We start from the raw sequence: 56,225 nt of genomic DNA on the forward strand, positions 1-56,225 counted from the left end.
GGACACGCTGGAATGGCAGCCACCGCGGTGCGCTATCTGCGTACTGCCGGCGCACCGTCCGCCCACGCGGCGCACGGCACCGCACGGGATGCGCGGCTCGGCACCGAGCAGACCGCGGAGCCGGGCGCGCTCCCCAAGCCCGAGTTGCGCGCCGTACGCGAGGACGAGCGCGCCCCCGTCGACCCGGCCCACTTCCGCCGGGTGCTGGGCGGATTCGCCTCCGGCGTGACCGTGGTGACCGCACCTGCGGCGGAGGGGGAGCCGGGCCCCGCGGGATTCGCCTGCCAGTCCTTCGCGTCCCTCTCGCTGGAGCCACCGCTGATCTCGTTCATGGTGGGGCGCACATCCACCAGTTGGCCCCGCATCGCACGCGCGGGCGTTTTCTGCGTGAACGTCCTCACGGCTGACCAGGGCGAACTCTGCCGTGCCTTCGCGGTGAGCGGTGCCGACAAGTTCGCGGGCGTCTCCTACTCCCCCGCGCCGGTCACCGGTTCGCCGCTGCTGGAGGGTGTGGCGGCGTGGATCGACTGCGAGATCCACGCCGTGCACACGGGTGGCGACCACCTCATCGTCGTCGGCCGGGTACGCGCACTGGACGCTGTCGAGGGCGACCCCGAGCCGCTGGTCTTCCACCGGGGCCGACTGGGCACGTTCACCCCGGCGGACCCCGCCGGCTGAAGCCGCTGCCGGACCGGTGCGGCAGTCACGCGGAATGCACCTCCAACCCCGTACGGCCGGGGGCGAGTTCCGGGCGCAGCACCAGATCGGCGTCGTAGTCGCCGCCCGCCTCGTAGCGGAACGGCAGTGGGGCGAGCTCGTCCAGGTTGCGCAGCCGCTCGCGCAGCTCCTCCTTGCGCTCCTTGACGTCCGCCTCGGTGGCGCGGTCGGCGCCGTAGACGACGAACGGGGGCAGCGCCGCCATGCCGGTGTACCAGAACGTGCCGTGGTGCACTGGGAAGAGCACGTCGTTGACGTACCCGTGGATGCCGCGCGGCCCGAAGCTGGAGGGCCGCGCCCCGACCGAGGTGAGGACCATGGCCCGCTTGCCCGCCAGACCGCCGTCCCCATAGCGCCGGGTACGGCCCTGCGCGTCCTGCACACCGAACGCGAAGCCCTGCACCAGCACCCGGTCGAACCAGCCCTTGAGGATGGCGGGCGGACCGAACCACCACAGCGGGAAATGGAAGACCAGGGTGTCGGCCCACTCGATCTTCTCCTGCTCGGCCCGGATGTCCGGGCTGAGCCCGCCTGTGACGTACCCGTGCTCCTGCGCGTCCCCGACCAGCAGCCGCTCTCCCGGCCGCTCCCGGGCGGGGAAGTCCGCGCCGTCGACGACCGGCTTCCAGCCCATCGCGTACAGATCGGACTCCTGCACCTCGTGACCGGCTTCCCGCAGAGCGGCGACACCGGTGTCGCGCAGTGCGGCGTTCAAGGAGCGGGTTTCCGGGTGGGCGAAAATCCACAGTGCCTTCATCGTTTTCATGCCACTGAGCATGCGTCCGGCTGGCAGCCGAAACGAGTGGCCCGATGGACGGCTAGTGCAAGATTCTGGCCACCCGCACCGTCGGGTCCGGGCGCCCTACAGTGCGGCCGGTTGCCGGCTACCGCGCTGGACCACCAGCGCCATCAGCGCCGCCATCGCACACAGCACACCTGTCCCGGTCCACGCCAGGTCGTACGTCCCCGTCGCGTCACGTACGAGCCCTGCCAGGAAGGCGATCAGCGAGGCACCGGCCTGGTGCGAGGCGAGCACCCAGCCGAAGACCACCGCACCGTCCGCACCGAAGTGCTCCCGGCACAGCGCCATGGTCGGCGGCACGGTGGCGACCCAATCGAGCCCGTAGAAGACGATGAAGAAGAGCATCGGCGGCTGCACACTTGCGGCGAACAGCATCGGCAGCACCAGCAGCGACAGACCGCGCAGCCCGTAGTAGACCGCCAGCAGCCGGCGCGCGTCGAAGCGGTCGGTCAGCCAGCCGGAGCAGACCGTGCCGACCAGGTCCAGCAGTCCTATGGTGGCCAGCAGGGAAGCGGCAACCGGTACGGCCATCCCGTGGTCGTGCGCAGCAGGTACGAAGTGCGTGCTCATGAGGCCGTTCGAGGACGCGCCGCAGATCGCGAACGACCCGGCCAGCAGCCAGAAGACCCTCGTACGGGCGGCGTCCCGCAGCACCGACAGGGTGCGCCGCAGTGCACCCGTCGTATCCGCCTCAGGCGTCACATAGTCGGACCCTGCACCGTACGGGCGCAGCCCCACGTCCTCGGGACGGTCGCGCAGCAGCCACACCACGAGCGGCACGACAGCGAGCGCCGCACCGCACACCACCAGTGAGGCGGTACGCCAGCCGGGCCCTTCCACCAGCAGTGCCACCAGAGGCAGGAAGACCAGCTGCCCGGTGGCGCTTCCGGCGGTCAGGATGCCGGTCACCAGGCCACGCCGTGCGACGAACCAGCGGTTGGCCACTGTTGCGGCGAATGCGAGCGCCATGGAGCCCGAACCGATGCCCACCAGCAAGCCCCAGCAGAGCACCAGTTGCCACTCGGCCCGCATGAAGACCGTCAGGCCACTGCCCGTCGAGATCAACAGCAGTGCTGCTGTGACGACCTGGCGTATGCCGTAGCGCTCCATCAGTGCCGAGGCGAACGGTGCGGTCAGCCCGTACAGCAGCACGTTCAACCCGACGGCGAACGAGATGGTGCCGTGCGACCAGCCGAACTCCTCGTGCAGCGGGTCGATGAAGACGCTGGGTGTCGCCCGGAACCCGGCAGCGCCCACCAGCGCGACGAAGCACACCAGGGCGACCCACCAGGCACGGTGCACCAGCGGTCCGGAACGCGGTCCGCCAGATCGCGGTCCGGGAGGGCTTTCAGCAGGATCGGCGCCGCCCTTCCCGGACGGCCTCGGGGAGAGGGTCTCAGTCACGCGGACCAGCCTGCGGTGCGGGGACGAACGGATCGAGTGGCCAGAGGGACACCATGTGCGAGGATCGGGCCATGGCTGTTTTCACCCGCCCGGGGCTGCACAGGGTCGCTGTCCTGGTGCGGCACGGCTTGCTGCCGATCGAGCTGGGCATTCCGCACGCGCTGATGGGCAGGGCGCGGTCGGCCACGGGCGAGCGGCTGTACGAGGTGGTCACCTGCGCCGTCACGCCTGGTGCGATTCGCACGGAGGGCGACTTCACGATCAATGTGGACCACGGCACCGAGGCGCTGGCCGAGGCGGACACCGTGATCGTCCCGGCCGCACACTCCCGCGACGAGCCCTTCGAGCGGGGGGCGATGAGCCCCGGGCTCGCCGAGGCGTTCGCCCGTATCCGTCCCGGTACCCGGGTGGCGTCCATCTGCACAGGCGCCTTCGTACTGGCCTCCGCCGGGCTGCTGGACGGCAAGCGGGCCACCACCCACTGGAGCGCCGTGGAGCGCTTCGAGCGCCTCTTCCCGGCCGTCGAGCTCGATTCGGACGTGCTCTATGTCGACGAGGGCTCCGTCCTCACCTCGGCGGGCATCGCGTCCGGTGTCGACCTGTGTCTGCACATGATCCGCCGGGACCACGGCGCTGCTGTCGCCAACGAGGTGGCCCGGCGCACTGTCGTACCGCCGCACCGCGACGGAGGACAGGCACAGTTCATCCGCCGCCCCGTCCCCGAACCCCGCCTCTCCTCCACCGGAACAGCGCGCAACTGGGCACTCCGCCACCTGGACCGCCCCCTCACCCTCCGCGAACTCGCCGAACGCGAATCCATGAGCGTGCGCACCTTCACCCGCCGCTTCCGCGAAGAGGTCGGGGTGAGTCCCCAGCAGTGGCTCACCCAGCAGCGCATCGAACGCGTCCGCCAGCTGCTGGAGGAGAGCGATCTGCCCATCGAGCAGATCGCCGCCCGGGCGGGCTTCGGTTCCGCGTCGACACTGCGGATGCACTTCCAGGCAGCATTGGGCGTCTCACCGAGCGCCTACCGCCGTACGTTCCGCGTGGGGGCCGCACCGGACGACGCCCCAGGTGCAGCAGTGGGCACAAGTGCGGGAGAACGAGGATGAAGGAGGCGGAGATGGCCACCAGAGGGCGGGTTTTCGCGCACCCAGGGCGGCATCGGGTCGCGGTGCTGGTCAGGCACGGAGTGCTGCCGATGGAGCTCGGCCTGGTGCACCAGGTGTTCGGCCGCGCGGCGACTGAGGAGGGAGAGCCGCTGTACGAGGTGGTCACCTGCGCCGTCGCGCCGGGCCCTGTCCGTACGGACGCCGACTTCCCCATCCACGTCACGCACGGCGCCGAGGCGCTGGCGGAGGCCGACACGGTGGTGGTTCCGGCCACTCACGAACTGGACGCGACGGAGACCGAGGGCACTCTGCCCGAACCGCTCCGGCAGGCGTTCGCCCGTGTCCGTCCCGACGCCCGTGTCGCGTCCATCTGCACGGGCGCCTTCGTACTGGCCGCTGCCGGACTGCTGGACGGCAAACGGGCAACGACCCACTGGATGTCCACCGACAACTTCAGGACCCTGTATCCGGCTGTGCGGCTCGATCCCGATGTGCTCTATGTGGACGAGGGATCGGTATTGACCTCCGCGGGCGAGGCGGCCGGAATCGATCTGTGCCTGCACATCGTGCGGGAGGACCACGGCGCTGCTGTCGCCAACGAGGTGGCCCGGCGCACTGTCGTACCGCCGCACCGCGACGGAGGACAGGCACAGTTCATCCGCCGCCCCGTCCCCGAACCCCGCCTCTCCTCCACCGGAACAGCGCGCAACTGGGCGCTCCGCCATCTCGACCGCCCCCTCACCCTCCGCGAACTCGCCGAACGCGAATCCATGAGCGTCCGCACCTTCACCCGCCGCTTCCGCGAAGAAGTCGGCGTCACTCCGCTGCGCTGGCTCACCCAGCAGCGCATCGAACGCGCCCGGCACCTGCTGGAGGAAACGGACCTCCCGGTCGAACGCATCGCCGCCCAGGCGGGCTTCGGCACGGCCGCCTCCCTCCGCCAGCACTTCCAGGCGGCACTGGGCGTCTCCCCGCGCGCGTACCGCCGTACGTTCCGCGCGGAGGCGGCGGGGGCGGCGGCGTAGGACGCGGTCGCCGCGGAGGCGCGGGCGCGGCGGCGTAGGGACGCGGCCGGCGAGCAGGCCGGCTCACGCCCTCAGCGCGACGTCCGACAACCGCCAGCCCTTCCGCCGTACGCAGGCGACGCTGTCGGCATGACACACCACGCTGCTTCCCCTTCCTCGCCGCCGGACCAGGCGGCTTCTTCCCGGGTGGACCCGAAGACGGTGCTCACCGGCATGTACGCGGCCGAGGCGGAGTATCTGGCCGCAGGCGGTCCGGGAACGGCTTCGTTCGCCCCGCTCGCCCCCTTCTTCGCTCCTGATGTCGTCCTCCACCAGGCCGACGGGCTGCCCTACGGCGGCAGCTGGCATGGGCATGCGGGCATGGAGCGGTTCTTCCTCGAGATGAGCCGCGTCTGGGAGTCGTTCGACATCACGCAACAGGAATTCCTCGCCACTGGTGCGACGCTGGTCGTGCACAGCCGGATCCACGCACGCGCGCGTGCCACCGGCCGGGAGATCACGTTCCCCATCCTGCAGACGATCACCGTCAGGGATGGGCGGATCTCCGAGGTGCATCCGTTCTACTGGGACACTGCGGCGGTTGCCGCGGTGTGCGCCTAGGGCGGGTCCGGCGGGTCTTGGCTGGCCCCTCTCCGTTGTTCCGGTACGGGGGTGCCCCTGCCCGGCGCTCGCGGGCTGCGGGTGCATCGTGGCTTGTCGCGCAGTTCCCCGCGCCCCTGACGGGGCGCGTCCCTCCTGCGCCAGGAGCGCAGCGCCCGCCCCTAGAACGTGAGGACCGCGCGGGCCACCCGGCCGTGGTGGGCGTCGTCGGCTGCTGCCGCGAACTCCTCGACCGGGTAGGTACGGGTGACCAGTTCGTCCAGCAGCAGCCGGCCCTGCCGGTACAGGTTCGCGTAGAGCGCGATGTCGCGCGGTGGGCGGGAGGAGCCGTAGCGGCAGCCGAGGATCGACTTGTCCAGGAACAGCGCGGCGGGCAGGAAAACGGCCTCGGCATCGGCGGGTGGCATGCCCAGCAGCACGGCCTGACCGCGCCGGTCGAGGAGGTCGACGGCCTGCCGCACGAGCGCGGTGCTGCCGACGCACTCGAAGGTGTGAGCGGCACCGTCCGGCAGGATCTCCTTGACGGCGGCAACCGTTCCCCCTTCGCCGCCCCCTCGCGTCTGCTGCGAGGCGTCCACGAAGTGGGTGGCGCCGAACTGCCGTGCTGCCGCCGCCTTCTCGGGGTTGGCGTCCACCGCGACGATCGGGGCCGCGCCCGCGATCCGGGCGCCCTGCAGCACGTTGAGTCCGACACCGCCGACGCCGATCACCACCACGGACTCGCCCTGTCCGACCTTCGCCCTGTTGAGCACGGCTCCGACACCGGTGAGGACGGCGCAGCCGATGAGCGCCGCCGAGGTGAGGGGGATGTCGCGGGGGATGGGGGTGGCCTGGACGGCCTTGACGAGGGTGCGTTCGGCGAAGGCCGAGTTGGCGGCGAAATTGTAAAGCGGCTCACCCCCGCGGCTGAAGGGCTGTTCGGGCCTGCCGATGGCCCGGCGGCACATGGTGGGCCGGCCCCGCGCACACTGGGGGCACGCACCGCAGTTGGCGATGGTGGACAGCGCCACATGGTCTCCGGGCGCCACATGCACCACGCTCTCCCCGACGGCCTCCACCACACCGGCGCCCTCGTGACCGAGTACGACGGGCCGCGGGAAGGGGATCGTCCCGTCGATGACGGACAGATCGCTGTGGCACAGTCCCGCCGCGCGGATGCCGACGAGCACCTCGCCGGGGCCGGGCGCCCGCAGCTCCAGGTCGTCGACGACCTCGGCCCGCGCCCCCTCCAGGATCACGCCTCGCATGGCTCCCGCTCCCCTCACCTCACACGTCACGACGGCCAGACGATCGACTGGAGCTCGCTGTAGGCGTGCAGCCCGAAAGACCCGCCGTCACGGCCCACTCCGGACTCCTTGAAGCCGCCGAACGGTGTCTCCGGGTGCCGCTGGACGGTGTTGATGCCGACGTTGCCGCTCCGCAGCCTCCCTGCCAGCCGCCAGGCACGGCCCGCGTCACCGCTGAACACGTAGTCGTAGAGGCCGTAGGGGGTGCTGTTCGCGATGTGTACGGCCTCGTCGTCGTCCGCGAACGGAAGGACCACGACCACGGGTCCGAACAGCTCCTCGCGGGCGACGGTCATCTTCGGCGTGACGCCGGTGATCAATGTCGGCGCGACGTAGAAACCCGTCGGGGGTTCGGTGGGCCGTTCGCCCCCGACCAGGACGGTGGCGCCCTGTTCACGGGCTCCGGCGATGTGCGCCTCGACGCGGTCGCGCTGCGCCGCGGAGATCACCGGGCCGACCACGGTTCGCTCATTCGTGGGATAGCCGAGCGTCAGTGCGGAGGCGTACCGTGAAAGGGCAGTCACGAACTCGTCGTGGAGCGAGTCGTGTACGAGCACACGCGTCGGTGCCGTGCAGATCTGGCCGCTGTGAAACGCCCAGGTCGAGGCGACCGAGCCCAGTGCTGCCTCGCGGGTCCTGCCAACCGCGTCGTCCAGCACCAATGCCGCACCCTTGCCGCCCAGTTCCATGAGGGTGCGCTTCATTCCACGTCCCGCGTTCCCAGCGATTTCCTTTCCCACGGAGGTGGAGCCAGTGAAGCTGATCATGTCGATGTCCGGATGTGCGACCAGGGCCTCCCCGGGCCCCGGCCCCGAGCCGGTCACCACGTTGTAGAGCCCGTCCGGGAGCCCCGCCTCCTTCAGCAGCGGGCCCAGCTCCAGGCAGCTCAGCGGATCCTGCGGCGCCGGCTTGCAGACGACGGCGTTCCCCATGGCCAGCGCGGGCGCGACCTTGCCCGCGAGGTTGACCACGGGGAAGTTGTAGGAGGTGATGCACCCGACCACGCCGACGGGGCGACGTACGGCGGCGGCACCGATCAGCCCGCCCGGGGCCAGTGCGCTGGGTCCCACGGGCTGCGGGGGCAGCGGCACGGTGTCCGGCTCCAGTGCGCCGCGCGCGTACCGGCGGAAGCGGTCGGCGGCAGTGGGCAGCTGCATACCGCGCGCGACCTTGAGGGTGGCGCCGGTCTCGGCCTGGAGGAGCGGTACGAGTGCGGGGGCGCGCTCGGTGAGGAGTTCCGCGATCCGCTCCAGCACCCGGGAGCGCTCGCGGGGGTCGGTGGCGGCCCACGCTTCCTGAGCGGCACGCGCCGCGCGGACAGCGGTGTCCACATCCGCCGCGTCCCCTTCGGGAGCCTCGCCGACCAGCTGCTCCGTGGCCGGGTCGGTGATCGGGTAGTGGCCGCGTGCCGGCTGGTGCCAGCCGCCGCCGATCCAGTGCGGGTAGGCCCTGGGCTTCCGTGCGGGGTCTGCTGCGGCTGTGGAGGTCGCCGGTCCGGTGCTGGGTTCCGTCGTCACATGCGTGCCTCTCTCGGCAGGCCCAGCACCCGCTGGGCGAGGATGTCGCGCTGAATCTCGTCGGAGCCGCCGTAGATGGTGTCGGCGCGGGTGAAGAGGAACAGGCGTTGCAGCGCGTCGAGTTCGTAGGGCCGGTGCGGCGCCCAGTCGTGCGGGCCGAGGGCGGCGGCGGCTCCGCGCACCTGCATCGCCAGTTCACCGAGCCGCTGGTGCCAGCGCCCCCACAGCAGCTTGGCGACGCTGGGCGCGCCCGGCACGACGCCGTTGCTGTTCGCGTTGGCGTTGCCGTTGGCGCCGAGGGTGCGCAGGGCGTTCCAGCGCATCGTCCGCAGTTCGGCCCATGCTCCGACGAGCCGGTCGCGGAGCACGGGGTCCCGGTCGGCGGCGCCGGTGCGCAGGGCGAGGCGGAGTACGCGGTCGAGTTCGGCTGCGAAGCCGATCTGCTGGGCGAGCGTGGAGACGCCGCGCTCCAGGGCCAGGAGGGCGGTGGCGACCCGCCAGCCGTCTCCCTCGGCACCGACCCGGTGGTCGGCTTCGGCGAGCGCGCCGTCGAAGAAGACCTCGTTGAACTCCTCCGTCCCCGACATCTGCCGGATCGGCCGGACCTCGATGCGGCCCGGCTGGTCCATCGGTACCAACAGGAAGGAGAGCCCTTGGTGTCCGCTTGTGCCCTCTTCGGTGCGTGCCAGGACGAAACACCAGTCGGCCTCATGGGCGAGTGACGTCCAGATCTTCTGGCCGGTGACGCGGTAGCAGACGGCACCGCCGCCCGCGCCGGAGCCCCGTGCGCCGGGGTCCCGTGCGGCGGTCGTGCGGACAGCTGTGGTGCGAACGGCTGCCAGGTCGGAGCCGGCGTCCGGTTCGCTGTAGCCCTGGCACCACAGTTCCTCGCCGCGGGCGATGGCGGGCAGGAAGCGTTTGCGCTGCTCGTCCGTGCCGTGGGCGAGGAGGGTGGGGGCCAGCAGGTTCTCGCCGATGTGGCCGACGCGGGCGGGTGCGCCCGCGCGGGCGTACTCCTCGGCCCAGACGACCTGTTGGGTGAGGGTGGCGGCGCGGTTGCCGTAACCGCCGTGGGTGCGGTCCCAGCCGATGCCGATCCAGCCCGCGCCGCCCAGCTCACGCTCCCAGCGGCGGCGGACGGCGGTGGCCTCGTGCTCGCTGCCGGGTCCGCCCTGCCCGGCGGCGGACGCGTAGTCGCCGACCAGGTGGTCGTGCAGCCACTCGCGGGCCCGCGCTCTGAACTCCTCGTCCTCGCGGGTGAAGGCGAAGTCCACGCGTCCCCCTCTCGCAGGCGGGTAAGGGCGTGGTCGGCGCCACGCCTCCGGGTCGGCTCAGGCGTTGGGGCGGTCCTTGCGGGCAGCGGCTGCGGCCATCTCCTTGAGCCGCTCCAGCATGGGCATCGGGTCCTGTCCGACGGTGCCGGGCAGATGGTCGGCGAGTTGCCGGGGCGTCCAGGAACCGTCGGCGTAGGCGGCCCGGAGTTCGCGGGGCTGTGCCCATACGGCGATCTTGGGTCCGGCGACGGTGTAGACCTGCCCGGTGATCTGCTGCTCCTTCGCGTGGTCGCTGAGCAGGTAGACGACGAGGGGGGCCACGTCCTCCGGCTCGCCGATCTCCGTCAGCTCCATGGGCACGTTGGCGGACATCCGGGTGCGGGCCACGGGCGCGACGGCGTTCGCGGTGACGCCGTATTTGTGCAGGCCGAGTGCCGCGCTGCGGACGAGGGAGATGATGCCGCCCTTGGCCGCCGCGTAGTTGGCCTGGGAGACGGAGCCTTGATGGTTGCCGCTGGTGAAGCCGATGAGGGCGCCGCTGCGCTGGGTGCGCATCACGGCGCTCGCGGCGCGGAAGACGGTGAAGGTGCCCTTGAGGTGGGTGGCGACGACGGGGTCCCACTCCTCCTCGGTCATGTTGAAGAGCATGCGTTCGCGCAGGATTCCGGCCACGCAGACGGCCCCGTCGAGGCGGCCGTACCGGGCGAGGGCGGTGTCCACGACGCGCTGTCCGCCGGCCATGGTGGAGATGTCGTCGGCGACCGCCACGGCCTGGCCGCCCGCCGACGCGATCTCCTTCACGACGGCTTCGGCTATCTCACTGCGCGGTTCACCGCCGTCGACGGAGACGCCGTAGTCGTTGACCACGACCTTGGCCCCCTCGCTCGCGCAGGCCAGCGCCACCGCGCGGCCGATGCCGCGGCCGGCTCCGGTGACGGCGACGACCTTCCCGGCCAAAAAGTTCCGTTCGTTGCCCACGTCCGGCCCCTCCCGGGTTATCTGACGGACCGTTAGATTCTTGAGCAGCCACCGCCCGAATACAAGACCCGTACTGCCCCCGCCGCACCGCCCCGCTCCCCACGGACCGACCACGGAGGACAGATGACCGTGCCGGCGCAGTGCCCCGAGTTCGCCGAGATCGCCGAGCGCGTCAACAACTGGGGCCGCTGGGGTGCCGACGACGAGATCGGCACACTCAACCTCGTGACGGACGAGGTGGTACGGGAGGCGGCGGCCACCGTCCGCCGGGGACGCCGCGTCCCGCTCGCGCTGCCCCTCCAGCAGGACGGGGTGCAGACCGGGCTGATCCCCGGACGGGTGAACCCGCTGCACACCATGGTCGCGCTCAATCTGGAGATGTTCGGCCCCGGAACCGTCGCCACCAACGACGACGCCGTCACCATGGGCCTCCAGGCCGCCACCCACTGGGACGGCCTCGCCCACGTTTCGCACGGCGGCCGGCTCTACAACGGGCGCCCCGCCCGCACCGTCACCGCGCACGGCGGCGCGGCGTTCAGTGGCATCGAGAAGAGCCGCCCTCTGGTCTCCCGGGGCGTACTGCTCGATGTGGCACGCGCCCGCGGCGAGGAGCAGCTGGCGGACGGCCACGCGGTGTCACCCGAAGATCTCGACGTCGCCGAGGAGTTCGCGGGCACACGCGTACGAGCCGGCGACATCGTGCTCGTCCGTACCGGACAGCTGCGCCGCTACCTCACCGGCGACAAGAACGGCTACGCCTATCCGTCCCCCGGGCTGTCGCTGCGTACGCCCGAGTGGTTCCACGCCCGCGACGTGGCCGCCGTCGCCAACGACACCCTCACATTCGAGATCGTCCCCCCGGAGATCGAGGGCCTCTGGCTTCCCGTCCACGCGCTCCACCTCGTGGAGATGGGCATGCTCCAAGGCCAGAACTGGAATCTGGAGGAACTCTCGGAAACCTGCGCCGAAGAAGGCCGTCACACCTTCCTGCTGGCCGCCCAGCCCGAGCCCTTCATGGGCGGAACGGGCGCTCCGGTGGCGCCGGTCGCGGTGCTGTGACCGGGCAAGTCCGTCGTCGTGCCACCGCGTTGGGCAAGCCGGGTGGCGGTGCGCCTTTGCGCGCCCCGAGCACGGCACGGCGTACCGCCACCCGACTCCGGCGCTCGGGGCCCTGCCCTCGGACGGAGGTTGGCGCCGGACCGCGACCCGTACTCGTCGAGGAACCTCAGGTACCTCGTCGTCCCCTCACGACGAATCGCTCCACCCAAGGGTGATCAAACCGACACGACACGTCAACACCTGGTCTGGACTTTGGGGAGTTTGCCCGTATTGTCCCGGCGCGTGTTCAGCCGAACGCGCCAGCACCGGCCCCTGCCACGTTGACTCGCGCACGCGCGTTCGCGGTAGCGCGTACGTCGTCCTTCGCGCGGGCCCCCTCACTACGGACACCGGCACCCGGACCCGCGCTCGCCTCCCGGTCGGCAGTCGGCGCGGGCTCAGCGGCGGACTCCAGCGGCGCGGTGTCCAGTTCGCACCACACCCGCTTGCCGCCCGGCTCGTGCTCCCAGCCCCAGCGGTCGGCGAGGCCCGAGACGAGTTCGAGACCGCGGCCACCGGTGTCCTCGCCCTCCGCCTGGCGGCGACGCGGCGCACGGCTGCTCGCGTCGGCCACCTCGACCCGCACCGAGCCCACGGCACTGTGCGCCGGACCACCGCCGCACCGCCGAGGCAGCAGCATGCACAGCACGGCCGGACAGCCGGTGTGCACCACCGCGTTGGTGACGAGTTCCGAGATCAGCAGAATCAGCGTCTCGGCAAGGGACTCGTCGGCGTCCACTCCTGCTCCCGCCAGCCGGGCCCTGGCCCACCTCCGGGCGCGCCCCACCTCCGTCGGATCGGATCCGATCTCCAACTGCTCCAGAAGCACCTGCACCGCTCACACCATCCGAACTGGCGGACACATCGCCTCGCGTCTCCAAGTAGTCACGGATTGTGACTCCAGCGAGAACAGCATGGTTGACTCATAGTGATGCCAACAAGCGCTTCAGGCATATTCCGGCGCAAAGGAGTAGACGCACGGCATACTGTGCGACGCCGAGCGCGGGGACTCGAACGAGCCGGTCTGAATCTCGTGGACACCCTTTTGTTCCTTGGTCATCGGGGTCGTCACCGCCTGGCGGCGTGACCCGCGCCTTCCGTCGACGGCCTGCCGCCACCGGCGGCCGCCGTGCTCGCGCCCAGGGAGCGTACCGGAGTGGAATCCGATCTTCCGCTCGCGGTGGTCACTCGGCGAATACAAGACCCCCATAACCCTGCGTAATCACTCTCATCGAATTTCCCGGATGAATACGGCTTTCACCGACACATAGGACGGAGCAGCGCTGAGGCCAATTGCTCCTCAGAAGTCACAGCTGTTCGCCACTGTTCGGTACGCAACCACGCACGTTTCAGGTGCAGATGGACATCGGCCTCCCAGGTGAACCCCATTCCTCCGTGTATCTGCAGACAGTCGCGGGCGTTGCCCACGGCGGCGGCGTCGGCGAGGAGTTTCGCCGCGCAGACCTCCTCGTCGTCCGCGGTGACGGCCGCCGCGTAAACCACACTTCTGGCCGTTTCCGAACGGACCAGCATTCCCGCGCACAGCTGCTGCACCGCCTGGAAGGCACCGATCGGACGGCCGAACTGCTCGCGCTCCCGCGCGTACCCGACGGCCAGCTCCAGCGTCCGGCAGGCGCTGCCCAACTGCTGCGCCGCGGTGAGCAGCACCGCCTCCCGCCGTAATGCCGCTGAGTCAACCGCCGACCGCGCCCCGGTGACGGTGGCGCCCATGCCCTCCGCGGCTTCGGCAACGTCTGCGGCGTCCATGCCCTCCGCAGCTTCGACAACGTCCGCGGCATCCGTGCCCTCAGCCGCTTCCGCGGCGTCCGTGTCCTCCCCCGCCCAGCCATCTATCCGATGCAACGGTGTAAGCGGATCCACCGACCGGATCGGTGCCGCTGTCAGCTCGCCTGGCGCCAGCACCCCCACCTCCTTGCCCTCCCCCAGCAGCAGCACGGCGCCCGCGGCCTCCAGATGTTCGACCAGCGGGGCCGAGTCGCCGTCTCGTCCCGGACACCGCACCCCCTGCTCCGCCGCCGTCACCACGACCGAGCCGTCCGCGGCACCAGCCACCAGTCCCGCGCTGCCCGCCAGATGGCTGGCGACCAGCGGGCCGGGCAGCAGCGCCCGCCCGGCCTCCTCGAACACCAGCACCGCCTCCGGCAGGCCCAGCCCGACGCCGCCCGCACTCTCCGGCGCCCGCAGCGCGAACAGCCCCGACTCCCCCAATTCGCGCCACAGGGCAGCATCGAGCGACGCTCCCTGCTCGGCCCCGTCCACCGCTCCCCTCAGCGCCGCACGGTCGAACCGCGTCTCCAGCAGTTCACGCATGCCGCGCCGCAGCGCCTCCTGGTCCTCCGTCAGCCGGAAGTCCATCCGCGCCGTCACCGTCCCTTCGGGAGGCCGAGGATGCGCTCGGCGACGATGTTGTGCTGGATCTGCGAGGTACCGGCGGCGATCGTGTACGAGAGGGAGGAGAGCCGCTCCAGTGCCCACTCCTCGGCCAGATCGAGCGACCCGGGGCCGAGCACCGCCGCCGCGGCCTCGTACAGTTCCTGCCGCGCGTGCGAGTAGCGCAGTTTGAACACCGAGCCGCCCACTCCTGGAACGCCGGTGCCGCCCTGACGCAGTCCGTGTGCGGCTTCGCTGACGTTCCACTGGATGAGTCGCCACAGTGCGGTGAATTCGGCGTTCAGCCGGCCCAGTCGACGGCGTACTGCTGCGTCGTCCCAACAGCCGTTCTGTCGCGCACGCCGCGCGAGCAGCCGCAGGGTGCGACGGCAGGCCACCACCTCGCCCACGAACGCGGTGCCCCGCTCGAAGGAGAGCGTCACCATGGTGACGCTCCAGCCGTCGTTCTCAGCCCCCACCCGGTTGCAGACGGGCACCCGCACCTCGTCCAGGAACACCTCGGCGAACTCCCGCGATCCGGCGAGGGTGCGCAGCGGCCGTACGGTGACACCCGGCGCGTCCATGGGCAGGGCGAGCCAGCTGATGCCCCGGTGCCGGGGGGCTTCCGGGTCGGTGCGGACGAGGAGTTCGCACCAGTCGGCGACCTCGGCGTGCGAGGTCCAGATCTTGGCGCCGGTCACCACATAGGCATCACCGTCCCGTACCGCCCGGGTGCGCAGCGAGGCCAGATCGGAGCCGGCGTCCGGCTCGGAGAACCCCTGGCACCACACCTCCTCGCCGCGCAGGATCGGCGGCAGCCAGCGGGCGCGCTGCTGAGGGCTGCCCTCGGCCGCGATCGTCGGCCCGGCGTGCAGCAGGCCGACGAATCCGGCACCGACGTACGGCGCCCCGGCCGCTTCCGTCTCCTCCAGGAAGATCAGGTGCTGGGTGGGCGTCGCGCCTTGGCCGCCGGCGTCCTCGGGCCAGTGCAGACCCGCGTAGCCGGCGTCGTACAGCCTGCGCTGCCAGTCCATGTCGTAAGCGCGCCGCGCCGGCCAGTCCAGCGGGTCGGGGCGGGGCGGCAGGGTGGGCAGTACCCGGTCCAGCCAGGCACGCAGCCGCGCCCGGAACGCCTCTTCCTCCTCCGTGTACGCCAGCTCCATGGCCGCTCCCTCACACCGGGCCGAGATCCCTCACGCCGCGCCGAAGTCCCTCACACCAGGTCGAGTTCGAGCATCCGGATGGCGTTGCCGCGCATCAGCTTGTAGACGGTCTCGTCGTCGAGGCCCGCCACGTGTTCCAGGGCGACCTGTTTGGTGTGCGGGAAGGTGGAGTCGACGTGCGGATAGTCGGTCTCGAAGGTGGCGTTGTCGCGGCCGACCGTGTCCAGTGCGGTGACGCCGTGTTTGTCGCGGAAGAAGCAGCAGAAGACCTGCCGGTAGTAGTAGGTGGAGGGCGGCTCGGGGATCAGATCACGGACGCCGCCCCAGGCGCGGTGCTCGGCCCACACGTCGTCGGCACGCTCCAGTGCGTACGGGATCCAGCCCATCTGGCCCTCGCTGTAGGCGAGCTTCAGCCGCGGGTACTTGACGAGCACGCCGCTGAAGAGGAAGTCCATCATCGAGGCCATGGCGTTGTTGAAGGAGAGCGCCGCCTGCACGGCCGGAGGCGCGTCGGGGGAGGCTGCGGGCATCTGCGAGGAAGAGCCGATGTGCATGTTGACGACGGTGCCGGTGTCCTCGCAGACGGCGAAGAAGGGGTCCCAGTAGCCGCTGTGGATGCTGGGCAGGCCCAGGTAGGTGGGGATCTCACTGAAGGTCACAGCCCGCACCCCCCGCGCCGCGTTGCGGCGTATCTCTGCGACGGCCAGCTCGATGTCCCACAGCGGGATGAGGCAGAGCGGGACGAGCCGGCCGCCGCTGTCGCCGCACCACTCCTCGACCATCCAGTCGTTGTAGGCGCGCACGCAGGCCAGGGCGACCTCCTTGTCGTGCGCCTCGGCGAAGGTCTGGCCGCAGAAGCGGGGGAAGGTCGGGAAGCACAGCGACGCCTCCACATGGTTGAGGTCCATGTCCTTGAGGCGTTCGGCCGGGTCCCAGCAGCCGGGCCGCATCTGCTCGCGGGTGATGCCCTCCAGCGTCATCTCGTCCCGGTCGAAACCCACAGCGGCGATGTTGCGCTTGTACGGGAACTTCAGGTCCTCGTAGATCCACCAGTCGGTGGGCGGCCCGTCCGGGTCCATGCTGATCCGGTACTTGCCGCCGACGTACTCCAGCTCGCCGATACCGGCGGTGAGCGGCTTCGGACCGCGGTCCCGGTACTTGGCCGGCAGCCAGGTCTCGAAGAGGTGCGCGGGCTCGATCACATGGTCGTCGACGCTGATGATGCGCGGTAGTTCGGTCACGGGCGTGGCCCCCTCGCCATACCGGCTGCGGTTTCTGATGCCCCGTCAGAAAACTGGAATCAGCAAGAGGCTAGCCCCGCGGACTCTGGACCGACAAGGCGTCTGGCCCTACGCTTCCGGCACAACCTGACGGAGCGTCAGCTTCAGACCGAGGGGGCGGCATGTCCGCTGTCGCACACGAACTCAGCGCCTCGCGCACCTTGTGGGAACTGGTCGTACGGCGGGCCGAGCTCAGCCCCGAAACAACCGCACTCATCCAGGCGACCGACAACCACGTTGACGACAACCGCGTTGACGATGACGACAACGGCGTTGACGACAACCGGGTTGACGACAACAAGGTTGACGATCCCTCCCTCACCTTCGGCGAACTGCGCACCCGCGCCGAGCGCACCGCTGCCGGGCTGTACGAACAGGGAGTGCGCCCCACGCACACCGTCGCCTGGCAGCTGCCCACCCGCATCGAGACCGTCGTGCTCTCCCTCGCCCTGGCCCGGCTCGGCGTACGGCAGACGCCGCTCATCCCGGGCCACCGGGAGCGCGAAGTGGCCCTCGCGCTACGGGCGACCGGCGCCGCCTGGTACATCCACCCCGGTCAGTGGCGCGGCACCGATTACGCCGCACTGGCCGACGGCATCCGCGAGCAGCACGGACCCGCCCCGCGCACGCTGACCGCCTACAACACCCTCCCGGACGCCGGCCCCGGTTCCGTGGCCGCTCTCCCGGAACCTCCCACCGACGGCACAGCAGTGCGCTGGATCTACTGGACCTCCGGCACCACCTCCGAGCCGCGCGGCGTACTCCACACCGACCGCAGCCTCATCGCGGGTGGCTCCTGTCTGGCGCACGCGCTGCGGCTGCGCCCCGGCGACGTCGGCTCGATCGCCTTCCCGTACGCGCACATCGGCGGTCCCGACTATCTGGTGATGCTGCTGCTGTACGGGTTCCCGGCAGTACTGTTCGAGAAGTTCGCGATGCCCGGCGCACTGGCGGGCTACCGGCGCCACGGGGTGACGACAGCGGGCGGCTCGACGGCGTTCTACTCGATGTTCCTGGCCGAACAGCGCAAGCAGCCCGGCGAGAAGCTGCTCCCAGCGCTGCGGCTGCTCGCGGGCGGCGGCGCACCCAAACCCCCCGAGCTCTACCACGAGGTGGTCGCCGAACTGGGCTGCCAACTCACCCACGGATACGGCATGACCGAAGCGCCGATGATCACGATGGGCGCTCCCGACGACACCCCGGAACAGCTCGCCACCACCGAGGGGCGCCCACCCGCCGGGATGGAGATCCGGATCACCGCGCCGGACGGCGAAGTGCTGCCGCCGGGGCACGAGGGAGAGGTCCGGCTGCGCGGCGAGGCGGTGTGCCAGGGCTATCTGGACCCCGACCGGACCGCGGAGGCGTTCGACGCGGACGGCTTCCTGATCACCGGCGATCTGGGCCGGGTCCTGGAGAGCGGGCACCTGGTGCTCACCGGCCGTACCAAGGACATCATCATCCGCAAGGGCGAGAACATCTCGGCCAAGGAGATCGAGCAACTCCTCTACGAACACCCCGCGGTCGCCGACGCGGCCGTTATCGGGCTGCCCGACCCGGAGCGGGGTGAGCGCGTCTGCGCCGTCGTCGAGCAGCCGGACGGGGCGCCGCCGGTCACGCTCGCCGAACTGACCGCGTATCTACGGGGCGAGGGCCTGGCGACCTACAAACTGCCCGAGCAGCTGGAGGTACTGGCGGAGCTGCCGCGCAACGGCACGCTGCGCAAGGTGCTCAAGTACAAGCTGCGGGAGATGTTCGGCTGACCACTGGCACGCGGGCCGACGGCACACGGCCAGCGTCCGGGCCGCACGCGGGCCAACGTCCGGGCCCCACAACGGCCCCGCGGCCAACGTCAGGGCCCCACAAGGCCCCGCGGCCAACGTTCAGACCCCGCAACGACCCTGCGGCCAACGCCCGGACCCCGACGGCCCGCTACCGCCCTCTCACGCCGTGAGCGGGCCTGTGGCGGTGTGCGCTTCGGTGGCCGTGGCCAGGTCCGGGTAACAGTCGAACAGCCGCCGCACCCCCAGCGCCGCGAGCACCCGGTTCACATGGGAACCGTCCTCTGCGCCACGTGCGGGCAGGATCAGCCGCAGCCGTCCCGCACAGGACCGCATCAGCCGCCGCGAGGCGATCAGGACGCCCACTCCGCTGGAATCGCAGAAGAGGACGTCGGACAGGTCGAGCACCAGGCTTCTGCGCCCCTCCGCCACGGCATCGTGCACATGTTGCCGTACCGCGGGTGAGGTGACCAGGTCAAGCTCACCGGAGACCCGGAGCACGGCCCACCCGCCCCGCTCCTCCTCCAGCACCTTCAACGACACTCCCCGCAACCCCTTCGTCGATCGCCTACAACAGTCGGCTGCCCTGGCCTACCCCTCCAAAACTGGTCCCAGGGAAACGACCCTATGCGGTCATGCGGTATTACCCATGGGAACCTGCGAGAACTTGTGGTCACGCACACATAACGCTCGGCAGCATCCGCCACTTCCGCCTCTCGGTTCCCGTCAATTTCCGCTCTACCCAAGCTCTCCGTGACGAAAAGCGCACCCTCGGCAATCTTCCTGGGGCGTGCGTTGCCGCAAAAGAGGCGTGCGCTGTCAGTTGCTCGGACTACATTCGAGGGGTCGACGAGCATCACAAGAGGCGGAAGAGAACGCGAAGGCGGCACCGCCGGACGCGGACCGGGGCGGACGGAGCGCACCCGGAGAACGGAGCGGACCCACACGGAGAACGGAACGGAACGGAAGCGGACGGGAATCGGGACGGCGGAACCGAGGGCTGGGGGCCATCATGGCGAACGACACACCACCGCGCTGGGACCGGAAGATGCAGCAGCGGCTGGCGCGCGGCGAGGCCGCGGCGCTCGGCGAGCTCTACGACCGCTTCGCCTCCCTCGTGCACGGCCTCGCCCACCGGGTGCTGGACGACGAGGAGGCCGCCGACAGCGCCACCCGGGACGTCTTCGCCCACATCTGGGAGAACCCGCACACATTCGACCCGCGTGAAGGCCCCATGCGGTCCTGGATAGCGGAACTGACCCAGCGGATCGCGACCGGCAGGCTGCGGCAGCAGCAGCGCAGCGCCGGGCCCTGCTCCCCTGAGGAGGCCGAGCGGTTCGAGGAGCAGGTGCGTACTGCCGCCACGGCGGCGCGTGCCGACTACATCGTCACCTCCATGCCGTCCTCGCTGCGCGCCGCGCTCGAACTGGCGTACTTCGAGCGCCACGACTACCGGCAAACTGCGCGCACGCTCGGCGTCACCGAGGACGAGGCCCGCCGCCGGCTGCGGCTCGGGCTGCAACTCCTGTCCTCCGCCATGACGAAGCCGGCGATGGCGCCGCCCGGCGCGGGACAACGGCCATGAGCGCGCCGCCGACTCCACCGACGCCACCGGGCCCGGGGCAGCCTGCCGGGCCCGGACCGAACGAGCCGTCCCCCGCCACCGGGACCGCCGAAGCAGCGCCGGAAGGTGAGCTACGGGACCACCGGGTCCTCACCTCGCTCCTCGGTGCCTGGGCGCTGGCAGCCTGCTCGCCGGAGGAGACCGCCGCCGTCGAAGCGCATCTGACCGACTGCGCGCCCTGCGCCGAGGAAGCGCTGCGGCTGCGCGACGCGGTCGGACTGCTGCACTCCGAGGACAGCCTCGATCTCGACCCGATGCTGCGCTCCCGGGTCCTCGAAGGCTGCCTGGACCGCCGCCCCGCCCGGATACCGATGCCGACCTGGGCGGCTCCCTACGACGCGGAGACGGCCAGACTGGACGCGCTGTTGCGCGACATGGCCGAGGAGGAGTGGCGGGCGCCGGTACAGCTGCGCTGGTTCGACGGCGAACGGCAGACCACCCGCGAGACGACCGTGGCCGGCGTCCTCGGTCACCTGCTCGCGGTCGACGGACTGGTCGCGGCCGGCATCGGCCTGCCCGATCCGCTGCCCGCCGACGCCCTCTCCTCCCCACGCGGCGCGGATCCGCAGACCCGTACGGAGGCCTACTGGGCGCTGGGCGACGCCGGTCACCCCACCCCGGCAGCCCGCGAACCGTGGCGGGAGCAGAGCCACGCCATGATCCGCGACGTGTCGTTCCTCGCCGCGGACGACGGCAGCGCGTCGGGAGAGCACACCGCACGCGGGCGGCTCGTCTCCTACGGCAACTTCTCGCTCCCGCTGCGCGACGCGTTCCTGGACCGCGCCTTCGAGTGCTGGATGCACGCCGAGGACATCGCGGAAGCCGTCGACTATCCGTACGCGCCGCCGGGCCCCGCCCATCTCAACCTAATCGTCGATCTGGCGGCCCGGCAGTTGCCCAGCGCGATCGCCGCCCGCCGCCGTAGGGGGCTCGCGCCGCCGCCCCACGGGCTGGCCACGGCCGGTGCGCCCGGCCGAACCCTGCACCTGGAGGTCGAGGGCAACGGTGGCGGCGACTGGTACATCCCGCTGGACTCTCCCGGTGCCCGCGCCTCACCCGAGAGCAAGGTCGCCCATATCGCCCTGGACGGGCTGGAGTTCTGCCAGCTCGCGGCCGGTCATGTGCCGCCGCTCGAAGCCGCCGCCGGACAGGACGGCGATCCGCAGGCCATCCAGGACGTCCTCTACGCCACGGCCTCGCTCTCGCGGCTGTAGCCGAACGCAAGGGCGGCCCACCCATTCGACGACGGGGCTCGGCCCGCCCGTTCGGTCAGGCGAACACCACGGTGCGGTGGCCGTTGAGCAGCACGCGGTGCTCGCTGTGCCACTTCACCGCGCGGGCCAGCGCCTGGCACTCCACGTCCCGGCCGACGGCGACCAACTGCTCGGGGGTGACCTCGTGGCCGACCCGTTCGACCTCCTGCTCGATGATCGGGCCCTCGTCGAGGTCGGCCGTCACATAGTGCGCCGTGGCGCCGATCAGCTTGACGCCGCGCGCGTGCGCCTGGTGGTACGGCTTGGCGCCCTTGAAGCTCGGCAGGAAGGAGTGGTGGATGTTGATGATCCGCCCGGACAGCTGCTTGCACAGATTGTCGGAGAGGACCTGCATATAGCGGGCGAGGACGACAAGTTCGACCTGCTCCGCCTCGACCAGCTCCAGCAGCCGCTCCTCCGCCGCCGCCTTGGTGTCCTTCGTCACAGGGATGTGATGGAAGGGGATGTCGTAGGAGGCGACCAGCTCGGCGAAGTCGGTGTGGTTGGAGACCACGGCGACGATCTCGATGGGGAGCGCGCCGATCCGGGAGCGGAAGAGCAGGTCGTTCAGGCAGTGCCCGAACTTGCTCACCATGAGGACGACCCGCATCTTCTCCTCGGCCCGGTGGATCTGCCAGTCCATCCGGAAGGAGTCGCCGACGGCGGAGAAGCTCGCCCGCAGCTTCTCCACGGTGGTGTTGCCGGTGAAGTGGACGCGCATGAAGAAGAGCCCGGTGTCGCGGTCCCCGAACTGCTGGCTGTCCTCGATGTTGCAGCCCGTCATGAACAGATAACTGGAGACGGCATGCACGATGCCCTGGTTGTCCGGGCACGAGAGGGTGAGGACGAACTGACCCGCCTGCTCTTTTTCAGCCTTTTCAGCGGTTTCGGCAGGGCTGTCGGTGACGGGGTGCGACTGGCTCATGGCCTCAAGACTGGCACATCGCGGCGGATGCCTCGCACGCAGTGCTCCCGGTCACACCGTCCTGAGCATGATCGCCAGGACCTCCAGCGAGCGCGGCGGCTCGTCCGGGTCCTCCCCGTCGTTGCCGGCGAGCAGTACGTGCGCCTCCCGCGCCGCCTGTACGGCCTCGGGCCACGCCGGGTGTTCCAGGTACGAGGCGACCGGGGCGTCGGCGCCGACCTGGTGCATGATGCGCAGCACCCGCAGCACGGCCGCGTCCACGAGCTGGGCTTCCTGCGCGTCCCGGAAGATCGTTCCGACGTACTTCTCCGCCGACCAGTTGTCCAGCCAGGTGTCCTCGACCAGACGGTAGACGGCATCCGTGACATCGCCGTATCCGGGGCGTCCGGCCAGCCAGCACTCGTGCTGGAAGGTCTGGTCGGAGAGCATGTGCAGCGCCGAGCGCACATTGCTGCGCCAGCGCCACCAAGGCACGTCGTTGACAGGCATGCCGCCTATGGTGGTGGAACGACGGCCACGTCGGGAAGACTTCACGGAACCTGCTTGCTGCATGGTTACCGACCATACGTTCCCCACACCGGGTGCCCGGCGTGGGGCCTCGCTCCGACGCGGAGCCCGCTCACAGCCTGACGCGGGGCCCGCTCACAGCGCGCTGAACTGCCGCTCCGTGAGGCCGTACTTCTTCGCCGTCGGGTTCCACAGCGCCGCCGCCTTCTTCTTCGCGGTGGTCGCCTTGCCGCTGGCACTGTTGCCCGCGGCGAGCCGCTGAGTGTGCTTGGCCTTGCCCTTGTGGCAGCCCTTCTTCCGCGCCACCTGGTCCGCCCAGGCCGCGTAGTGGCTGTCCGCGGCGGCCGAGGACCGCCAGGCACTCTTGAGCGCGGAGTTCAGTGCCGCGCTCTGCGGGATCCGGTCCGTCTTCAGCTCGCCGAGCCGCCGCACCAGCCCGGAGCGCTGCTTGGCCGCGGCCCGCAGGTCGGTCGCCGCCTTGCCCAGCGCTTTGCAGGCCCTGATGTTCTGCACGGAACGGACGACCGTGGAGCGGCTGTTGTTGCTGTCGGCCAACAGCGCGTCCAGCTTCTTGGCCTGCCCCTCTGCCGGGTCGGGCGCCGCGGAGGACTTCTCCCCCGCGGGAGCGCTGGACGCCTTCGGCTTGCCGCCGTCGGAATCCTCGCCGCCGCCGTTCGCGAGCAGGAGGCCGACGACGAGGCCGATCAACGCGACGCCCACCATGCCGCCCCCGATCAGCAGCCACGGAGGCGTCTTGCGCCGCCCCCGGCCGGCATCGCGCCGCGCTGCCCGGCCGCCCGGTCGCGGCTCGTACTGCTGGGAGCCCTGCTGCGGATAGCCATAGCCTCCGGCGCCGCTCTGGGGCCCCGGCGGCTGCTGCGGGTAGCCGTAGCCACCGGGCTGGGCGCCGGGCTGGGGGTAGCCGTAGCCGCCACGCTGGGCGCCGGGCTGCGGATAGCCGTAGCCGCGCGGCGGGGCCTGCTGCTGCGCGGCCTGGTCGAATATCGGCAGGCTCTGTGTGGAGCCCGGTTCGTCGCTGCCCGCCGCGCGCTGCCCGGGGCCCGTGGGACGCGGGGAATCGGACCTGAAGAGGTTGTCGAACTCCGGCAGCGGGCGCCGCGCACCCGGCTCCCCGGCGCCCGGCCCTCCGGTACCGGCGACGCCGGGTGCGGCGGCACCGGTCGCGCCGCCCGCGCCGGTCATGGGCGGAAGCATCTGGGTCGCCTCGGAGTCGCTGTCCACACCGCCCGCGACGGGAGGCAGATACTGCGTGGCCTCGCTGTCCGCACCACCGCCCGTCGGCCCGGCGGGCTGCTGCGGCGGCAACATCTGAGTGCCGTCCTCCGCGCCGACGGAGCCACCGGAGGACGGCTGACTCGTCGGGAAAGGCGGCAGCATCTGGGTGGCGTCGCTGTCACCGACCCCGCCCGGCGCCGCCCCCTGCGGCGGGGCGGCGGGCGGCACGGGCGGGGCAGCGGGTGGGGCGGGCGGCGCAGCAGGTGGGGCCGGCATCGCGTGCCGCCCGGAACCACCCGAGGCACCTGACGACGGCTGCGGCTGCTGTGGCGGCAGCGCGTGGGAGCCGCCCGCCGAGGACGTCCCGTACGGCTCCGGCAGACCCCCGCCCGGCTGCCCGTACCCAGGACTGCCGGACGGCATCGCGCCCGGACCGTCCGGCAGCGGCATCGCCCCCGGACGCTGCTGAGCGCCGGGGCTGTCGGGAAGCGGCATCGCGCCCGGAGGGGTGGCCGGGGGCAGCGGTCCCGCGTCGGGCGGTGACGGCGGATGCGGGGAGGTCCCCCCGGGCGGAGTCCGGGGGAGGGCCGGGGCGCCCTCCGGCGGCAGGGGCAGCGATCCGCCGGGGGCCTCCTCCGGCGGGGCACCCCAGTAGCCGGGGGAACCCTCCGGGGCGCCACTCTCCGGGGTGCCGCGGGCCGCCTCGGAGCCGGGGCCCCAGGGCTCGCCCCATGGCTGCCCGGCGGGCGGCCGTACGCGCTCGCGTTCGGCCTGGCGCTGCTGCTGAGGAGTCCAAGGGTCGCCGTTGGCAGGCAGCACGACACCCTCGTACGGGGTCGTGGAGGCGGGCAGGGGGTCACCGGCGGAGCCGGAAGTCCCGTCCTGTCCGCGTCCGTTGTGCGTTGTCACCGAGACTCCTCGTTCGCATGGCTAGCGGAAGCGTCGGCTCACGCTACCGGGTCACACCAACGGGGGACCACGCACCCAGATGTGCGGACACCCTTCCTTCACCTGATGTCGCCATGAAGCGCCCAGAAGGGGGCGTACGCCGCACATCGCACAGCCACTCACACAGCCCTCGCAGCCATCACACGCGGCAGCGCATCGACAGCACACAGGTGACAGCTCAGGCACCTCACGCCACCGCGGCCGGCTCCAGACTCTCGTGGAACTCACGCACCACGGGCTCGTCCCGGTAGGGCTCCAGCCGCTGCCGGAAGTCGTCCAGATACTCCGCACCCCGGTCCGAGCGCAGCCCGGCGAGCAGCTGCGCCGCCTGCCCGGCGGTATGGCAGGCACGTTCCACCTCGCGCTGCTGCACCTGTGCGTCCGCCAGCAGGAACAGTCCGATCGCACGCCGTCGCGCCCGTCCCTCCGGATGCCCTGTGACGGCTTCCTCCGCGCGTGCTGCCGCGCTCTCGGCCTGGCCCAGGTCGCGGTGGCAGTGGGCGAACTCATCCGCGAGGTAGGCACGGTCGAAGTGGGCGATCCAGGGCGGGTCGTCACCCGAGTCGGCTGCCGCGTCGGCGCCGTCCATCGCCGTCGTGGCCCGGCTGACGGCGCCCTGACAGGCGCGCGCGTCCCCCATCAGCGCGTGCCCGCGCGCCTCCGCGGCGTGGAACATCGCCTCCACACGCGGTGTCACCCGCCCGCGCGCCCCCTCCTGCGCGGCACGCGCCAACTGTGCGATCTCGCGCGGGTTTCCCAGCGAAGCGGCCAGATGGCTCATCCCGGCGGCGAGCACATAGCCGCCGTACGCACGGTCCCCGGCCGCCTGGGCCAGCCGCAGGGACTGGATGTAGTAGCGCTGGGCCAGCCCGTGCTGGCCGGTGTCCACGGCCATGTAGCCCGCCAGTTCCGTCAGCCGGGCGACGGTGGCGAACAGCGACCGGCCGACCGCCTCCTGGTAGGAGCCGGCGAGCAGTCCGGAGACGACGCTGTTGAGGTAGTGCACCACCACGGGCCGGATGTGGCCGCTGCCGTAGCGGTGGTCGAGCTCGGAGAGCGCCTCGGTCATCGCCTGTACGGCCGCCACGTCCGCGGTGCCCACCCGGGCTCCGGAGGAGCGGGCGACCTGGTGGTCGGGCTGGGTGATCAGCCAGTCCCGGCTCGGCTCGACCAGCGCTGAGGCGGCCACGGTCGAGCCGGTCAGGAAGTCCCTGCGGCCGACGTCGCTGCGCCACAGTTCGCAGACCTGCTCGACGGCGCCGACGACGGTGGGGGCGAACTGGAGGCCCACCCCGGAGGCCAGGTTCTTGCCGTTGGCCATGCCGATCTCGTCGATCGTCACCGTACGGCCCAGCTTGCGGCCGAGGGCCTCGGCGATGATGCCGGGGGCACGCCCGCGCGGCTGCTGCCCGCGCAGCCAGCGCGCGACGGAGGTCTTGTCGTAGCGCAGATCCAGTCCGTGCTCGGCGCCGCACATGTTGACACGGCGGGCGAGACCCGCGTTGGAGCACCCGGCTTCCTGGATGAGCGCTTGCAGCCTTTCGTTGGGCTGCCTCGCGACGAGCGGCCTGGCGGCCATGCGATCCCCCTCAGTGGTTTCCGTGGTGCGGACCCGGCTTGATCACTGCTCCTTGATCGGTGCATATGCCCGTGATCCCCGGCAAACCCCTCCCTTCACCGCGCAATGCACCGGAGAGGGACTACCCACCCAAGACCGCTCTTCTGTGCACGCGCCCCTACACATGCCCCCATGCGCCGTTCCGAGCGCGGGCTGACCCCTGGGCTGCGGGAACAGCGAGGGCACGGCCGTCGCATGCGCCGTCGCGCCTCGACCCGCCCCGTTCCGCCCCCGTAACCCCTCCGAGGGACGAAAGTTGTGATGGTCGTGGAAGAGACCATCACCTTTACCTCTGGAGCGACCACGAACACGCGCCTTCCCCGACAGCGGACGACACCGGCCGCGCCATCCGCACCGCCCCTCGAACACGCGGTGCGCTACACCCAGGAGCGGGCCTGGGACGTCTTTCCCGGCACCTGGCTGGAGACGGTGGACGGCGTCCCGCGCTGCGCCTGCGGCGAGCCCGCCTGCCCCGCGCCCGGCGCACACCCCGCCCGCGCACGCTGGGCGGACGAGACGACGGGGAGCGCGACGACTGTGCGCCAGTTGTGGGCGACCGAGCCGCGCGCCGCCGTCCTGCTGCCGACCGGCCGGGCCTTCGACGCGCTGGAGGTCTCGGAGGCCGTGGGCTGTCTGGCGCTCGCCCGGCTGGAGCGGATGGACCAGCCGCTGGGCCCGGTCACCTGCACCCCGGACGGCCGGATGCTCTTCTTCGTCCTCCCCGGCGTCGCCACCAAGGTTCCCGCCACCCTGCGCCGCCTGGGCTGGTCCCCCACCACACTGGACCTGCGGACCAAGGGCGCGGGCGACTGGGTGGCCGCCCCGCCCACCCGGCTGGGCACCCGCGGAGCCGTCCAATGGGCGCGTGAGCCCAACGCCGCCAACCGCTGGCTCCCGGACGCCGACGAACTGCTCCCCACCCTCGCCTACGCCTGCGGCCGCGAAGCCGCCATCGGCCCACGCGCCGCGACGAGCGCCCCGCGCACCCCGGCGGCGCCCGCCGCGCCGGTGCCAGGGCCGGGCCCCGGGGCGGGCCCCGGCCGGATGCCGCCGGTGAGCAGGGCCCCCGGCCCGGGAAGGCCGGCACAGGGTGTGCCTGGAAGCCCGCGCGGAGCAGCCGGGACGGTACGGCGGGCGCCACGAACGGGGCGGTGAGCGGGCAGTTGATGGGCGGCGAACCAGGGCGTGTCCGGCGGATGTTGACGCGCCTTCTCCGTTGTTCCGGTGAGGGGGTGCCCCTGTCCGGCGCCCGCGGGCTGCGGGTTTGTTGTGGCTGGTCGCGCAGTTCCCCGCGCCCCTTACGGGGCGCGCCCCCAGGTCAGGTGCCGGCGGGGAGCGCGGCTTGGAGGAAAGGTTCCACGACGCGGCGCCAGTCCTCGGGCTGGTCGTAGTGGATCAGGTGTCCGGCCTCGGTCACTTCCGCGTAGATACCGCGTGGCAGCACCCGCACCATCTCCTGGGCCTCGGCGCGGCCCAACTCGCCGTCGAGGCCGCGGACCACGAGAGTGGGGCAGCGGACCTGGGCCAACTCGTCCCAGTGCGCGTCGTACACCCACCCCTCGCGGACCCGCATCATCACCTCCGGCGAGAACACGGGCCGCCAGCCGTCCTCCCCCTCGGTCATCACCTCGGCGAAGAACTCACCGCGCGAGGGCCGGGAACGCTCCAGCGAGGGGTCGTCCTCACCGAACCATCTACGGACGTCCGCGAGGGTCGCGAAAGGGACGGGCCAGGACTTGAACCACTCCTCCCACTCACGCTGCGACTGCTCGCCGAGCGCCGAGGCCCGCATATCGCTGATCACCAGGGCCTGGACGAGATCGGGGCGCTTGGCGGCGAGTTGCCAGGCGGTCAGCGCGCCCATGGCGTGGCCGACCAGCGCCACCGGGGCCAACTCCAGCTGTTCGAGCGCGGCCTCCGCGTCGGCGACGTACGCCTCCCGGTCATAGCGGCCCTCGCCCGGTTTGCCGCTGCGGCCGTGGCCGCGCTGGTCGAGGGCGACAGCGCGGTAGCGGTCGGTGAGCCAACGGGCCGTGCCCGCCCAGTGCGAGGCGCGGCCCATCAGTCCGTGCAGTAAAAGCACGCCCGGCGGTTTGCGGCGCGGCGTCTCCGGGTCCTGGCCGGCGCCAGGGGCCCGGCGCTTCCCACCCACCCCGCCCGTCACGCCCGGCGCGGCGGCACCGGCCAGGGCCTCGGGGCCGGCCTTGGGCGGGTCGGCGAACTCCCAGGCCGCCAGCCGGATTCCGTCCGCCCCCGTCACATCGATCCGTCGCACCATGCGTCGTGACACCCCCACTCCTGTGACCGCCGCGTCAGACTATCGAACCTTTATTCGAACAGCCGGGCCTCACGGCGAATACCCCACCTTCGAGTGACACGGCTGCGGGGTTGCCTGTCGTCCCTCGGGGGAGACAGGAACCGGGAGGGCGGCAGACCCTGAGAGCTCGGGGCTCCGGGTTGCCGCGGGGGGACATGGGGAGGCGGGGCTCCGGCGGCCGAAGGCACCGGAGCCCCGGCTGCTCAACCGCCCCGCCCGGGGCGGCGCGGGGCCCGCGGAACACAGCATCGATGGCTCCCCTTCCGCCAGCGACAGCGTCGCACGGCACACACACGGCCGCTCATGTTCGGGCAACTCTGGTACGACCGGAAGAATTTGGGAAGATGCCCACCCGCTGGGGCGGTCGGCGATGGGCGCGGTGCGTTCTTGTAGCGCCGGGAGCGTTCCCCCTCATGCGCCGCGTGCGCCCTTTGCGGGCCGGCCGCCCTTCGCGGCCCAGCCGCGTGTTGCGGGCCCCGCGTGTTGCGGCCCCCGCGTGCGGAAGCTCCGCCTCTCTTGCGGTGCGGCCAGCCACTTGGCTCTTGCAGTGCGGCAGCCACTTGCGGTGACGGCAGCCGGCCGTTGGGGTGCGCGAGTTGCCCGGGCGCGGGCGCGTCGTGACTTCTCGCGCAGTTCCCCGCGCCCCTTCGGGGCGCCCGCTCCCCCACGTACGCGGGCGTCAGCGCTTGGCGACGAAGACGTGGGCGGCGACCTCCGTGCCCAGTTCCGCGGCCTCGCCGCTGCTGCCCACCTGGACGCCGCCTGCGGAGCCCGCGTTGACGCTGACGACTGCGCCCGGCTGTACGCCCGCGCGGCGCAGCGTGTACATCAGCTGGGCGTCCATCTGGATCGGCTCGCCGATCCTGCGGACCACGACCGTCTTGCCGTCGCCGCCGGTCTCCAGGTCGTTGAGGCTGACGAGGCCCTCGTCCAGGAACGGGTCGGCCTCCGCCTTCTCGCCCAGCTCCTCCAGGCCCGGGATCGGGTTGCCGTAGGGCGACTCGGTGGGGTGCCGCAGCAGATCCAGCACGCGGCGCTCGACCGCCTCGCTCATCACATGCTCCCAGCGGCACGCCTCCGCGTGCACCTGCTCCCACTCCAGGCCGATGACGTCGACCAGCAGACACTCGGCCAGCCTGTGCTTGCGCATCACGCGCGTGGCCAGCTGCCTGCCCTCTTCCGTCAGCTCCAGGTGGCGGTCCCCGGCGACCGTCACCAGCCCGTCCCGCTCCATCCGGGCCACGGTCTGGCTGACCGTCGGTCCGCTCTGGTCCAGGCGCTCGGCGATGCGGGCACGCATCGGGACCACACCTTCTTCCTCGAGCTCCAGGATGGTGCGGAGATACATCTCCGTGGTGTCGATGAGTCCTGACATTGCGTAGCCCCTAGTCAGCTCGTGCGGTGGCCCTGGATGCAATTCTGACGCATCCCGCTGACAACCGCGCCGCCCAGGCCGCGAGCCGCTGTCGGCGGCGGTCACCTGACGGTTGACAGCGGAATGGTCCAGACCTCAACGTGAGCGCCGGACTACGGAACGGAACCGGGGCGGAACCCCGGATCCCCAGTGACGGACGCGAAGGGCGCGCGATGGGCGAGCAGGCCGTGGAAAGAGCCGAGGAGAAGGCCGAAGGGGCCGAGAAGGCGGAGAGGACGCCGGCCGAGGACTTCTTCGACGCGGCCGTCCGGCTGCTGGAGGAGGTCAGGGACGGTGAGGCGGCCGCGATCGAGGCGGCGGGCAAGCTGCTCGCCGAGACGATCAGCGAGGGCGGCCGGATCTTCGCCTTCGGCGCGGGCCACTCCTCCCTCCCGGCGCAGGACACCGTCTACCGGGCGGGCGGGCTCGCGGTGATGAACCTCCTCAACGTCCCCGGCGCCGTCGGAGTCAATGTCCGTCCCGCAACGCTCGGCAGCGCGCTGGAGCGGGTCTCCGGGCTGGCGGCGGCCGCGCTCGACTCCAGCCCGGTCCGCGCGGGCGACGTGCTGATCATCATCTCCCTCTCCGGCCGCAACGAGCTTCCCGTGGAGCTCGCGCTCAACGCCCGGGCTCGCGGCGTCAAGGTCGTCGGCATCACCTCGGTCGCGTACGCCGCACAGACCAGCTCGCGGCACACCACCGGCACCTTCCTCAAGGACCACTGCGACATCGTCGTCGACAGCCGTATCGCCGTCGGTGACGCCGAACTGACCGCCGAGGGTGTGGGAGCGCCGTTCGCGCCCGCGTCCACGGTGGTGACCAGCGCGGTGATGCAGGCGATCGTCGCCACCGCCACGGGCGAGTTGGCCCGCCGGGGGGTCGAGCCCCCCATGCTGCGCTCGGGGAACGTGGACGGGGGGCACGACTGGAACGCGCGCGTCATGGACGAGTACGCGGACCGGATCTTCTACCGCTGACCGCACCGCCCGGTGCCGTCGCCACCGGCTACGGCTGCTCCTTCTCCAGCGCGCCCGCCAGGTCGGCCGCCGCCGCGACATGGGCGGCGATCTGCTCCGCGTAGTCCGCGTCCTCGCGGTCGAAGGGGCGGCGGCCCGCGTCCCGCAGGAAGGTGACGACGCCGAGCGAACGGCCCCGGGAGCGCAGCACCGTGCACAGCCCGTGCACGGTGCCCTGCGGCCACTTGCGGGTCCGCGCCCACTCCACGGCCTCCGGGCCGCGCTGCTCGCCGCCGCTGGCCCGTACGGAGGTGCAGCGCTGGTAGGCCTGGAGCGCCGGATGCCCCTCCGGGTAGGCGACGGGGATGCCGCTGGCGGTGCCCGGCTCGATGAACGGCGGCCGGCCGCGGTCGGCGGCGGGGGCCAGCGCGGCCCGCACCAGCCGCGGGTCGCGGGGCGGCAGCGCGTCCAGCGAGGTGTCACGGGTGCGCGAGGGCTCGGGCCCCGGCTCGGCGACCAGGTCCAGCAGCGCGTGGTCGGCGAACCCGGCCAGCGCGAACTCCAGGTGGAGGCAGGCGGCCTCCATCGGGTCGGCGCACTCGGCCGCGGCACGCGCCGCGCGGTGCAGCTGGCCGTCGCGGAAGCGCAGCCGGGCCGCTTCCCGCTCGGCCTGCTTCTCCGCCGTGACGTCCTGGAAGAGCCAGGCGACGCCCAGCGGCACGGGTTCCTCGGCCAGCGGCGAGGACAGCCGCAGGAAGCCGCTGCGCCAGCAGCGGCGGCGTGCCGAGTCGGTGGGGTCAGCCGCCGCCTCGGTCCTGTCCGCGGCTGCGTCCGCGCGGTCGGCGCCCGCCCTGGCCCCCGCCCGGTCGGCGCCGCTCCGGCCCGCTTCGGTGCTGTCCCGGCCCGCGGTCATACGGTCGCCCTGCCGGCGCAGGGTGACCCAGAGCTCGGCGGGCGCGGGTGGCGCTCCCTCGCCGAGTACGTGCTGGAGCGCGCCTTCCAGCTCCTCCATGCCCTGCTCCAGCAGTTCGCCCAGGGGACGGCCGAGCATGGCGGCGCGGGCGGGGACGCGGAAGGCCCGCGCCGCGTACGCGTTGGTGACGGTGGGCCGCAGATCGGCGTCCACCAGGACGACGCCCCAGGAGGCGTCCTCCAGCAGCGCCTCACTCAGCGCGATGCAGCGCTCCAGGTCGATCTGTGCGTGCACCTCGCTGAACGCGCAGTAGACACCCTGCGGACGGCCGTCGGCGCCGCTGACGCCGGAGGACTGGATACGCACCAGCACCCGCCCGCCGTCCTTGGTCAGCAGCGCGAACTCGTGGACCTGGCGGCCGGGCGCACGCATGGCGTCGAACAGCCGGCCCTCGACCTCTTCGGCGTCGGCAGGGCGCACCGCCCAGCCCGCCAGTCCCTTGCGGCCGACGGCCTCCTCCTGCGTCCAGCCCAGCATCCGCTCGGCCTCGCGGTTCCAGTGGGTGACCACGCCGTCGGCGTCGAAGGCGCACAACGCGGCGTCCATGCCGTCGAGCAGCGCGGCCAGCAGGAGTTCGTCGTCAGGACCGCCGTCACCGTCCGAGGACGACGCGGAGTGAGTCTCGGATCGAGCCGCCACCTCGGCACCCCCTTGTTGCTGCGCCCGTCTGTTGCCGTGCCCGTCGCTCAGCGCCACGACGTGTGTACGGATCATTCAACTCGAACGTGACACACCCCACAGCGAGTTCCCCGAAATCGTTGTCGCCCCGAAATTCGTTTGCCGCCCACCAGAGCGGTGCCTACGGTGTGGGGCACACAGGAAGGGAGGTGATCCGGCTGATGATCAATCACCGGACGTGTGAGGTGGCTGCGGCCTGAGGCCGACGCCACTAGCGTGACGCCGGTTCGCCGGCCAATCCACAGCAGTCACCCGGCCCGTGGGCTCGTCGGACTCGTCCGACCGACGCCGTCCGCCTTTGCGGAGGGAGTCGCCCACGGGCCGTTCTGTTGGGTTGCTCTTTGTTTCCGGGCTGCGGGTGCTTTGTGGTTGCTGGGGGCACCTCCCGGCCGGAGGCTGGGGGAGCAGTTCCCCGCGCCCCTAACGGGGCGCGTCTCCCCCTACGGGCAGAGGCGCTCGATTTCCCAGCGGCCGCTGTCCGTGCGGCGGTAGCGAAGCCGGTCGTGGAGGCGGTTCTCGCGGCCCTGCCAGAACTCGACCGTCTCCGGGCGGACCCGGTAGCCGCCCCACTGGGCAGGGGCCGGGACGTCCTCGCCCTCCGGATAGCGCTCCGCCAGCTGTGCGTACAGCCGGTCCAGCTCTTCCCTGGAGGCAACCCGCGAGGACTGCTCGCTCGCCCAGGCGCCGAGCTGCGAGCCGTGCGGGCGGGTGCGGAAGTAGGCGGCCGTCTCGTCGCGCCCGGTGCGTTCCGCTGTGCCGGAGATGATCACTTGGCGGGCGATGCCGTGCCAGGGGAAGAGCAGCGAGACGTACGGGTTCGCCTCGATCTCCCGGCCCTTGCGGGAGCCGTAGTTGGTGAAGAAGACGAAGCCGCGCTCGTCGTAGCGCTTGAGCAGTACGGTGCGGGAGCTGGGACGGCCTCGCTCGTCGGCGGTGGAGCAGACCATGGCGTTGGGCTCGTGCAGCCCGCTGGCGGTCGCCTGGGCGAACCAGAGCGCGAACTGGGCGAACGGGTCGGGCGCCAGTTCGCTCTCGCTGAGTCCTTCGTCCCGGTAGTGGGCCCGCATCGCGGCGGGGTCGAGGGTGGTCGAGGCCGTGGTGTCGGTCGCGTCGGCGGCATCGCCGGCGTTGGCGGTTCCGGCAGGGGCGGCAGCAGCGTCGTCAACGTCATCAGCGTGAGGCACGCCGCTATCTTGCAGCATCCGCCCGGGCCGCGGTCGGACAGTCTGCCCGGTGGACACCCCCGGCACACCTGAGGGCCCGGAATCGGCCGCTGTGCCTCATCTCACCTTCCCGCGCAGGTGCTGGAACCGCCAGAATCCTGCCCCGGGAGCTGTGGCAGCCGCACACCAACAGCTATCGTTGCCGCTCCGCCCGACAGCGTGCTCCAGGCCACAGGCAGCGGAGCGTGACCACCGACCGGGGCGGGCATGACCGAGGTGACGGCCCGGTCCGTGAGCCGCGAGAAGCCGGCAGCGGAACCGTTCGCCGCGCTCACACCGCATGCGCAGCATGCACCGCAGACCACGCTGCCCCGCGCAGCCCACGCCAGCAGGTCGTTCCGCCGTCAGCACAGCTCTGACGACGCTTTACGAGGGAGCCGCCAGATGTCCGACTTCGTACCCGGACTCGAGGGAGTCGTCGCGTTCGAGACGGAGATCGCCGAACCCGACAAGGAAGGCGGCTCGCTCCGCTACCGCGGCGTGGACATCGAGGACCTGGTCGGCCAGGTGTCGTTCGGCAGCGTGTGGGGCCTGCTGGTGGACGGCGGCTTCAACCCCGGACTGCCGCCCGCCGAACCGTTCCCCATCCCGGTGCACTCCGGGGACATCCGGGTAGACGTCCAATCGGCGCTCGCGATGCTCGCGCCCGTCTGGGGCCTCAAACCCCTGCTCGACATCGACGAGCAGACCGCCCGTGACGATCTGGCCCGGGCCGCCGTCATGGCCCTGTCGTACGTCGCGCAGTCCGCCCGCGGCCAGGGGCTGCCGATGGTGCCGCAGAAGGAGATCGACAAGGCCGACACCGTGGTCGAGCGCTTCATGCGCCGCTGGCGGGGCGAGCCCGACCCCAAGCACGTGGCCGCCGTCGACGCGTACTGGACCTCCGCCGCCGAGCACGGCATGAACGCCTCCACCTTCACAGCCCGGGTCATCGCCTCCACCGGCGCGGACGTCGCGGCGGCGCTCTCCGGCGCGGTGGGTGCCATGTCGGGCCCGCTGCACGGCGGCGCCCCCTCCCGGGTCCTCGGCATGATCGAGGAGATCGAGCGCACCGGCGACGCCGACGCGTACGTGAAGCGCCAGCTCGACCGCGGAGAGCGGCTGATGGGCTTCGGCCACCGCGTCTACCGCGCCGAGGACCCGCGCGCCCGCGTTCTTCGTCGTACGGCCAAGGAGCTGGGCGCCCCCCGTTACGAGGTCGCCCTGGCGCTGGAGAAGGCCGCCCTCGCGGAGCTGCGTGCCCGGCGGCCCGACCGGGTGCTGGAGACCAACGTCGAGTTCTGGGCCGCCATCGTCCTGGACTTCGCCGAGGTCCCGGCCCACATGTTCACCTCGATGTTCACGTGTGCCCGTACCGCGGGCTGGTCGGCCCACATCCTGGAGCAGAAGCGAACGGGCCGCCTGGTCCGCCCCTCGGCCCGCTATGTGGGCCCCGGCCCGCGCAACCCCCGCGAGGTGGACGGCTACACGGGCTGACGGGCAAGCGCCAACGGGAGACGCGCCCCGTCTGGGGCGCGGGGAACTGCGCGCTCAGCCAAGACACACCCGCAGTCTGCAGTCACCAGGCAGGGGCAGCCTCCTGGCCAGAACAGACGGGAGGGCGGGGCAAGATTGCCCCGCCCTCTTCGCGGGCTCAGCGCCAGGAGCGCCCGGCGAACGCGATGAAGTCCGCCCACCGACCGGTCGGTACGGAGAGGATGGGGCCGCGCTGGTCCTTCGAGTCGCGGACATGAACGGTGGCGACGGTGTGCGCGACCTCCACACAGTTGCCGCCGTCCGAGCCGCTGTAGCTGCTCTTGTGCCAGGGCAGCTCGTGGAGCCGGGCTGCCTCCTGCTCGTTCGTCATCGTTCCCCTGCCAACTGCCGGATGAAGGCCGCTGAATCCTCAATGTTCAGCGCCTGTGATCGCAGCTTGCCATACCGCAGAGCGAAGGTGCTCACATGTTTGGCGTCACTGACGACATGACCGATTCCCTGCGATTCGAAGTAGCCGTACTGCTGGTGCTCGGAGGTCTCCACGAGCACAAAGCCGCCGTTCAGGCCGGTGTGGAATCCGCCGCCGGTCGGCACGACCTGAATCGCCACGTTGCGGAGCTTGCCGGTGGCCAGCAGGTGTCGGCACTGCTCCCTCATCGTCTCCGGTCCGCCCAGCTCCTGGCGTAGCGCCGCTTCTCCGATCAAGAAGGAGAAGTCCACCGGCGGGTTCTTGGTGAGAATCTTCTGCCTGCTCAGTCGAGCATCGACGCTGTCCTCGATGGCTTCCTCGTCGAGCACCGGAACGTGCCCCTCGAACACAGCCCGCGCATACCCCTCCGTCTGCAACAAGCCCGGAATCAGCAGCGGGTCGTAATCGAACCGACTGACAGCCTCCATCTCCAACAGCACGAAGTCCCGGAAGAACGCGGGCAGCTTCGCGAAGTCGACCTCCTCCTGGAGGGTGGACAGGACGTCGCCCGCGTCCAGGACGCGCTCCGCGGCTTCCGTGAAGGGGGCCTTCGCGGGGCGGCGGCCCTGCTCGACGGAGGCGACCTGTTCCGCCGAGTAGCCGAGGAGCGGGGCAAGGGCTTCCTGCGAATACCCCGCCGCGAGGCGGAACTTGCGCAGCAACTTGCCGTAGCCGACCCAGATGCCGGGGCGGTCGTCCTCGCGTTTGCGCTGGTGGGCGGTGTCCGCCGTGCGGGGGGAGGGGACGGCACGGCCGTCCTTCTTGCGATCGGTCGGTTGGTTTCCGTTCGCGCTGGTCATACGCTTCACGTCCTTGTGCGCCCTCAACGGGTCTCTGCCTCAACGCCGTTCGCCGTGGCGTGGTCACGGCGTGCGGCCCGTACATCCCCGCGCAGGAGGCGTACTCCGCCGTACCCGTGGCCGGGGAACGCGCTCCTGACCTGGCCACGGTATGCGCGTAGCGCGACGGTCACGCTATGAATCCGCAAACGCAGGAAATTCGCCAACCCGAGCCACCCCAGGCGCCGGTGGCCACGTTCACGGTGCAGCTCAGTTCCACCCGGCGCGGGGCACGGCTCGCGCGGCTGCTCGCGACGCAATGGCTGGACGAGCGCGCTGTGCCGTACCGCAGCACCCCCTCGCACACGGCAGCGCTGATCGTGGCGGAGCTCGCGGCGAACGCCGTACGACACTGCGGCAACATCGGCCGCGACTTCCAGCTGTGCCTGACGCTGAGCGGGCCGGCGCCCTGCAGGCGACTGCGGGTGGAGGTCACCGACGCCCGGGCGGACAAGCCCCTGCCGCCGGGACCGCCCCGGCCGTCGGCCACCGATGAGGAGTCAGGCCGCGGACTACTGCTGGTGGACGCCCTGGCCGACCGCTGGGGAAACCGTGTGAACGACCGCATCACCAAGACGCTGTGGGCGGAGCTGGATCTGCCTGTGTGAAGGGCCGGAGGCTCGACTTGGCGGCGGCCGCCTCCCCGCCCGCGTATGTCAACGGAGTTCCAGCGGGGGCAGGGTGGGGGCTTCGGGCGTCGTCGGCTGGACCTCCGCCTGGGGGTCTTCGGCTAGGGAGTCGACCAGGGCGTTGCTCGCGGTCGTTTCCACGGGGTGGAGGAGGCCGATGGTGATGTAGAGCGCGAGGGAGGTGAGGAGGGGGAGGCCTACCGTCATGGGTTCGGTGGCGTCGTCGACGCCCCAGTAGAGGATGGACCAGACGGTGATGCCGCCCGCCCAGGAGGCGATCGCGGCGAGGGAGCCGTGGCGTTTGAACCAGGGGAGGAGGCCGAGCATCAGGGGGATGGAGATGGGGCCCATGGTGGCGGCGACGATGCTGACGACGACGGTCATGATGAAGCCGTCGGGGTCGGAGAAGAGGGCGAAGCCCATGCTGAAGGTGACGAAGGCGACCGTCGTGATGCGGGCGAAGAGGAGCTGAGCGCTCTCGCCCAGGGTGCGTACCCGGCGCACCAGTACCGGGGCCAGGTCGCGGGTGATGACCGCGGTGATGACGTTGGAGTCGGAGGCGACCATGGCCATGGTGTGGGAGAAGAACCCGGCCATCAGCAGTCCGATCATGCCGGTCGGCAGAAGTTCCTGGGCGAGCCGGATGTAGGACTCCTCGCCGTTCGCGATGTCCGGCACGATCAGCGGCGCGGCGATCATCGGGAGGAAGAGGACCAACGGCCAGACCAGCCACAGTGCGCTGGAGAGCAGCGCGGACTTCTTCGCCCGGGAACCGGAGGGCGCGGCCATGTAGCGCTGGGCGAGGTTCCACATGCCGCCGTTGTACTCGAACGTTTTGACCAGCAGGAACGCCAGGATCAGGGTCGTGGTGACCGGGCCCGCCACCGGGTCGGAGTGTCCGGCCGGCAGATCGCCCCACATGGTCCACAGCGTCGAGACGCCGTCCAGCTGCGCCATGACGGCCACCAGCATGGCGATGCCCGCCACGAACTGGATGACGAACTGACCGAAGTCGGTGAGGACGTCTGCCCACAGCCCGCCGAAGGCCATGTAGATCATGGTGCAGACGCCGGTGAGGGTGATGCCCCAGGCGAGCGGTATGTCGGCGAAGCCCTGCAACAGTACGGCGATGGCGACCCACTTGGCCGCGATGTCGACGACCTTGAGCGCGGCGCCGCTGTAGGCGAGCACCTGCTGGGTGGGCAGGTTGTAGCGCACCGCCAGATACTCCAGCGGGGAGTTGACGCCGTGCTTGGCACGCAGCCGGTTCCAGCGGGGTGCGAACAGGAAGGCACCGACGCCGACGCCGATCCCGATGGTCAGCGGCCACCAGAAGTAGACGGTGACGCCGTAGTCGTAGGCGACGGCGGCGAAGGTGACGAACATGATGGCGCTGTAGCCGGACATGTGGTGCGAGATCCCCGACAGCCACCAGGGGATACGGCCGCGCGCGGTGAAGAAGTCGGCGACGTTGTCGATCCGGCGGGTGGAGTACAGGCCGATCGCCAGCATCACGAAGAAGTACGCACCGACAACTCCCCAGTCCAGTCCGGACATGGCGGCTCCCTGGTTCGGTTCGTTCAATCAATTCATGTAGATGAACACGTGCCAGATCGCTGAACGAGCGTCACCCTAGAAGTGGCCTATAGGAGCGTCAAGACTGCGGACACGGCCGAACGCGTAGCAGAGCCCCGCCAGTTCACATCCATGTCGATGAATGTGAATCAGCGGGGCTGACAGAGAGAAGTTCCGTCGCGGCCGAAGTGCCGTCGCGGCCCAAGTGCCGTTGGCGCGGCCGGACATTCAGTCGCGGCGAACGTCAGTCGCGCAGCGTGCCCTCCAGCAGTCGGGCCCACTGCGCGACGACCCGCTCGCGCCGCGCGCTGTCGTCGGTCAGCAGATTGGCGAGGCCGAGGCCGCGCGCCATGTCCAGCAGGCCCTGCACGGTCTCCCGTACGCCGGGCCCGCGTTCGTCGACGCCCAGCAGCTCGACCGCCATCCGGTGTGTCTCCCGACCGATCCGGGCCTCCAACGCGGTCACCCGGGGGCCCAGCTGCGGCTCGTTGGACGCGGCGACCCACAGATGCAGGGCGGCCCGGAAGAGCGGGCCGGTGTACAGCCCGACCAGCGTCTCGACGGCGGCATGCGTGGAGGCCGGTGTCGGCAGCTCGCGCAGGGCCCGTGAGCGCTCCTCCGCGACGTACTCGACCGCAGCCGTGAACAGGTCCTCGCGGGTGGGGAAATGGTGCTGGGCCGCGCCCCGCGAGACACCCGCGTGCTCGGCGACCACCGTCACCGTGCTGCCCGACCAGCCGTGCTCGGCCAGGCACGTCACCGCGGACTCCAGCAGGCGCTGCCGGGTGGCCCGGCTGCGGTCCTGCTTGGGGGCCGCGCCACGGGTGCCGGCCGCGCCGCCGCGCGTTGCTGCCGAGCCGTTGCGGGTTCCGGCCGCGCCGCCGCGCGTTGCTGCCGAGCCGCCGCCGGTGCCTGCCGCGCTGCCGCGGGTTGCTCCCGCGCCGCCGCCGGTGCCTGCCGCGCTGCCGCGGGTTACTGCCGCACTGCCCATTCGGGCTCCCGTCGTTCGAGGAAGGCCGTCATGCCCTCGCGGGCCTCGTCCGACGCGAACAGCCGCGCGGACAGTTCGGCGAGCGTATCGGTGTCGCGGTCGAACGCGGCCAGCACCTCCCGGGTGACCAGCCGCTTCGACTCCGCCAGCCCCTGCGGGGAGCCCTGGCGCAGCCCGTCGAGTACGGGGGCCAGGGCCTCGTCCAGGTCGTCGGCGGCCAGCGTCACCAGGCCGATACGGGCCGCCTCCTGAGGGCCGAACCGCTCGCCGGTGAGGTAGTAGCGCGCCATCGCGCGGGGGTCCGTGCGGGGCAGCACCGGCATGGAGATGACGGCCGGAGCCACGCCGATTCTGGCCTCCGTGAACGCGAACGTTGCCCCTGGGCCCGCGATGGAGATGTCGCAGGCCGCCAGTAGTCCGGTGCCGCCCGCGCGGACGTGCCCGGTGACGCGGGCGACGACTGGCTTGGGGAGGGCGACGATGCGGCGCAACAGTTGTGCGAGGGCGAGGGCTTGCCCCTCAGCTCCTGCGTACCCCGCGCGAGGGCTGCGCTTGCCCACCCTGCTCCCCCAAGCTCTTCGAGCAGGGGGTACCCCCAAGCGCAGACTGCCCAAGCTTCGCGGGTTCCGTTTCAGGGGCGCGGGGAACTGCGCGCGCAACCGCGACGAACCCGCAGCCTGCGAACGTCGGCCAGGGGCAGCCCCGTGGCCAGTAGCTGCGCCGGCCTCACTCAAATCCGCTCCGGCGCAGAACGTGTTGCCCGTATGCGTGAGCAACACCGCGCGTACGGAGTCGTCCGTCTCGGCCCGGGCCAGCGCTGCGTACAGGTCGTCGACCATCCGCGCGGACAGCGCGTTGCGGTTGTGCGGGGAATCGAGGGTGAGGGTCCGGATGCCGGCCGCGGTGTCGGTGGCGAGCACTTTCTCCGGGGCCGCCATCAGTAGGACTTCGGGAGACCGAGGGTCTGGTGGGAGATGTAGTTGAGGATCATCTCCCTGCTCACCGGGGCGATACGCGCCACCCGTGACGCGGTGATCAGCCCCGCCAGCCCGTACTCGCGGGTGAGGCCGTTGCCGCCGAGTGTGTGCACCGACTGGTCGACGGCGCGTACACACGCCTCCCCCGCCGCGTATTTGGCCATGTTCGCCGCCTCACCCGCGCCGACGTCGTCGCCCGCGTCGTACAGCCGGGCCGCCTTCTGTGTCATCAGCCGGGCGCATTCCACCTCGATGTGCGCCTGCGCGAGCGGGTGTGCGATTGCCTGATGCGCGCCGATCGGTTCCTTCCACACCTGCCGGGTTCGCGCGTAGTCCAGCGCCTGCCCGATCGCGTAGCGCGCCATTCCGAGTGCGAACGCCGCCGTCATGATGCGTTCCGGGTTGAGCCCCGCGAAGAGTTGGAGGAGCCCCGCGTCCTCGTCGCCGACGAGTGCGTCGGGAGGGAGGCGTACCTCGTCCAGTACGAGTTCGAACTGCTTCTCCGGCGCGTTGATCTCCATGTCGATCCGGTTGCGGGAGAAGCCGTCCGCGTCGCGGGGGACGATGAACAGGCACGGTTTGAGTTTCCCGGTGCGGGCGTCCTCCGTGCGGCCCACGATCAGGGTCGCGTCCGCGATGTCGACGCCCGAGATGAAGACCTTCCGGCCGGTCAGCAGCCACTCGCCGGTGGCCGGGTCCCGCCGGGCCGTCGTCGTGATGCGGTGCGAGTTGGAGCCGGCGTCCGGTTCCGTGATGCCGAACGCCATCTTGCGGGTGCCGTTCGCCAGCCCGGGGAGCCAAGCCTGTTTCTGCTGCTCCGTGCCGAAGCGGGCTATGACCGTGCCGCAGATCGCCGGTGAGACGACCAGCATGAGGAGGGGGCAGCCGACTGCGCCGAGCTCTTCCAGCACGATGGAGAGTTCCTGGATTCCGGCACCGCCGCCGCCGTACTCCTCGGGGAGGTTGACGCCGAGGTAGCCGAGTTCCGCGGCTTCCGCCCAGAGCGCGTCCGTGTGCCGGCCCTCGCTCACCACCTCTGCGAAGTATTCGCGGCCGTAGCGTTTGCCGAGGGCGGCCACTGAGGTGCGGAGTGCGGTCTGTTCTTCGGTTTCCGCGGTCATGTCCGTCTCCCTGTGATTGGTTGTGGGCGCCCTCATGGGGTGACCACCGCGAGCAGGGTGCCGACGTCGACCTGTTGCCCCACGACAACGGGCAAGGCGGCGACCTTTCCATCGACGGGAGCCACCACGCGGTGCTCCATCTTCATGGCCTCCAGCCACAACAGCGGCTGCCCCGCGACGACTTCGGCGCCCTCGCTGACGCCCTCCCCCAGCCGGACGACGGTGCCCGGCATGGGAGCGAGCAGCGATCCGGGGGTGGCGGCGCGGCCGGGCTCCACCAACCGCGGCTGCGCCGTGAAACCATGGCGATCGGCGAAGACGCGGTCGCCATAGGCGGCGACCGGAAATCGCCGCCGTACCCCTCCCACCTCCAGCACGACCCCGTCCGCCCGGACGGCGACGGCCCGCACCCCGGGATACGCGGAGGGCTCGGGAGCAACGCCGTCCCGCCCCCACACGTACCGCACCTCGTGCGCGGCCCCACGCTCATCGATGTACCGGCGACTCGCAGGCGCCGAAGGCACGTTGCGCCAGCCGCCCACCCGCGCTGCGACCCGCGGCCGTCGCGGCGCGTCCCGTACCGCCGCGGCCAGTGCGGCGGCCAGCGCCGCGTAGCCGGCGCCGTCCGGTGACCCGGCGGGGTCGGGGGCGGTCAGCTCCGCGAGGTTCCGCTCGTAGAACCCGGTGTCCAGGCGGGCCCCGCGGAAGTCGGGGTGGCGCAGCGACCGCACCAGCAGGTCCCGATTGGTGACCGGCCCGTGCACCGAGGCCAGTTCCAGGGCGCGGGCCAGCTTCCGTACGGCGGCGTCCCGCGTCGGCGCCCAGGCGATGACCTTGGCGAGCATCGGGTCGTAGTGGATCCCGATCTCGCTGCCGTCCGCGACCCCGGCGTCCACCCGGACGTCGCCGGGTACGTCGAGCCGCCACAGCCGCCCCGTCTGCGGCTGCCAGTCGCGTGCCGGGTCCTCCGCGTAGAGGCGGGCCTCCACGGCGTGGCCGCTCGCGGGCGGCGGGCCACCGGAGGGCAGCGGGGCGCCCTCGGCAATCGAGATCTGGTGCGCGACCAGATCCACGCCGTACACGCACTCGGTCACCGGGTGCTCGACCTGGAGGCGGGTGTTCATCTCCAGGAAGAAGGGCCGGCCCTCGGCCGTGACGAGGAACTCGACGGTGCCCGCGCCCTCGTAGTCGACGGCACGGGCCGCGGCCACGGCGGCGTCCTCCAGGGTGCGCAGCACCTCGCCGCTCAGCCCCGGCGCCGGGGCCTCCTCGACGACCTTCTGGTGGCGCCGCTGGAGGGAGCAGTCCCGGGTGCCCAGCGCCCATACGGTGCCGTGCGCGTCGGCGAGCACCTGCACCTCGACGTGCCGGCCGCGCTCGATGTACGGCTCGATGAAGACCTCGCCGTCCCCGAATGCGGCGGCGGCCTCGGCGCGTGCCGCGGCGAGTTCGCCCTCCAGCGCGGCGAGTTCGCGTACGACACGCATGCCACGTCCGCCGCCGCCCGCCGCGGCCTTGACCAGGACGGGCAGGTCGGTCTCGCGGATCTCCTCCGGGTCCAGGGCCGCCGGCAGCGGCACCCCGGCCTCGGCGAGCAGTTTCTTGGCGGCTGTCTTGGATGCCATGGTCTCGACCGCGGCGGGCGGCGGGCCGATCCACACCAGCCCGGCGTCCTGGACGGCGCGGGCGAATTCGGCGTTCTCGGAGAGGAAGCCGTAGCCGGGGTGTACGGCGTCGGCCCCGGCGGCGAGCGCTGCCTCGACGACGAGGTCGCCGCGCAGATAGGTGTCGCCGGGTGCGCTGCCCGGCAGCCGTACGGCGGCGTCGGCCTCGCGCACATGCGGCGCCCCCGCGTCGGCGTCGGAGTGCACGGCGACGGTGGCGATACCCAGTTCGCGGCAGGTGCGGAAGATACGCCGGGCGATCTCTCCGCGGTTGGCGACCAGGATGGATCGGATCATTCGCTGCTCCCTCTCCGGGCTCCCTCTCCGGCTGTGCGGTCCCCGCTGGGCCATCGGCTGTGCGCGGGTCACATCCGGAAGATGCCGAAGCCGCCGCGGGCTCCGGTCACCGGCGCGGTGTGGATGGCGGACAGGCAGATGCCGAGGACGGTGCGGGTGTCGCGCGGGTCGATGACGCCGTCGTCGTAGAGCCGTCCCGACAGGAACATCGGCAGCGACTCGCTCTCGATCTGCTGCTCGACCATGGCCCGCAGCCCGGCGTCCGCCTCCTCGTCGAACGGCTTGCCCTTGGCGGCGGCCGACTCGCGCATCACGATCGACAGCACGCCCGCGAGCTGCTGCGGGCCCATGACGGCGGACTTGGCGCTGGGCCAGGCGAACAGGAACCGCGGCTCGTAGGCGCGGCCGCACATCCCGTAGTGGCCGGCGCCGTAGCTGGCGCCCAGCAGCACCGACAGATGCGGCACCTTCGAGTTGGAGACCGCGTTGATCATCATCGAGCCGTGTTTGACGATGCCGCCCTGCTCGTACTCCTTGCCGACCATGTAGCCGGTGGTGTTGTGCAGGAAGAGGAGGGGGATGTCGCGCTGGTTGGCGAGCTGGATGAACTGGGTGGCTTTCTGCGACTCCTCACTGAAGAGCACGCCCTGTGCGTTGGCGAGGATGCCGACCGGATAGCCGTGCAGTCGCGCCCAGCCGGTCACCAGGCTGGCCCCGTACAGCGGCTTGAACTCGTCGAACTGCGAACCGTCGACGATCCGGGCGATCACTTCGCGCGGGTCGAACGGCACCTTCAGCTCGCCGGGGACGATGCCCAGCAACTCCTCGGCGTCGTACAGCGGCTCCCGTACGGTCTCCGGGTCCGGGTCGGGGTGGGCCTTGCGCCAGTTGAGGTGGGCGATGACCCGGCGGGCCTGGCGCAGCGCGTCGGGTTCGTCCAGCGCGTAGTGGTCGGCCAGCCCCGAGGTGCGGGCGTGCATGTCGGCGCCGCCCAGCTCCTCGTCGTCGGCCTCCTCGCCGGTGGCCATCTTCACCAGCGGCGGCCCGCCGAGGAACACCTTGGCCTGCTCCTTCACCATGATCACGTGGTCCGACATGCCGGGTATGTACGCGCCGCCGGCTGTTGAGTTTCCGAACACGACGGCGACGGTCGGAATGCCCGCCTCCGAGAGCCGGGTGATGTCCCGGAAGAGGGCGCCGCCCGGGATGAAGACCTCCTTCTGGCTGGGCAGGTCGGCGCCGCCGCTCTCCACCAGGCTGACGCAGGGCAGCCGGTTCGCGTACGCGATCTCGTTGGCACGCAGCGCCTTCTTCAGCGTCCACGGGTTGCTGGCGCCGCCGCGTACGGTCGGATCGTTCGCCGTGACCATGCATTCGACGCCCTCGATGACGCCGATCCCGGCCACCAGCGAGGCGCCGGTGGTGTAGTCGCTGCCCCACGCGACGAGCGGGGAAAGCTCCAGGAACGGGGTGTCCGGATCGAGGAGGAGCTCGATCCGTTCGCGGGCCGGCAGCTTGCCGCGCTCCCGGTGCCGCGCCATGTACTTCTCGCCGCCGCCCGCCAGTGCCTTGGCGTGCTCGGCGTCCAGCTCCGCCAGCTTGCCGAGCATGACGTCGCGGTTGTCCCGGTACTCCGGGGCCTGCACATCGAGGGCGCTGGTGAGGGCGCTCATGCCAGGAACTCCTCCGGTATGTCGAGCTTGCGCGCGCGCAGCCATTCGCCCAGCGCCTTGGCCTGCGGGTCGAAACGGTGCTGGGAGGCCACGCCCGCGCCGAGGATGCCGTCGATCACGAAGTTGAGCGCTGCGAGGTTGGGGAGCTCATGGCGGGCGACGGGCAACTCCGCTGTTTCGGGGAGCAGTTCGCGGAGTCTGTCGACGGTGAGTGTCTCGCTGAGCCACGCATGGATCGCGGGGTCCGCGTCCCTGGCCCATACGCCGATGTTGGCGCTGCCGCCTTTGTCGCCACTGCGGGCTCCTGCTACGGCGCCGAGGGGGGCACGCCTCGTTTTTGGCCCCTGCCCCGCCCCTTCCCGTTTCTTGTGGGAGCGCCCACCCCCCTTGTCCTCAATCGCCGGACGGGCTCCATTCCCCGCCCACCCGCCCCTTTCCAGGGGCGGGTGGGCGGGAAAAGTCAGCCGAGCCTCTCTGGGGGCACCTCCCGGCCGAAGGCTGGGGGAGACTGAGGAGTTTCGGGAAGGGGCGGGGTCGGGGAAGGACACGTCCACCCGCGCACCGTCCGGCAGCACGGCTACATGGGGCACCCCGTCGGCCGGAACGTATGCGGCCTCGAACACCCCGTAAGGCGCCCCCCGCGACGGCGGAGCCGTCACATGGAAGCCCGGGTACGACGCAAGGGCCAGCTCAATGGCGGGGGCGGACACAGCGCGCCCCACAGCACTTTCATCCGCGTCGCGGACCACCAGCCGCAGCAGCGCGCCGGCCTCCTCCTGGACGTCGGCGTCGACGCGGCCGGTGCGGGCGAGGCTCCACCTCACCTCGCGGGGCCGCCGGGGCCCGGCGAGGGCCGCCTCCATCTGCTCCCGTACGAGCGCGGCCTTGGCCGACACGTCGAGCCCGGTCAGTACGAAGGTGACCTCGTTGCGGAAGCCACCGAGCCGGGTCAGCCCGACCTTGAGGGTGTCGGGGCGCGGCTCTCCCCTGACCCCCTCGATACGGACCCGGTCGGGGCCGGCCTGGCTGAGCCGTACGGAATCCAGCCGGGCGGTCACATCCGGGCCCGCATAGCGCGGCCCGGCGGTCTCGTAGAGGAGCTGCGCCGTGACGGTGCCGACGGTCACCGCGCCGCCCGTCCCCGGGTGCTTGGTCACCACCGACGAACCGTCCGCGGCGATCTCGGCCAGCGGGAACCCCGGGTGCCGCACATCGATCCCGTCCCGTACGAAGAAGGCGTAGTTGCCGCCGGTGGCCTGGGTTCCGCACTCCAGCACATGCCCGGCGACGACGGCGCCGGCGAGCCGGTCCCAGTCGTCGTCGGCCCAGCCGAAGTGCGCGGCGGCGCAGCCGCTGACCAGCGCGGCGTCGGCCACCCGCCCGGTGACCACGACATCGGCACCGGCCCGCAGGCACGCGGCGATTCCGGCGCCGCCCAGATACGCGTTGGCGGTCAGCACCCCCTCGCCCCAGTCCCGGCCTCCGAGCAGGTCGTCACCCTCGACATGGGCGACACGCACGGGCACACCGACCCGCTCGCTCAACTCCCGTACGGCGTCGGCGAGCCCGGCCGGATTGAGGCCGCCCGCGTTGGTGACGAGGGCGACTCCCCGTTCGCGGGCCAGCCCCAGCCCGTCCTCCAGCTGCCGCAGGAACGTCCTGGCGTAGCCGCGCGCGGGGTCCTTCAGCCGGTCGCGGCCGAGGATGAGCATGGTGAGCTCGGCGAGATAATCGCCGGTCAGTACGTCCAGTGGGCCGCCGGTCAGCATCTCGGTGAGCGCGGCGAAGCGGTCGCCGTAGAAGCCGGAGGCGTTGCCGATCCGCAACGGCTGGGCCGACGCGCTCACCCGTCGCCCTCCGGTGCCGGGGCCCCCCTGCGTTCCCGTCCGCCGCCCGGCGGCCCCGCGAACGCCTGCGCGATGCCCAACCACCGCTCGGCTTCAGCGCCTTCGGCCCGTACGCGCGCGTCGTCGCGGTGAAGGCGTTGGGTCACCAGCAGGCAGAAGTCCAGCGCGCTCCCGGTCACCTTGCAGCCCGCGTCCTCGGGGCCATGGGCCCACACCTGGCCGCCGGGCCCCGTCACCTCAACCCGGAAGGGCTCGGCGGGCGGCTCCAGTCCATGCGCTGCGTACGCGAAGTCACGGGCCCGGACCCCGATCCGTACGACATGCCGCAGCCGGTCCGTCGGCTCCCGTACGACCCCGAGGGTGTCGGCGACATCCGTGCCGTGTGCCCAGGTCTCCATGATCCGTGCCGTGGCCATGCTCGCCGCGCTCATCGACGTCCCGTACCAGGGCAGCCGGACGCCGCGCGCCAGTGCGGCCAGCGCTTCCTCCAGCGCCGCGCGGCCGGTCCGCCAGTGCGCCAGCAACTCGCCCTGCGGGAGCCGCGCCCCCTCTTCCGCTCCGTCGTCGATGAAGCTCGCCGCGTCAGGGCCTGCCAGATACTTCGTGGCTTCCCTCCGGAACTCCTCGGGGTCGTTCGCGGCGAGCAGCGCCCGCTGGTCCGTCCAGGCCAGGTGGGCGATCTGATGCGCGACGGTCCACCCGGTCGCGGGCGTTGGCGCGGCCCATCCGGTGGGCGGCAGCCCGGCGACCAGCCCGTCCAGCTCCGCGCTCTCGGCCCGCAGATCCGCGAGCACCTCGCCGAGCACATCCTGTGATGCGGTCACGATCCGATCCGCCTTCCTGTGTGCCTGTGTGCGGTGCCGTGCTCGCCCAACCACCGTGCGTGGCACCGAGACTGACAGGCTCGGCAAAAACAAGCAAGCGTGCTTGCATTACTTCCTGCCCGGCCGAGGAGCGGGGATCATGGCCGTATGAGCAGACCTGGGGTCCAGAAGGCGTTGCAGGCGCTGGCCGAGGGGCACCATGCCCGTGTCGTACGGCCGTTGGGCAGTTCAGAAATCGCCGACCACTCGGTGAAGGCGTACGCGATCGAGGCGCCGGGGCGGACGGTGACGGAGCAGGATGCGCGGACCGCACTGCGGATCGCGGGGGACCATCTGGCCTCGGCACAGCTGCGGGGGTCGCTGGGACTTTCCGTTGTGCTGATGCATGCCGGCGGGGACGGTGACTACGTGCTGGTGCACACCTGGATCGAGGGCTACATGTCCGACCTCGCCGTGTTCACCGGGCCCGCCGGTGACCCCGACCAGCTGCGGCCCGGCCGGTCGGGGCTGGCGCCGTGCGTGTGGGAGGCGGCGGTGCTGGCGCATGAGCGGGACGCGTTCAGTCGGCAGGTGCTGGATGGGGCCGGATCTTTTGACGAGCGGCTGGCCGCATGGCGCGGGGATGTGCTTGAGGGGGAGGTCCGGTAGCCGCGGCCCAGGTCGCGTCCGGCTCGCTGCGGTGTTCCGGTAGGGGGTGCCCCTGCCCGACGCTTGCGGGTGCGGGTGTTCCCCGAGCTCTTCGAGCAGGGAGGTACCCCCATGGCTAGTCGCGCCGTTCCCCGCGCCCCTTACGGGGCGCGTCGGCGCCCTCCAACAGGGCCTTGGCGCCGCGGATCTCGCGTTCCATGTCGGGCCGCAGGGTGCGGCGGAGGACCGGCTCGGCCAGGTGGCGGAGGGGCGGGGCGAAGCCCATCTCGATGGTCCGTACCACCCGCGTGGTGTCGTCGTCCTCCGACGTGCAGACGAAGCTCGCCGCGAAGGTGGACACGCGCCGCACAAGGCGGTTGTGCGGCGCGGGCGCATAGCGGACGTGGACGGCCTCCCCCGGGGTGAGCCGCATCCGCGAGACGACCTTCGGCGCCGGGCCCGGAAGGCCTGGCAGCCGCGAACGGAACTTGAACTCGGTGACGTTCTCCTGGTGCCGCACCCAGTCGATACGCCCCAGCTTGGCGTCGACCCGGGCGTATCGCTCCGGGTCCATCACCAGAGCCAGGAACGCCTCGGGGGTGCACCGTACGGTCTGCTCCACAGTGACTCGGATCATAGGCCGCTCCTACCCAGCCCCTCGGCCAGCACCTCCGCCAGGTGGCGGCTCTGGTAGCCGCCGAGTTGTTCCATCTGCGTGCGGCAGGAGTAGCCGTCCGCGAGGATCTCCGTGCCGGGTTCGGCGGCGCGCAGGGAGGGGAGGAGCTGGTCCTCGGCGCAGGCGGCGGAGACCTCGTAATGGCCCTTCTCGAAGCCGAAGTTGCCGGCCAGGCCGCAGCAGCCGCCGCTGAGGGTGCCGGTGAGTCCGGCCCGGTCGCGCAGCCGGCGTTCGGCGGCGTCCCCGATGACGGCGTGCTGGTGGCAGTGGGTCTGCCCGGCGACGGGGCGGTCGATGCGGGGCGGCTCCCAGTCGGGGGCCTGCTCCTCCAGGGTCTGCGCGAAGGTGCGGACGGCCTTGGCGAGCCGCGCGGCCCGCGGGTCGTCGCTGAGCAGTTCCGGCACATCCGTCTGGAGGGCCGCGGCGCACGGGGGTTCGAGGACGGAGACGGGCAGCCCCGCGTCCAGCGCGGGCTCCATCACATCGAGGGTGCGGCGCATCACCGCGCGGGCCCGGTCGAGCTGGCCCGTGGAGACATAGGTGAGACCGCAGCACACCTGCTTCGGCGGTACGACGGGACGCAGGCCCGCGTCCTGGAAGACCCGCACCGCCGCCGAACCGGCCTCCGGGGAGAGGTAGTTGGTGAAGGTGTCCGGCCACAGCACGACCGGCTTGCCCGGTGCCCCGGCGCGGCCCGGCTGCTTGCGCCACCAGTGGGTGAACGGGGTACGGGGCAGCGCCGGGATATCCCGTTCGGGCGCCAGTCCGCCCAGCCGCTTGGCGATCGCGGCCAGCGGGGGCACCTTCGCGCCCGCGTTCAGCAGCGGCACCGTACGGGTGGCGGCGGCCAGCCGCAGCCAGCGCGGCAGCCAGCCCATCGAGTAGTGCGCCATCGGGCGGCGCTTGCCCGGGTTGTCGGCGTCGCCCTCGTAGTAGTGGTGCATGAACTCCGCCTTGTAGGTGGCCATGTCCACCCCGACCGGGCAGTCGCTGCGGCAGCCCTTGCACGACAGGCACAGGTCCAGTGCGTCGTGCACCTCGTCCGACTGCCAGCCGTCGGTGACGACCTCTCCGGCGAGCATCTCGTGCAGCAGCCGGGCGCGCCCGCGCGTGGAGTGCTTCTCCTCGCCGGTGGCGCGGAAGGACGGGCACATGACGTTCGCCCCGGCCGTCTCGTTGCGGCACTTGGCGACGCCCACGCAACGGCGTACGGCTGCGGAGAAGTCACCGCCGTCGTGCGGGTAGCCGAACTCGACGTCGACCGGCTTGCGCGGCAGTGGCGCGAAGCGCAGGTTGGCGTCCAGCGGGTCGGGCCGCACGAGTACGCCGGGGTTGAGGCCCTCGGCCGGGTCCCACAGGTCCTTGAACCGGCCGAAGAGGCCGACCATTTCCTCGCCGTACATCCGCGTCAGCAGCTCGGCGCGGGCCAGGCCGTCGCCGTGTTCGCCGGACAGGGAGCCCCCGTGCGCGACGACGACATCGGCGAGCGCCACGGAGAAGTCCCGGAACTTCGCGATGCCCGCCTCGCCCAGCAGGTCGAAGTCGATCCGTACGTGGATGCAGCCGTCCCCGAAGTGCCCGTACGGGAGCCCGCGCAGCCCGTACTCGCGCAGCAGCTTGCGGAAGTCCCGCAGATAGGCGCCGAGCCGGGGCGGGGGTACGGCGCAGTCCTCCCAGCCGGGCCACGCCTCGGCCCCGTCCGGCATCCGGGTCGCCGTGCCCGAGGCGTCCTCGCGGACCCGCCACAGGGCGCGCTGCCCGGCCGGTTCGGTGACCAGAGCGTGGTCGGTGGTGCCCTCGCGGGCAGCGCGGCACAGCGCCTCGGCGTTGGCCCTGGCCTGCGCCGCGTCGTCGCCGCCGACCTCCACGAACAGCCAGGCTCCGCCCTTGGGGAGGGAGGCCCGCGCGGCGTCGCCGACCAGGTCGTTGGCCATGCCCTCGACGGTCAGCGGGTGGTACTGGAGCAGCCCGGCCGCCGCCTCGGCCGCCGCTGACTCGTCCGCGTATCCGAGTACGGCCAGCACCCGCGCGCCCGGGGTGGGCACCAGCTTGACGGTGGCGCGGGTGAGCACGCCGAGGGTGCCCTCGCTGCCGGTGAAGACGCGCGCCCAGTCCTCGCCCTTCTCGGGGAGGAGTTCGTCGAGCGCGTAGCCGGAGATACGGCGGGGCAGTTCGGGGAACCCGGTGCGCAGCCGGGCCAGTTCGCCCTGGACGAGGGCGGAGGCGCCGGTACGCAGCCGCTCGGGGACGCCCGCGCCGCCCCGCGCGAGCCGGGCCCGCTCGCCGCCGTAGGTGAGGACTTCCAGCTCGTGCACGTTGTCGGCTGTGGTGCCCCAGGCAACCGAGTGGGAGCCGCAGGAGTTGTTGCCGATCATCCCGCCGATGGTGCAGCGGGCATGGGTGGAGGGGTCGGGCCCGAAGGTGAGCCCGAAGGCGCCGGCCGCGTTGCGCAGGTCGTCCAGGATGACGCCGGGGCGTACGACGGCGGTACGGCTCTCGGGGTCCAGATACTCGATGGTGCGCTGGTGCCGGGTGAAGTCCAGCACCACGCCCAGGCCGGTGGCCTGCCCCGCGATGGAGGTCCCGGCCCCGCGCGCCACCACGGGGACGCCCCGCTCGCGGCAGACGGCCAGCACGGCCGCCACATCGTCGTCGTCCTTCGGCGCCACCACACCCAGCGGGACCCGCCGGTAGTTGGAGGCGTCCATCGTCATCAGTGCTCGGTCCTGGGCGCCGAACTCCACCTCGCCGCCGCGCACTGCGGCGCGCAGTGCCCGTTCCAGCTCCCGTGCGTCCGCCGCGTCTGCCCTACGTGCGTCTCCCATGCGCACAGCGTGCACGCTCACCCGGGCCGTCCGCTGCCCCTGCGGGATCTTTCGTGTCTGTGGTCCGCATCACGCTGCTATCAGGCTTCCTACCTGCGCAAAGCCCGTCTTTTGTCAGCCCGCCGATCTGGCCCGGTGCCGCCTGCGGAGCTGTCCAGCTTGTCCATTGCCGGTGGCGTGCGGCGCACTGCGCGGCTCACTCCGCGTACGGCTTCACTGCGCGGCTCACTCCGCGTACGGGTCGGGCGCCGTGAACGTCTCCATCAGCCGGGGCGGCGCGGCCTGCTGCCAGGAGTCGACGACGATGTCGCGGAGCTCCGTCATGTCCTCGAGCGCCGCCAGCCGCGCCCGTACCCAGTTCGAGCCCGCCTCGTGCGGCGGCACCCAGAACTTCTCCGGCTCGGCGGCGATCAGCTCCCCCCGCTCCAGGCGCGGGCAGCGCACCGCGAACGAGGACTGGTCGTCCGGCATGGTGAGGAACATCTTTCCCGCCACCCGAAAGGTGGGCATGGCCCAGGCCTCCACCTCCTTGGTCTCGGGGAGAGCGAGGGCGAGCCGCCGTACATCGGCGGGTCCGGGTCTGCGACCTGCTGTCATATGCCCAGCTTATGGGCCGAGGACCGGTCCGCACCGTCCACCGGGGGTCCACCGTTCGTCTCATGCGCTGGACAACTGCGGGAACGCACGAGGCCCCGGCACTAGGCTGCCCCCGTGGCTGATCTCCAGATTCCCGCTGACCTCAAGCCCGCCGACGGTCGCTTCGGCTCGGGCCCCAGCAAGGTGCGTCCGGAGGCGCTCAGCGCCCTGGCTGCGACCGGTACCTCCCTCATGGGCACCTCCCACCGGCAGGCGCCCGTCAAAAACCTGGTCGGAAAGGTGCGCGAAGGCGTACGGAGCCTCTTCTCGCTGCCCGAGGGGTACGAGGTCGTACTCGGCAACGGCGGCTCCACCGCGTTCTGGGACGTGGCGACCCACGGCCTGATCGAGAACAAGTCGCAGCATCTGTCGTTCGGCGAGTTCTCCTCCAAGTTCGCCAAGGCGGCCGAGCAGGCGCCGTGGCTGGGCGAGCCCAGCGTCATCAAGAGCGACCCGGGCACCCACCCGGAGGCGCGCGGCGAGCAGGGCGTCGATGTGTACGCGCTGACCCACAACGAGACCTCGACCGGTGTCGCCATGCCGCTGCGGCGGGTGCCGGGCGCCGACGACGGCTCCCTCGTCGTGGTCGACGCCACCTCGGGCGCCGGCGGGCTGCCGGTCGACATCACCGAGACGGACGTCTACTACTTCGCGCCGCAGAAGTCCTTCGCGGCCGACGGCGGGCTGTGGATCGCGGTCTTCTCCCCCGCCGCCATCGAACGTGCCGAGCGCATCGCCGCCTCGGACCGGCACATCCCGGCGTTCTTCGACCTGCACACGGCGATCGACAACTCGCGCAAGAACCAGACGTACAACACCCCGGCCCTGGCCACCCTCTTCCTGCTCAACGACCAACTGGAGTGGCTCAACGGGCAGGGTGGCCTGGAGTGGGCGGTCTCCCGTACCGCCGACTCCTCCTCCCGGCTCTACGGCTGGGCGGAGAAGGCGGCCTACGCGTCGCCGTTCGTCACCGACCCCGAGCAGCGCTCCCAGGTCGTGGGCACCATCGACTTCGCCGACGGCGTGGACGCTGCCGCGGTGGCCAAGGTGCTGCGGGCGAACGGTGTCGTGGACACCGATCCCTACCGCAAGCTGGGCCGGAACCAGTTGCGGGTCGCGATGTTCCCCGCCGTGGAGCCCGACGATGTCGAGGCGCTCACGTCTTGCATCGACTATGTGATCGAGCGCCTCTGATCGTTCGGCTTTCCCGCCGCCGTGCGTTGCTCGCGCAGTTCCCCGCGCCCCTTAAGGGGCGCGGGGAACTGCGCGAGCGAGCACAACGCACCCGCAGCCTGCGGCGAAACAGCGAGGGGCAGCCCCTGCCCAGCACCACGGCAGGGGTCACACCTACGCGCTGAGGCGCTGGAACTTGCGCACCGCCAGCGGCAGAAAGAGCGCCGTAAGCACCAGCGGCCACACCACAGCCATCAGCGCGGAGTGCTGCTCGATCCAGCTGTCCCCGGTCGGCAGCGGGTTGCCGTACAGCTCGCGGATCGCGTTCGCGGTGGCCGAGACGGGGTTCCACATGGCGATGGTGCCCAGCCAGTCCGGCATCGCCGAGGGCGGGGTGAAGACGCTGGAGACCATGCCGAACGGGAAGGCGACGGCGAACAGATTGCCCGCCGCCTCCTGGTTCTTGGCGAGCAGGCCGAGCAGTACGCCGATCCAGATCAGCGCGAACCGCAGCAGGAGCAGCAGCGCGAACGCCCACAGCGTGGCGAGCGGACTGCCGTCCGAGCGCCAGCCGACGACGAGCGCGATCCCCGCCAGTACGGCCAGATCGAGCGCCGCGTGCAGTACGTCGGACACGCCTCGTCCGGTGACCACAGCGGAGGGCGCCATCGGCATGGAGCGGAAGCGGTCGGTGACGCCGCGCTCCTTGTCCACGACGACGGCCATCGCCGTGTTCATGAAGCCGAACGCCATGGTCATGGCGAACATCCCGGGCATCGCGTAGTCCTTGTAGTCCACCCCCTTGCCGACGTCCATGGCGCTGCCGAAGACATAGACGAACAGCAGGACGGACACGATCGGGAAGCCGAGCTGCCAGGCGATGAGGGAGGGCTGCTTCACCAGGTGGGTCAGGTCCCGGCGGACGATCGTCCAGCAGTCGGCGACCGCCCAGTACAGCCGCTGCCCCGCGCCCTGTTCCTCCGCGATCTGTACGGCGCTCATACGGCGACCTCCTCGTGCTCGCTGTCCGCTCGCTGCTCCGTACGGCTGTCGCCGCGGCTGCCGGTCAGGGCCAGGAAGACCTCGTCCAGCGTGGGGCGGCGCAGTCCGATGTCGGCCACCACCACGCCCTCGTCCTGTAGTCGGCGCGCCACCTCGGTGAGGGCGGGCACGCCCGCGGAGACGGGTGCGTGGACGCGCAGTTCGGCGGCGTCGGTCTCCGGCTCGGCGTCCGGGATCGCGACCCGCGCCACGGCGGCCACGACGGCGGGCAGATCGCGAGCCTCGGCGGCGACGACCTCGATCCGGTCGCCGCCGATCGCCCGTTTGAGCCCGGCCGGGGTGTCCTCGGTGACGTTGCGGCCCTGGTCGATGACGGCGATCCGGTCGGAGAGCTTGTCGGCCTCGTCCAGGTAATGGGTCGTCAGTACGACGGTGGTGCCCTGCTCCGTCAGCCCGCGCACCGCGTCCCACACCTCGCTGCGGCCGCGCGGGTCGAGCCCTGTGGTCGGCTCGTCCAGGAAGAGCACCTCGGGCGCCAGGATCATGCTGGAGGCCAGATCGAGCCGGCGCCGCATGCCTCCGCTGAAGTGCTGCGGCTGCTTGTCGGCCGCCTCGGTGAGCCCGAACTGGTCGAGCAGTTCGGCTGCCCTGCGCCGGGCGCGGGCGGCGCCGAGGTGGAAGAGGCGGCCGAACATCTCCAGGTTCTGCCGGGCGGTGATGATCTGGTCCACCGCGGCGTGCTGCCCGGTGAGCCCGATCCTCCGGCGCACCGCGCGCGGATCGCGGCTCACGTCGTACCCACCGACG

47 protein-coding genes and 1 pseudogene (2 of these 48 cut by a window edge) are annotated in these 56,225 nt (G+C 71.5%); 14 read left to right on the plus strand and 34 right to left on the minus strand.

Translation table 11 applies throughout. The features are described from left to right. Window positions 1-678, plus strand: the 3' portion of a protein-coding gene (locus ACQEU8_RS33815; RefSeq protein WP_433107947.1) for a flavin reductase family protein. 6 nt of this gene lie to the left of the window's left edge; the window shows 678 of its 684 coding nt (coding positions 7-684); its start codon lies off the left edge, out of view; the stop codon is at window positions 676-678. A 25-nt stretch (window positions 679-703) separates the two neighbouring features. On the opposite strand, the gene ACQEU8_RS33820 is transcribed toward ACQEU8_RS33815, so the two are convergent. Both ACQEU8_RS33820 and ACQEU8_RS33825 read right to left on the minus strand, forming a co-directional pair. After that, window positions 704-1,474, minus strand: coding sequence for an NAD(P)H-dependent oxidoreductase (locus tag ACQEU8_RS33820; RefSeq protein WP_433108913.1), 771 nt, complete (start codon window positions 1,472-1,474; stop codon window positions 704-706). Between the two features lie 105 nt (window positions 1,475-1,579). Further along, window positions 1,580-2,923 (minus strand): MFS transporter, encoded by a 1,344-nt coding sequence (locus tag ACQEU8_RS33825; protein WP_433107949.1) that lies wholly within the window; start codon window positions 2,921-2,923, stop codon window positions 1,580-1,582. 71 nt (window positions 2,924-2,994) lie between these two features. On the opposite strand from ACQEU8_RS33825, the gene ACQEU8_RS33830 reads away from it, so the two are divergent. The 3 genes from ACQEU8_RS33830 to ACQEU8_RS33840 all read left to right on the plus strand — a co-directional run bounded on the left by ACQEU8_RS33830 (window position 2,995) and on the right by ACQEU8_RS33840 (window position 5,660). Continuing rightward, window positions 2,995-4,035 (plus strand): GlxA family transcriptional regulator, encoded by a 1,041-nt coding sequence (locus ACQEU8_RS33830; RefSeq protein ID WP_433107951.1) that lies wholly within the window; start codon window positions 2,995-2,997, stop codon window positions 4,033-4,035. 11 nt (window positions 4,036-4,046) lie between these two features. Next, on the plus strand, window positions 4,047-5,060 hold the full coding sequence (locus ACQEU8_RS33835) for a GlxA family transcriptional regulator (RefSeq protein ID WP_433107953.1): 1,014 nt from the start codon (window positions 4,047-4,049) through the stop codon (window positions 5,058-5,060). Between the two features lie 129 nt (window positions 5,061-5,189). Next, complete coding sequence (locus ACQEU8_RS33840; protein WP_433107955.1) at window positions 5,190-5,660, plus strand: nuclear transport factor 2 family protein; 471 nt, start codon at window positions 5,190-5,192, stop codon at window positions 5,658-5,660. Window positions 5,661-5,821: 161 nt separating this feature from the next. Here the strand turns inward: ACQEU8_RS33840 and ACQEU8_RS33845 are convergent, their stop codons facing one another. From ACQEU8_RS33845 to ACQEU8_RS33860, 4 genes are read right to left on the minus strand one after another with little or no spacing between them, the layout of a single operon-like run. Continuing rightward, window positions 5,822-6,907 carry an alcohol dehydrogenase catalytic domain-containing protein gene (locus ACQEU8_RS33845; RefSeq protein ID WP_433107957.1) on the minus strand — a complete coding sequence of 362 codons (1,086 nt, stop codon included), beginning with the start codon at window positions 6,905-6,907 and terminating at the stop codon, window positions 5,822-5,824. Between the two features lie 26 nt (window positions 6,908-6,933). Beyond that, window positions 6,934-8,463 (minus strand): aldehyde dehydrogenase family protein, encoded by a 1,530-nt coding sequence (locus ACQEU8_RS33850; RefSeq protein WP_433107959.1) that lies wholly within the window; start codon window positions 8,461-8,463, stop codon window positions 6,934-6,936. Continuing rightward, on the minus strand, window positions 8,460-9,737 hold the full coding sequence (locus ACQEU8_RS33855; protein WP_433107961.1) for an acyl-CoA dehydrogenase family protein: 1,278 nt from the start codon (window positions 9,735-9,737) through the stop codon (window positions 8,460-8,462). The genes ACQEU8_RS33850 and ACQEU8_RS33855 overlap by 4 nt, the downstream gene beginning before the upstream one ends. A gap of 57 nt (window positions 9,738-9,794) precedes the next feature. Then, window positions 9,795-10,715, minus strand: coding sequence for an SDR family oxidoreductase (locus ACQEU8_RS33860; protein WP_433107963.1), 921 nt, complete (start codon window positions 10,713-10,715; stop codon window positions 9,795-9,797). 123 nt (window positions 10,716-10,838) lie between these two features. Between ACQEU8_RS33860 and ACQEU8_RS33865 the strand changes: the two genes are divergently transcribed. Next, window positions 10,839-11,774: a cyclase family protein gene (locus tag ACQEU8_RS33865; RefSeq protein WP_433107965.1), complete on the plus strand. Its 936-nt coding sequence runs from the start codon at window positions 10,839-10,841 to the stop codon at window positions 11,772-11,774. 286 nt (window positions 11,775-12,060) lie between these two features. Here ACQEU8_RS33865 and ACQEU8_RS33870 read toward each other — a convergent pair whose 3' ends face one another. From ACQEU8_RS33870 to ACQEU8_RS33885, 4 genes are all read right to left on the minus strand, one after another. Beyond that, entirely contained in the window at window positions 12,061-12,648 is a 588-nt protein-coding gene (locus ACQEU8_RS33870; RefSeq protein ID WP_433107967.1) for an ATP-binding protein, read from the minus strand. Window positions 12,649-13,070: 422 nt separating this feature from the next. Next, window positions 13,071-14,189, minus strand: a complete 1,119-nt coding sequence (locus tag ACQEU8_RS33875) for an acyl-CoA dehydrogenase family protein (protein ID WP_433108915.1) — start codon at window positions 14,187-14,189, stop codon at window positions 13,071-13,073. Window positions 14,190-14,197: 8 nt separating this feature from the next. Continuing rightward, window positions 14,198-15,367, minus strand: a complete 1,170-nt coding sequence (locus ACQEU8_RS33880; RefSeq protein WP_433107969.1) for an acyl-CoA dehydrogenase family protein — start codon at window positions 15,365-15,367, stop codon at window positions 14,198-14,200. Window positions 15,368-15,417: 50 nt separating this feature from the next. Continuing rightward, window positions 15,418-16,608 carry an amidohydrolase family protein gene (locus tag ACQEU8_RS33885; protein WP_433107971.1) on the minus strand — a complete coding sequence of 397 codons (1,191 nt, stop codon included), beginning with the start codon at window positions 16,606-16,608 and terminating at the stop codon, window positions 15,418-15,420. Window positions 16,609-16,769: 161 nt separating this feature from the next. On the opposite strand from ACQEU8_RS33885, the gene ACQEU8_RS33890 reads away from it, so the two are divergent. Beyond that, window positions 16,770-18,407, plus strand: a complete 1,638-nt coding sequence (locus tag ACQEU8_RS33890) for a class I adenylate-forming enzyme family protein (RefSeq protein WP_433107973.1) — start codon at window positions 16,770-16,772, stop codon at window positions 18,405-18,407. Between the two features lie 180 nt (window positions 18,408-18,587). Here the strand turns inward: ACQEU8_RS33890 and ACQEU8_RS33895 are convergent, their stop codons facing one another. Further along, window positions 18,588-18,968, minus strand: a complete 381-nt coding sequence (locus tag ACQEU8_RS33895; protein WP_180289671.1) for an STAS domain-containing protein — start codon at window positions 18,966-18,968, stop codon at window positions 18,588-18,590. 469 nt (window positions 18,969-19,437) lie between these two features. Here ACQEU8_RS33895 and ACQEU8_RS33900 point away from each other — a divergent pair, with 469 nt between their 5' ends. Continuing rightward, window positions 19,438-20,010 (plus strand): sigma-70 family RNA polymerase sigma factor, encoded by a 573-nt coding sequence (locus ACQEU8_RS33900; RefSeq protein WP_433107976.1) that lies wholly within the window; start codon window positions 19,438-19,440, stop codon window positions 20,008-20,010. Next, entirely contained in the window at window positions 20,007-21,263 is a 1,257-nt protein-coding gene (locus ACQEU8_RS33905; protein WP_433107978.1) for a zf-HC2 domain-containing protein, read from the plus strand. The genes ACQEU8_RS33900 and ACQEU8_RS33905 overlap by 4 nt, the downstream gene beginning before the upstream one ends. A gap of 55 nt (window positions 21,264-21,318) precedes the next feature. On the opposite strand, the gene purU is transcribed toward ACQEU8_RS33905, so the two are convergent. The 4 genes from purU to ACQEU8_RS33925 form a co-directional block, all read right to left on the minus strand. Next, on the minus strand, window positions 21,319-22,227 hold the full coding sequence (gene purU / locus ACQEU8_RS33910) for a formyltetrahydrofolate deformylase (RefSeq protein ID WP_433107980.1): 909 nt from the start codon (window positions 22,225-22,227) through the stop codon (window positions 21,319-21,321). Between the two features lie 51 nt (window positions 22,228-22,278). Further along, window positions 22,279-22,779, minus strand: coding sequence for an SCO4402 family protein (locus ACQEU8_RS33915; protein WP_433107982.1), 501 nt, complete (start codon window positions 22,777-22,779; stop codon window positions 22,279-22,281). A 90-nt stretch (window positions 22,780-22,869) separates the two neighbouring features. Continuing rightward, window positions 22,870-24,879, minus strand: a complete 2,010-nt coding sequence (locus tag ACQEU8_RS33920; protein WP_433107984.1) for a hypothetical protein — start codon at window positions 24,877-24,879, stop codon at window positions 22,870-22,872. Window positions 24,880-25,105: 226 nt separating this feature from the next. Further along, complete coding sequence (locus tag ACQEU8_RS33925; RefSeq protein WP_433107986.1) at window positions 25,106-26,497, minus strand: transcriptional regulator; 1,392 nt, start codon at window positions 26,495-26,497, stop codon at window positions 25,106-25,108. Between the two features lie 300 nt (window positions 26,498-26,797). Between ACQEU8_RS33925 and ACQEU8_RS33930 the strand changes: the two are divergent. Beyond that, window positions 26,798-27,487, plus strand: a pseudogene (locus ACQEU8_RS33930) (bifunctional DNA primase/polymerase); the annotation flags it as partial. Window positions 27,488-27,854: 367 nt separating this feature from the next. Here the strand turns inward: ACQEU8_RS33930 and ACQEU8_RS33935 are convergent. Then, window positions 27,855-28,814 (minus strand): alpha/beta fold hydrolase, encoded by a 960-nt coding sequence (locus ACQEU8_RS33935; protein ID WP_433107988.1) that lies wholly within the window; start codon window positions 28,812-28,814, stop codon window positions 27,855-27,857. Window positions 28,815-29,532: 718 nt separating this feature from the next. Further along, a complete protein-coding gene (locus ACQEU8_RS33940) occupies window positions 29,533-30,228 on the minus strand; it encodes a metal-dependent transcriptional regulator (protein ID WP_433107990.1) in 696 nt (231 codons plus the stop codon). A 212-nt stretch (window positions 30,229-30,440) separates the two neighbouring features. On the opposite strand from ACQEU8_RS33940, the gene ACQEU8_RS33945 reads away from it, so the two are divergent. Then, window positions 30,441-31,244: an SIS domain-containing protein gene (locus ACQEU8_RS33945; protein ID WP_433107991.1), complete on the plus strand. Its 804-nt coding sequence runs from the start codon at window positions 30,441-30,443 to the stop codon at window positions 31,242-31,244. A 28-nt stretch (window positions 31,245-31,272) separates the two neighbouring features. Here the strand turns inward: ACQEU8_RS33945 and ACQEU8_RS33950 are convergent, their stop codons facing one another. Next, window positions 31,273-32,742: a PAS domain-containing protein gene (locus ACQEU8_RS33950; RefSeq protein WP_433108917.1), complete on the minus strand. Its 1,470-nt coding sequence runs from the start codon at window positions 32,740-32,742 to the stop codon at window positions 31,273-31,275. Between the two features lie 572 nt (window positions 32,743-33,314). Beyond that, window positions 33,315-33,941: a pyridoxamine 5'-phosphate oxidase gene (gene pdxH / locus ACQEU8_RS33955; protein WP_433108919.1), complete on the minus strand. Its 627-nt coding sequence runs from the start codon at window positions 33,939-33,941 to the stop codon at window positions 33,315-33,317. Window positions 33,942-34,481: 540 nt separating this feature from the next. On the opposite strand from pdxH, the gene ACQEU8_RS33960 reads away from it, so the two are divergent. Next, on the plus strand, window positions 34,482-35,573 hold the full coding sequence (locus tag ACQEU8_RS33960; RefSeq protein WP_433107993.1) for a citrate synthase 2: 1,092 nt from the start codon (window positions 34,482-34,484) through the stop codon (window positions 35,571-35,573). A gap of 157 nt (window positions 35,574-35,730) precedes the next feature. Here ACQEU8_RS33960 and ACQEU8_RS33965 read toward each other — a convergent pair whose 3' ends face one another. Both ACQEU8_RS33965 and ACQEU8_RS33970 read right to left on the minus strand, forming a co-directional pair. Next, entirely contained in the window at window positions 35,731-35,943 is a 213-nt protein-coding gene (locus ACQEU8_RS33965; RefSeq protein WP_433107995.1) for a DUF397 domain-containing protein, read from the minus strand. Further along, window positions 35,940-36,842, minus strand: coding sequence for a helix-turn-helix domain-containing protein (locus tag ACQEU8_RS33970; protein ID WP_433107997.1), 903 nt, complete (start codon window positions 36,840-36,842; stop codon window positions 35,940-35,942). The genes ACQEU8_RS33965 and ACQEU8_RS33970 overlap by 4 nt, the downstream gene beginning before the upstream one ends. 176 nt (window positions 36,843-37,018) lie before the next feature. On the opposite strand from ACQEU8_RS33970, the gene ACQEU8_RS33975 reads away from it, so the two are divergent. Then, the gene (locus ACQEU8_RS33975; RefSeq protein WP_433107999.1) at window positions 37,019-37,489 is read left to right on the plus strand and encodes an ATP-binding protein; all 471 of its coding nucleotides are present in this window, start codon (window positions 37,019-37,021) and stop codon (window positions 37,487-37,489) included. A 48-nt stretch (window positions 37,490-37,537) separates the two neighbouring features. On the opposite strand, the gene ACQEU8_RS33980 is transcribed toward ACQEU8_RS33975, so the two are convergent. The 8 genes from ACQEU8_RS33980 to ACQEU8_RS34015 all read right to left on the minus strand — a co-directional run bounded on the left by ACQEU8_RS33980 (window position 37,538) and on the right by ACQEU8_RS34015 (window position 48,479). Next, window positions 37,538-39,067 (minus strand): sodium:solute symporter family protein, encoded by a 1,530-nt coding sequence (locus ACQEU8_RS33980; protein WP_433108001.1) that lies wholly within the window; start codon window positions 39,065-39,067, stop codon window positions 37,538-37,540. 262 nt (window positions 39,068-39,329) lie between these two features. Next, a complete protein-coding gene (locus ACQEU8_RS33985; RefSeq protein WP_433108003.1) occupies window positions 39,330-40,076 on the minus strand; it encodes a TetR/AcrR family transcriptional regulator in 747 nt (248 codons plus the stop codon). Further along, window positions 40,058-41,014, minus strand: a complete 957-nt coding sequence (locus ACQEU8_RS33990) for an enoyl-CoA hydratase family protein (protein WP_433108005.1) — start codon at window positions 41,012-41,014, stop codon at window positions 40,058-40,060. The genes ACQEU8_RS33985 and ACQEU8_RS33990 overlap by 19 nt, the downstream gene beginning before the upstream one ends. Then, window positions 41,014-42,174 (minus strand): acyl-CoA dehydrogenase family protein, encoded by a 1,161-nt coding sequence (locus ACQEU8_RS33995; protein WP_433108007.1) that lies wholly within the window; start codon window positions 42,172-42,174, stop codon window positions 41,014-41,016. Before ACQEU8_RS33995 ends, ACQEU8_RS33990 begins: the two co-directional genes overlap by 1 nt. 32 nt (window positions 42,175-42,206) lie before the next feature. Continuing rightward, a complete protein-coding gene (locus ACQEU8_RS34000; protein ID WP_433108009.1) occupies window positions 42,207-44,135 on the minus strand; it encodes a biotin carboxylase N-terminal domain-containing protein in 1,929 nt (642 codons plus the stop codon). Window positions 44,136-44,203: 68 nt separating this feature from the next. Continuing rightward, window positions 44,204-45,808 carry an acyl-CoA carboxylase subunit beta gene (locus ACQEU8_RS34005; RefSeq protein WP_433108011.1) on the minus strand — a complete coding sequence of 535 codons (1,605 nt, stop codon included), beginning with the start codon at window positions 45,806-45,808 and terminating at the stop codon, window positions 44,204-44,206. After that, window positions 45,805-47,655, minus strand: coding sequence for an acyclic terpene utilization AtuA family protein (locus ACQEU8_RS34010; RefSeq protein WP_433108013.1), 1,851 nt, complete (start codon window positions 47,653-47,655; stop codon window positions 45,805-45,807). Before ACQEU8_RS34010 ends, ACQEU8_RS34005 begins: the two co-directional genes overlap by 4 nt. Continuing rightward, complete coding sequence (locus ACQEU8_RS34015) at window positions 47,652-48,479, minus strand: TIGR03084 family metal-binding protein (protein WP_433108015.1); 828 nt, start codon at window positions 48,477-48,479, stop codon at window positions 47,652-47,654. The genes ACQEU8_RS34010 and ACQEU8_RS34015 overlap by 4 nt, the downstream gene beginning before the upstream one ends. A 147-nt stretch (window positions 48,480-48,626) precedes the next feature. On the opposite strand from ACQEU8_RS34015, the gene ACQEU8_RS34020 reads away from it, so the two are divergent. Continuing rightward, complete coding sequence (locus ACQEU8_RS34020) at window positions 48,627-49,127, plus strand: hypothetical protein (RefSeq protein WP_433108017.1); 501 nt, start codon at window positions 48,627-48,629, stop codon at window positions 49,125-49,127. Window positions 49,128-49,242: 115 nt separating this feature from the next. Here the strand turns inward: ACQEU8_RS34020 and ACQEU8_RS34025 are convergent, their stop codons facing one another. From ACQEU8_RS34025 to ACQEU8_RS34035, 3 genes are all read right to left on the minus strand, one after another. Continuing rightward, window positions 49,243-49,743, minus strand: a complete 501-nt coding sequence (locus ACQEU8_RS34025) for an SRPBCC family protein (RefSeq protein ID WP_433108019.1) — start codon at window positions 49,741-49,743, stop codon at window positions 49,243-49,245. After that, the gene (locus ACQEU8_RS34030; protein ID WP_433108021.1) at window positions 49,740-52,607 is read right to left on the minus strand and encodes an FAD-binding and (Fe-S)-binding domain-containing protein; all 2,868 of its coding nucleotides are present in this window, start codon (window positions 52,605-52,607) and stop codon (window positions 49,740-49,742) included. Before ACQEU8_RS34030 ends, ACQEU8_RS34025 begins: the two co-directional genes overlap by 4 nt. Before the next feature lie 225 nt (window positions 52,608-52,832). Continuing rightward, window positions 52,833-53,204 (minus strand): MmcQ/YjbR family DNA-binding protein, encoded by a 372-nt coding sequence (locus ACQEU8_RS34035; RefSeq protein WP_433108023.1) that lies wholly within the window; start codon window positions 53,202-53,204, stop codon window positions 52,833-52,835. A gap of 114 nt (window positions 53,205-53,318) precedes the next feature. On the opposite strand from ACQEU8_RS34035, the gene serC reads away from it, so the two are divergent. Then, window positions 53,319-54,437: a phosphoserine transaminase gene (gene serC / locus ACQEU8_RS34040; RefSeq protein ID WP_433108025.1), complete on the plus strand. Its 1,119-nt coding sequence runs from the start codon at window positions 53,319-53,321 to the stop codon at window positions 54,435-54,437. A gap of 153 nt (window positions 54,438-54,590) precedes the next feature. Here serC and ACQEU8_RS34045 read toward each other — a convergent pair whose 3' ends face one another. Both ACQEU8_RS34045 and ACQEU8_RS34050 read right to left on the minus strand, forming a co-directional pair. Next, window positions 54,591-55,418, minus strand: coding sequence for an ABC transporter permease (locus ACQEU8_RS34045; RefSeq protein ID WP_433108027.1), 828 nt, complete (start codon window positions 55,416-55,418; stop codon window positions 54,591-54,593). Then, window positions 55,415-56,225, minus strand: the 3' portion of a protein-coding gene (locus tag ACQEU8_RS34050; RefSeq protein ID WP_433108029.1) for an ATP-binding cassette domain-containing protein. 248 nt of this gene lie beyond the right edge of the window; 811 of the gene's 1,059 nt are visible here — the last part of the coding sequence; its start codon lies beyond the right edge, outside the window — the gene reads right to left on this strand; the stop codon is at window positions 55,415-55,417. The genes ACQEU8_RS34045 and ACQEU8_RS34050 overlap by 4 nt, the downstream gene beginning before the upstream one ends.

The organism is Streptomyces sp. CA-250714 (assembly GCF_050936705.1).
Lineage (GTDB): Bacteria > Actinomycetota > Actinomycetes > Streptomycetales > Streptomycetaceae > Streptomyces.

Bases quoted from the DNA above. Each gene is read 5' to 3' on its own strand.
- ACQEU8_RS33960 (WP_433107993.1), top strand. From the start codon at position 34,482: ATGTCCGACTTCGTACCCGGACTCGAGGGAGTCGTCGCGTTCGAGACG.
- ACQEU8_RS33915 (WP_433107982.1), bottom strand. From the start codon at position 22,779: ATGCAGCAAGCAGGTTCCGTGAAGTCTTCCCGACGTGGCCGTCGTTCC.
- ACQEU8_RS34000 (WP_433108009.1), bottom strand. From the start codon at position 44,135: ATGATCCGATCCATCCTGGTCGCCAACCGCGGAGAGATCGCCCGGCGT.
- ACQEU8_RS33840 (WP_433107955.1), top strand. From the start codon at position 5,190: ATGACACACCACGCTGCTTCCCCTTCCTCGCCGCCGGACCAGGCGGCT.
- ACQEU8_RS33975 (WP_433107999.1), top strand. From the start codon at position 37,019: ATGAATCCGCAAACGCAGGAAATTCGCCAACCCGAGCCACCCCAGGCG.
- ACQEU8_RS34020 (WP_433108017.1), top strand. From the start codon at position 48,627: ATGAGCAGACCTGGGGTCCAGAAGGCGTTGCAGGCGCTGGCCGAGGGG.
- ACQEU8_RS33950 (WP_433108917.1), bottom strand. From the start codon at position 32,742: ATGGACGCCGCGTTGTGCGCCTTCGACGCCGACGGCGTGGTCACCCAC.
- ACQEU8_RS34045 (WP_433108027.1), bottom strand. From the start codon at position 55,418: ATGAGCGCCGTACAGATCGCGGAGGAACAGGGCGCGGGGCAGCGGCTG.
- ACQEU8_RS33835 (WP_433107953.1), top strand. From the start codon at position 4,047: ATGGCCACCAGAGGGCGGGTTTTCGCGCACCCAGGGCGGCATCGGGTC.
- pdxH (WP_433108919.1), bottom strand. From the start codon at position 33,941: ATGCGGGCCCACTACCGGGACGAAGGACTCAGCGAGAGCGAACTGGCG.
- ACQEU8_RS34035 (WP_433108023.1), bottom strand. From the start codon at position 53,204: ATGACAGCAGGTCGCAGACCCGGACCCGCCGATGTACGGCGGCTCGCC.
- ACQEU8_RS33985 (WP_433108003.1), bottom strand. From the start codon at position 40,076: ATGGGCAGTGCGGCAGTAACCCGCGGCAGCGCGGCAGGCACCGGCGGC.
- ACQEU8_RS33935 (WP_433107988.1), bottom strand. From the start codon at position 28,814: ATGGTGCGACGGATCGATGTGACGGGGGCGGACGGAATCCGGCTGGCG.
- ACQEU8_RS33970 (WP_433107997.1), bottom strand. From the start codon at position 36,842: ATGACCAGCGCGAACGGAAACCAACCGACCGATCGCAAGAAGGACGGC.
- ACQEU8_RS33845 (WP_433107957.1), bottom strand. From the start codon at position 6,907: ATGCGAGGCGTGATCCTGGAGGGGGCGCGGGCCGAGGTCGTCGACGAC.
- ACQEU8_RS33880 (WP_433107969.1), bottom strand. From the start codon at position 15,367: ATGGAGCTGGCGTACACGGAGGAGGAAGAGGCGTTCCGGGCGCGGCTG.
- ACQEU8_RS34030 (WP_433108021.1), bottom strand. From the start codon at position 52,607: ATGGGAGACGCACGTAGGGCAGACGCGGCGGACGCACGGGAGCTGGAA.
- ACQEU8_RS33945 (WP_433107991.1), top strand. From the start codon at position 30,441: ATGGGCGAGCAGGCCGTGGAAAGAGCCGAGGAGAAGGCCGAAGGGGCC.
- ACQEU8_RS33990 (WP_433108005.1), bottom strand. From the start codon at position 41,014: ATGGCGGCCCCGGAGAAAGTGCTCGCCACCGACACCGCGGCCGGCATC.
- ACQEU8_RS33830 (WP_433107951.1), top strand. From the start codon at position 2,995: ATGGCTGTTTTCACCCGCCCGGGGCTGCACAGGGTCGCTGTCCTGGTG.
- purU (WP_433107980.1), bottom strand. From the start codon at position 22,227: ATGAGCCAGTCGCACCCCGTCACCGACAGCCCTGCCGAAACCGCTGAA.
- ACQEU8_RS33965 (WP_433107995.1), bottom strand. From the start codon at position 35,943: ATGACGAACGAGCAGGAGGCAGCCCGGCTCCACGAGCTGCCCTGGCAC.
- ACQEU8_RS33820 (WP_433108913.1), bottom strand. From the start codon at position 1,474: ATGAAGGCACTGTGGATTTTCGCCCACCCGGAAACCCGCTCCTTGAAC.
- ACQEU8_RS33890 (WP_433107973.1), top strand. From the start codon at position 16,770: ATGTCCGCTGTCGCACACGAACTCAGCGCCTCGCGCACCTTGTGGGAA.
- ACQEU8_RS33900 (WP_433107976.1), top strand. From the start codon at position 19,438: ATGGCGAACGACACACCACCGCGCTGGGACCGGAAGATGCAGCAGCGG.
- ACQEU8_RS33995 (WP_433108007.1), bottom strand. From the start codon at position 42,174: ATGACCGCGGAAACCGAAGAACAGACCGCACTCCGCACCTCAGTGGCC.
- ACQEU8_RS33940 (WP_433107990.1), bottom strand. From the start codon at position 30,228: ATGTCAGGACTCATCGACACCACGGAGATGTATCTCCGCACCATCCTG.
- ACQEU8_RS33925 (WP_433107986.1), bottom strand. From the start codon at position 26,497: ATGGCCGCCAGGCCGCTCGTCGCGAGGCAGCCCAACGAAAGGCTGCAA.
- ACQEU8_RS34025 (WP_433108019.1), bottom strand. From the start codon at position 49,743: ATGATCCGAGTCACTGTGGAGCAGACCGTACGGTGCACCCCCGAGGCG.
- ACQEU8_RS33875 (WP_433108915.1), bottom strand. From the start codon at position 14,189: ATGGACTTCCGGCTGACGGAGGACCAGGAGGCGCTGCGGCGCGGCATG.
- ACQEU8_RS33905 (WP_433107978.1), top strand. From the start codon at position 20,007: ATGAGCGCGCCGCCGACTCCACCGACGCCACCGGGCCCGGGGCAGCCT.
- ACQEU8_RS33980 (WP_433108001.1), bottom strand. From the start codon at position 39,067: ATGTCCGGACTGGACTGGGGAGTTGTCGGTGCGTACTTCTTCGTGATG.
- ACQEU8_RS34005 (WP_433108011.1), bottom strand. From the start codon at position 45,808: ATGAGCGCCCTCACCAGCGCCCTCGATGTGCAGGCCCCGGAGTACCGG.
- ACQEU8_RS33865 (WP_433107965.1), top strand. From the start codon at position 10,839: ATGACCGTGCCGGCGCAGTGCCCCGAGTTCGCCGAGATCGCCGAGCGC.